General features: G+C 45.4%; 40 protein-coding genes and 2 pseudogenes. 20 read left to right on the top strand and 22 right to left on the bottom strand.

Annotated features, from left to right (window positions below; genetic code table 11):
- Positions 1-189: 189 nt before the first annotated feature.
- The 8 genes and pseudogenes from PGR14_RS14015 to PGR14_RS13980 form a co-directional block, all read left to right on the top strand.
- A pseudogene (locus tag PGR14_RS14015) lies at positions 190-393 on the top strand (DUF1877 family protein); the annotation flags it as partial.
- A gap of 576 nt (positions 394-969) precedes the next feature.
- A complete protein-coding gene (locus PGR14_RS14010; protein ID WP_117788248.1) occupies positions 970-1,368 on the top strand; it encodes a plasmid mobilization protein in 399 nt (132 codons plus the stop codon).
- Positions 1,340-2,962: a relaxase/mobilization nuclease domain-containing protein gene (locus tag PGR14_RS14005; RefSeq protein WP_117788213.1), complete on the top strand. Its 1,623-nt coding sequence runs from the start codon at positions 1,340-1,342 to the stop codon at positions 2,960-2,962. The genes PGR14_RS14010 and PGR14_RS14005 overlap by 29 nt, the downstream gene beginning before the upstream one ends.
- 184 nt (positions 2,963-3,146) lie before the next feature.
- A complete protein-coding gene (locus tag PGR14_RS14000; protein ID WP_005927784.1) occupies positions 3,147-3,359 on the top strand; it encodes a hypothetical protein in 213 nt (70 codons plus the stop codon).
- Positions 3,349-4,098 (top strand): phage replisome organizer N-terminal domain-containing protein, encoded by a 750-nt coding sequence (locus tag PGR14_RS13995; RefSeq protein ID WP_014078533.1) that lies wholly within the window; start codon positions 3,349-3,351, stop codon positions 4,096-4,098. The genes PGR14_RS14000 and PGR14_RS13995 overlap by 11 nt, the downstream gene beginning before the upstream one ends.
- On the top strand, positions 4,095-4,952 hold the full coding sequence (locus PGR14_RS13990; RefSeq protein ID WP_014078534.1) for an ATP-binding protein: 858 nt from the start codon (positions 4,095-4,097) through the stop codon (positions 4,950-4,952). The genes PGR14_RS13995 and PGR14_RS13990 overlap by 4 nt, the downstream gene beginning before the upstream one ends.
- Complete coding sequence (locus PGR14_RS13985; protein ID WP_002569233.1) at positions 4,949-5,137, top strand: transposon-encoded TnpW family protein; 189 nt, start codon at positions 4,949-4,951, stop codon at positions 5,135-5,137. The genes PGR14_RS13990 and PGR14_RS13985 overlap by 4 nt, the downstream gene beginning before the upstream one ends.
- A gap of 111 nt (positions 5,138-5,248) precedes the next feature.
- The gene (locus PGR14_RS13980) at positions 5,249-6,859 is read left to right on the top strand and encodes a recombinase family protein (protein ID WP_117788211.1); all 1,611 of its coding nucleotides are present in this window, start codon (positions 5,249-5,251) and stop codon (positions 6,857-6,859) included.
- Between the two features lie 213 nt (positions 6,860-7,072).
- On the opposite strand, the gene PGR14_RS13975 is transcribed toward PGR14_RS13980, so the two are convergent.
- The 13 genes from PGR14_RS13975 to PGR14_RS13915 form a co-directional block, all read right to left on the bottom strand.
- The gene (locus PGR14_RS13975) at positions 7,073-7,519 is read right to left on the bottom strand and encodes a hypothetical protein (RefSeq protein WP_005333500.1); all 447 of its coding nucleotides are present in this window, start codon (positions 7,517-7,519) and stop codon (positions 7,073-7,075) included.
- A gap of 13 nt (positions 7,520-7,532) precedes the next feature.
- Complete coding sequence (locus PGR14_RS13970; protein ID WP_173785600.1) at positions 7,533-8,219, bottom strand: cell division protein; 687 nt, start codon at positions 8,217-8,219, stop codon at positions 7,533-7,535.
- A gap of 20 nt (positions 8,220-8,239) precedes the next feature.
- The gene (locus PGR14_RS13965; protein ID WP_173867490.1) at positions 8,240-8,827 is read right to left on the bottom strand and encodes a sigma-70 family RNA polymerase sigma factor; all 588 of its coding nucleotides are present in this window, start codon (positions 8,825-8,827) and stop codon (positions 8,240-8,242) included.
- Positions 8,828-8,840: 13 nt separating this feature from the next.
- A complete protein-coding gene (locus PGR14_RS13960; RefSeq protein WP_173867491.1) occupies positions 8,841-9,260 on the bottom strand; it encodes a DUF3268 family zinc-finger domain-containing protein in 420 nt (139 codons plus the stop codon).
- A 160-nt stretch (positions 9,261-9,420) separates the two neighbouring features.
- Complete coding sequence (locus tag PGR14_RS13955) at positions 9,421-9,696, bottom strand: hypothetical protein (RefSeq protein WP_008373818.1); 276 nt, start codon at positions 9,694-9,696, stop codon at positions 9,421-9,423.
- A gap of 62 nt (positions 9,697-9,758) precedes the next feature.
- Positions 9,759-10,121, bottom strand: coding sequence for a hypothetical protein (locus PGR14_RS13950; protein ID WP_040015509.1), 363 nt, complete (start codon positions 10,119-10,121; stop codon positions 9,759-9,761).
- A 67-nt stretch (positions 10,122-10,188) separates the two neighbouring features.
- Entirely contained in the window at positions 10,189-13,821 is a 3,633-nt protein-coding gene (locus PGR14_RS13945; RefSeq protein ID WP_270223607.1) for a VaFE repeat-containing surface-anchored protein, read from the bottom strand.
- Between the two features lie 56 nt (positions 13,822-13,877).
- The gene (locus PGR14_RS13940; RefSeq protein WP_023921581.1) at positions 13,878-17,075 is read right to left on the bottom strand and encodes a TraG/VirB4 family ATPase; all 3,198 of its coding nucleotides are present in this window, start codon (positions 17,073-17,075) and stop codon (positions 13,878-13,880) included.
- Complete coding sequence (locus tag PGR14_RS13935; protein ID WP_270223606.1) at positions 17,072-17,692, bottom strand: DUF5038 domain-containing protein; 621 nt, start codon at positions 17,690-17,692, stop codon at positions 17,072-17,074. The genes PGR14_RS13940 and PGR14_RS13935 overlap by 4 nt, the downstream gene beginning before the upstream one ends.
- Positions 17,693-17,702: 10 nt before the next feature.
- Entirely contained in the window at positions 17,703-19,394 is a 1,692-nt protein-coding gene (locus PGR14_RS13930; RefSeq protein WP_005333517.1) for a lysozyme family protein, read from the bottom strand.
- Between the two features lies 1 nt (position 19,395).
- Positions 19,396-20,304: a hypothetical protein gene (locus tag PGR14_RS13925; protein WP_270223605.1), complete on the bottom strand. Its 909-nt coding sequence runs from the start codon at positions 20,302-20,304 to the stop codon at positions 19,396-19,398.
- A 15-nt stretch (positions 20,305-20,319) separates the two neighbouring features.
- On the bottom strand, positions 20,320-21,030 hold the full coding sequence (locus PGR14_RS13920; RefSeq protein WP_005333522.1) for a hypothetical protein: 711 nt from the start codon (positions 21,028-21,030) through the stop codon (positions 20,320-20,322).
- An 18-nt stretch (positions 21,031-21,048) separates the two neighbouring features.
- On the bottom strand, positions 21,049-21,426 hold the full coding sequence (locus PGR14_RS13915; protein WP_005333524.1) for a hypothetical protein: 378 nt from the start codon (positions 21,424-21,426) through the stop codon (positions 21,049-21,051).
- Positions 21,427-21,874: 448 nt separating this feature from the next.
- Between PGR14_RS13915 and PGR14_RS13910 the strand changes: the two genes are divergently transcribed.
- From PGR14_RS13910 to PGR14_RS13870, 9 genes are all read left to right on the top strand, one after another.
- The gene (locus PGR14_RS13910; protein ID WP_179960461.1) at positions 21,875-22,186 is read left to right on the top strand and encodes a helix-turn-helix domain-containing protein; all 312 of its coding nucleotides are present in this window, start codon (positions 21,875-21,877) and stop codon (positions 22,184-22,186) included.
- Positions 22,187-22,341: 155 nt separating this feature from the next.
- Positions 22,342-23,055 carry a hypothetical protein gene (locus PGR14_RS13905; RefSeq protein WP_270223604.1) on the top strand — a complete coding sequence of 238 codons (714 nt, stop codon included), beginning with the start codon at positions 22,342-22,344 and terminating at the stop codon, positions 23,053-23,055.
- A gap of 85 nt (positions 23,056-23,140) precedes the next feature.
- Complete coding sequence (locus PGR14_RS13900; protein WP_022415592.1) at positions 23,141-23,470, top strand: DUF1648 domain-containing protein; 330 nt, start codon at positions 23,141-23,143, stop codon at positions 23,468-23,470.
- Positions 23,471-23,531: 61 nt separating this feature from the next.
- Positions 23,532-23,765 carry an LPXTG cell wall anchor domain-containing protein gene (locus tag PGR14_RS13895; protein ID WP_005333531.1) on the top strand — a complete coding sequence of 78 codons (234 nt, stop codon included), beginning with the start codon at positions 23,532-23,534 and terminating at the stop codon, positions 23,763-23,765.
- 55 nt (positions 23,766-23,820) lie between these two features.
- On the top strand, positions 23,821-24,204 hold the full coding sequence (locus tag PGR14_RS13890) for a hypothetical protein (protein WP_226850873.1): 384 nt from the start codon (positions 23,821-23,823) through the stop codon (positions 24,202-24,204).
- A 225-nt stretch (positions 24,205-24,429) separates the two neighbouring features.
- Complete coding sequence (locus PGR14_RS13885) at positions 24,430-25,104, top strand: response regulator transcription factor (protein ID WP_005333533.1); 675 nt, start codon at positions 24,430-24,432, stop codon at positions 25,102-25,104.
- On the top strand, positions 25,077-26,330 hold the full coding sequence (locus tag PGR14_RS13880; protein ID WP_005333534.1) for a sensor histidine kinase: 1,254 nt from the start codon (positions 25,077-25,079) through the stop codon (positions 26,328-26,330). Before PGR14_RS13885 ends, PGR14_RS13880 begins: the two co-directional genes overlap by 28 nt.
- A gap of 95 nt (positions 26,331-26,425) precedes the next feature.
- The gene (locus PGR14_RS13875) at positions 26,426-27,097 is read left to right on the top strand and encodes an ABC transporter ATP-binding protein (RefSeq protein WP_172676439.1); all 672 of its coding nucleotides are present in this window, start codon (positions 26,426-26,428) and stop codon (positions 27,095-27,097) included.
- A 5-nt stretch (positions 27,098-27,102) separates the two neighbouring features.
- Positions 27,103-29,559 carry an ABC transporter permease gene (locus tag PGR14_RS13870; RefSeq protein ID WP_227617543.1) on the top strand — a complete coding sequence of 819 codons (2,457 nt, stop codon included), beginning with the start codon at positions 27,103-27,105 and terminating at the stop codon, positions 29,557-29,559.
- A gap of 495 nt (positions 29,560-30,054) precedes the next feature.
- Here the strand turns inward: PGR14_RS13870 and PGR14_RS13865 are convergent, their stop codons facing one another.
- The 9 genes and pseudogenes from PGR14_RS13865 to PGR14_RS13825 all read right to left on the bottom strand — a co-directional run.
- Positions 30,055-30,978 carry a S1 RNA-binding domain-containing protein gene (locus PGR14_RS13865; RefSeq protein ID WP_023921587.1) on the bottom strand — a complete coding sequence of 308 codons (924 nt, stop codon included), beginning with the start codon at positions 30,976-30,978 and terminating at the stop codon, positions 30,055-30,057.
- A 19-nt stretch (positions 30,979-30,997) separates the two neighbouring features.
- Entirely contained in the window at positions 30,998-32,968 is a 1,971-nt protein-coding gene (locus PGR14_RS13860; RefSeq protein WP_022415647.1) for a VirD4-like conjugal transfer protein, CD1115 family, read from the bottom strand.
- Entirely contained in the window at positions 32,958-34,064 is a 1,107-nt protein-coding gene (locus PGR14_RS13855; protein WP_022415648.1) for a hypothetical protein, read from the bottom strand. The genes PGR14_RS13860 and PGR14_RS13855 overlap by 11 nt, the downstream gene beginning before the upstream one ends.
- Before the next feature lie 109 nt (positions 34,065-34,173).
- Complete coding sequence (locus PGR14_RS13850) at positions 34,174-34,875, bottom strand: DUF6100 family protein (RefSeq protein WP_270223601.1); 702 nt, start codon at positions 34,873-34,875, stop codon at positions 34,174-34,176.
- Between the two features lie 6 nt (positions 34,876-34,881).
- Positions 34,882-35,409, bottom strand: a complete 528-nt coding sequence (locus PGR14_RS13845) for a DUF5697 family protein (protein ID WP_005333543.1) — start codon at positions 35,407-35,409, stop codon at positions 34,882-34,884.
- A gap of 328 nt (positions 35,410-35,737) precedes the next feature.
- A complete protein-coding gene (locus tag PGR14_RS13840) occupies positions 35,738-36,586 on the bottom strand; it encodes a MerR family transcriptional regulator (RefSeq protein WP_270223600.1) in 849 nt (282 codons plus the stop codon).
- Positions 36,587-36,718: 132 nt separating this feature from the next.
- Entirely contained in the window at positions 36,719-37,249 is a 531-nt protein-coding gene (locus PGR14_RS13835; RefSeq protein ID WP_005333547.1) for a hypothetical protein, read from the bottom strand.
- 2 nt (positions 37,250-37,251) lie between these two features.
- Positions 37,252-38,427 carry a MarR family transcriptional regulator gene (locus PGR14_RS13830; protein WP_023921589.1) on the bottom strand — a complete coding sequence of 392 codons (1,176 nt, stop codon included), beginning with the start codon at positions 38,425-38,427 and terminating at the stop codon, positions 37,252-37,254.
- A gap of 425 nt (positions 38,428-38,852) precedes the next feature.
- Positions 38,853-39,176 (bottom strand): annotated as a pseudogene (locus PGR14_RS13825) (helix-turn-helix domain-containing protein); the annotation flags it as partial.
- A gap of 21 nt (positions 39,177-39,197) precedes the next feature.
- Between PGR14_RS13825 and PGR14_RS13820 the strand changes: the two are divergent.
- The 3 genes from PGR14_RS13820 to PGR14_RS13810 form a co-directional block, all read left to right on the top strand.
- Positions 39,198-39,617, top strand: coding sequence for a hypothetical protein (locus tag PGR14_RS13820; protein WP_242859489.1), 420 nt, complete (start codon positions 39,198-39,200; stop codon positions 39,615-39,617).
- A 143-nt stretch (positions 39,618-39,760) separates the two neighbouring features.
- The gene (locus PGR14_RS13815; protein ID WP_055248371.1) at positions 39,761-40,348 is read left to right on the top strand and encodes a helix-turn-helix transcriptional regulator; all 588 of its coding nucleotides are present in this window, start codon (positions 39,761-39,763) and stop codon (positions 40,346-40,348) included.
- Between the two features lie 162 nt (positions 40,349-40,510).
- The coding region (locus PGR14_RS13810) for a helix-turn-helix domain-containing protein (protein ID WP_270223599.1) at positions 40,511-41,551 on the top strand (1,041 nt) is incomplete at its 3' end.

The following is a 41,551-nucleotide window of genomic DNA, read 5'->3' as shown; positions in this document are numbered from 1 at the left end:
AAGATATAGTTGAAGAATATTATCCTATTGAAACTATTGTTTATGGAATTAAAAATATTAAACAGGAATTTATCGAAAATGGTAGAAAAGAAATTTATAAAAGGACTTATAAAGATTGATTATATAATATATGAAAAGCTATTATAAAAGACATTAGTATTAAATAGTTTAAAAAAAAATCATCAAGATGTCAGAGATATTGTTGAATATCTTCATCAGAATAAATTGCAAGAAATAATACAAAAGAACTTTTGGAATATTGATGATGAAAATTTTATGTATAAAAACGATGATGGATTAGAACACACTTTAGGTTGGAGCGAAGAAATTCTTGCTTTTTACGAAAACGCACTGAAAGAAAATTGCCAAGTGATTTTTACTGTTGACTTTTAAGCAAATTTCAGTTTATCGAGCAGATAGCAAATCCAGCCGAGCCAGTCAACGGCAAGCAAGTGGGCTTCGCCCACCGTTGACAGCCTCGCCCGTTTTTGCTGATAAGCAGCCAAGAGGACGATAGCCCAAAGTGCTACCGCCCTCTTTTATTATTTACAACTGAATAACCGTCGCCACGCAGCGGCACATGAAGCAGTAAATCCGAAAAAGATTTGCTGCTTTTTTGTTGTCCGTTTGGCAAATTTCAAAATGTTCTGTATTAGGGAATGAAGCCGGAAAAAGCCGCTGATTTTTTCATACAGCGGGCAAAACGCAGCCAGCCCAACGCTCTATGTGTGAAAAAAAGCTGGTTGCGATTTCCCGAAAAAGTGGCAGTAGGAAGTGAGCGGCAGTCCGGCAGTTTCTTAGAGCAAGATTCTACCACGGTGCCAAAATCCGCATATCTGCGGTTTTGCCCCTTTGGTAAATCTTGTTGGGGAGTGCCTTCCCCAAACCCTGCTATGCGGCATACGCCGCTAAAAAAACACCTTGCAAAACTGCCCCGAAAAAGATGATAAGTGAAAGGAGTTGATACCCATAGGAAAGCGATACAATACGCCCCACCGAAGCCGTGTTGTCAAGACACGCATGACAGAGGAAGAATATGCCGACTTCACGGAACGGCTAAAGAACTATGACATGAGCCAAGCCGAGTTTATCCGGCAAGCCATAACAAGGGCGACCATTCGCCCCATTGTTACCGTGTCCCCGGTCAATGATGAACTGCTGTCTGCTGTCGGGAAGCTGACAGCCGAATACGGAAAAATCGGCGGCAACCTCAATCAGATCGCCCGTTCTCTCAACGAATACGGCACACCGTATAACGCCTTGTCCGTTGAAGTGCGAGCCGCCATTTCCGACCTTGCCGCTTTGAAGTTTGAAGTCTTGCGAAAGGTAGGTGACGCTGTTGGCAACATTCAAACATATCAGCTCTAAAAACGCTGATTATGGTGCAGCCGAGCAATACCTGACCTTTGAGCATGACGAGTTTACCATGAAACCCACCCTTGATGAAGCCGGGCGGCTCATTCTCCGGGAGGACTACCGGATAGCCACGCTGAACTGCGGCGAAGAAGATTTTGCCGTTGCGTGTATGCGTTCCAATCTCCGATACGGCAAGAACCAAAAACGGGAAGATGTGAAAAGTCACCACTATATCATTTCCTTTGACCCACGGGACGCAACGGACAACGGATTGACCGTAGACCGGGCGCAGAGGTTGGGCGAGAAATTTTGTGCCGAGCATTTCCCCGGACACCAAGCCATTGTCTGCACCCACTCGGACGGACACAACCACAGCGGCAATATCCATGTTCATATCGTTATCAATTCTTTGAGAATTGAAGAAGTACCCTTGCTGTCCTACATGGACAGACCAGCCGATACCCGTGCCGGGTGCAAGCACCGCTGTACGGACGTTGCTATGGAATACTTCAAAGCCGAAGTCATGGAGATGTGCCACAGGGAAAATCTCTATCAGATTGATCTGCTCAATGGCAGCAAAAACCGCATTACCGAGCGTGAGTATTGGGCGCAGAAGAAAGGGCAGCTTGCCCTTGATAAAGAAAATGCCGCTGCTCTTGCCGCCGGACAGCCTGTAAGGCAGACCAAGTTTGAAACCGACAAGGCGAAGTTACGGCAGACCATACGGAACGCCATGAACGAAGCCACCACCTTTGACGAGTTTTCCGCTTTACTTCTGCAACAGGGCGTGACCGTCAAGGAGAGCCGGGGGCGGCTTTCCTACCTCACGCCGGACAGGACAAAGCCTATCACAGCCCGGAAGCTGGGGGACGATTTTGACAAGGCTGCTGTCCTTGCCCTGCTCACGCAGAACGCCCACAGAGCCGCCGAACAGACCACAGCCATACCCGAATACCCCCACACCCAAAAGGGACGCTTGCGGGAGGAAAAAGCCAAAAAAACCACCCCGGTAGACAACACCTTGCAGCGCATGGTTGACCGGGAAGCCAAGCGAGCCGAGGGCAAGGGCGTGGGCTATGACCGCTGGGCGGCAAAGCACAACCTAAAGCAAATGGCGGCTACCGTTACCGCCTATCAGCAGTATGGCTTTTCTTCCCCGGAGGAACTGGACGAAGCCTGTTCTGCCGCTTATGCCGCCATGCAGGAAAGCCTTACAGAGCTGAAGCAGGTGGAAAAGACGCTGAACGGAAAAAGGGAGCTGCAACGGCAGGTACTTGCCTATTCCAAGACCCGCCCTGTCCGGGACGGGCTGAAACAGCAGAAAAACGCCAAAGCAAAAGCAGCCTACCGACAGAAGCACGAAAGTGACTTTATCATAGCAGACGCAGCCGCCCGTTATTTTAGGGAGAACGGCATTTCCAAGCTGCCGAGCTATAAATCCCTGCAAGCAGAGATTGAAGTCCTTATCAAAGAGAAAAACAGCGGCTACAACGATTACCGGGCAAAACGGGAGGAATACCGCCGCTTACAGACTGTCAAGGGCAATATCGACCAGATTTTACGCCGGGAGCGCAAGCCTGTGAAAAGGCAGGAACAGGAGCGATAAAAACCGCCCCCAAATGTACCCGAACCCATACAGAACAAGGGGGCTGCCCCGTACCCTATCCGCAATACCAAAGGATTTTTTAACGGGCTTACAGGGCAGAAAAACCCCGAAAATGATACCGAGATGATACAGAATTATCGCCGATACCGCCACACCAGCGGAAACGGCAGAAAGGAGCGCACCCATGCCAAGAATGAGCAAGAAACGGCGGCTGGAATGGTCTTTTTTCCTGCGGCAAGTAAAAGTCGGGAATACCACCTGCGACCGTATCACATACAACGACCTCTGCCGGGGCTGTACCCATAGCTGCAAGCAGAGCTTCCGGGCGGTTATCATACTCTGCCCCCGCTACTACTCCAAACGCCGGAAAAAGGAGGACAGGGACAATGGCAGATAACCGCAAATATTACTACCTCAAGCTGAAAGAGAACTTTTTTGACAGCGACTCCATTGTGCTGCTGGAAGATATGAAAGACGGGATTTTATATTCCAATATCCTCTTGAAGCTGTACTTAAAATCGCTGAAAAACGGCGGGAAATTGCAGCTTGACGAGCATATCCCCTACACAGCACAGATGATAGCGACACTGACCCGCCACCAGATAGGGACAGTTGAGAGGGCTTTAGAGATTTTCCGGCAGTTGGGGCTTGTGGAGCAGCTTGACAGCGGGGCTTTCTATATGACCGACATTGAGCTGATGATAGGACAGTCCTCTACCGAAGCCGAGCGGAAACGGGCTGCAAGGCTGGAAAACAAGGCACTTTTACCGCCCCGGACAAAAGGCGGACATTTGTCCGACATTCGTCCACCAGAGATAGAGATAGAGTTAGAGAAAGAGATAGAGATAGAAAAAGAGAGAGAGGGAAAAACGGGGCACCCCGCCCCCGCCGCTTATGGCAGATACAACAATGTGATACTGACCGATACAGAGCTTTCCGGGCTGAAAACAGAGCTGCCCGACAAGTGGGAGTATTATATTGACCGGCTTTCCTGCCATATCGCTTCCACCGGGAAGCAGTACCACAGCCATGCAGCCACCATTTACAAGTGGGCGCAGGAGGACGCTGCCAAAGGCAAGGCTGCCCCGAAACAGGGCATACCCGATTATTCATGCAAGGAGGGCGAGAGCTTATGAAAAACGAGATTGAAGCTATGATTACGGACATTACAGCCACTACCGCCGAAGCGGAGGACTACACAGGCGAGGACGGGCTTTTATACTGCGGCAAGTGCCATACGCCCAAAGAAGCCTATTTTTCAAAAGAAACCGCCCAATGGTTAGGGCATGACCGACACCCGGCAGAGTGCGACTGCCACCGGGCAGCCCGTGAAAAACGGGAAGCCGCTGAAAGCCGACAGAAGCACCTTGAAAAAGTGGAGGACTTGAAACGCCGGGGCTTTACCGACCCCGCTATGCAAAACTGGACATTTGAGCATGACAACGGCAGAAACCCACAGACCGAAACCGCCCGCTTTTATGTGGAGAGCTGGGAAACCATGCAGGCTGAAAATATCGGCTACCTGTTTTGGGGCGGCGTGGGGACAGGAAAAAGCTACCTCGCTGCTTGTATCGCCAACGCCCTTATGGAGAAAGAAGTTGCCGTCTGCATGACAAACTTTGCAACGATACTGGGTGACCTTGCCGCCAGCTTTGAGGGCAGGAACGAATATATTTCCAGCCTTTGCAGCTATCCTCTACTGATACTTGATGATTTCGGTATGGAGCGAGGGACAGAGTACGGGCTGGAACAGGTTTACAGCGTGATTGACAGCCGTTACCGAAGCGGCAAGCCGCTGATCGCCACGACCAACCTCACGCTGGAGGAATTGCAGCACCCGCAGGACACGCCCCACGCCCGTATCTATGACAGGCTGACTTCCATGTGCGCCCCCGTCCGCTTCACGGGCAGCAACTTCCGAAAGGAAACCGCACAGGAAAAGCTGGAACGCTTAAAGCAACTGATGAAGCAGCGAAAGGAGAGCCTATGACAGAAACGAAACAGACAAGCACCACCAAAACAGACCGCCGCCCGGACTGTGTAACGGAAATCCGCATGGGCAACTCCGTCCTTACCGTTTCCGGCTTCTTCAAGCAGGGCGCAACCGATACCGCAGCCGACAAGATGATGAAAGTGCTGGAAGCGGAAGCTGCTACACAAAAAACGGCGATTTGACCGACCATAAAGAAGCAGATTTGACGCTTTTGCCGCTATACAGACAGCCGCCCCATGTGGTACAATCAAGGTACGGAATAGTGGGGCTGGCTGTCGGAAACGGAGGATTTTATGTTAAGACAGACCAACCAACAACCAATTACCGCCCTTTACCCAAGACTTTCCCATGAGGACGAGCTGCAAGGCGAGAGCAATTCCATTTCCAATCAGAAGCGTATCCTTGAAACCTATGCAAAGCAGAACGGCTTTTCCAATCTGCGCTGGTACACGGACGACGGTTATTCAGGTGCGAACTTTCAAAGACCCGGTTTTCAAGCCATGCTTGCGGACATTGAAGCCGGAAAAGTCGGGACAGTTATCGTCAAGGATATGTCGAGGTTAGGGCGAAACTACCTGCAAGTGGGAATGTACACGGAAATGATTTTCCCACAGAAAGGTGTCCGCTTCATCGCTATCAATGACGGAGTGGACAGCGCACAGGGCGACAATGATTTTGCCCCGCTGCGGAATATCTTTAACGAATGGCTGGTGAGAGATACGAGCAAGAAAATCAAAGCAGTAAAACGCTCAAAAGGCATGAGTGGCAAGCCCATCACAAGCAAGCCTGTGTATGGCTACCTCATGGACGAGGACGAAAATTTCATCATTGACGAGGAAGCTGCACCCGTAGTCAAGCAGATATACAACCTCTGTCTTGCCGGGAATGGTCCGACCAAGATAGCCCGTATGCTCACAGAGCAGCAAATCCCCACGCCGGGAACGCTTGAATACCGCAGGACGGGCAGCACCCGCCGCTACCACCCCGGCTATGAGTGCAAGTGGGCGACCAATACCGTTGTGCACATCCTTGAAAACCGGGAATACACGGGCTGCCTGGTAAACTTCAAGACGGAAAAACTCTCTTACAAAGTCAAGCACAGCGTAGAAAACCCGGAGGAAAAGCAAGCGATATTCGAGAATCACCACGAGCCTATCATAGACACCCAAACATGGGAACGGGTGCAGGAGCTTCGCAAGCAGCGCAAACGCCCCAACCGCTATGATGAAGTAGGCTTGTTCTCCGGCATACTGTTCTGTGCAGACTGCGGCAGTGTGATGTATCAGCAGCGATACCAGACGGACAAGCGCAAGCAGGACTGTTATATCTGCGGCAACTACAAGAAACGCACCCATGACTGTACGGCGCACTTTATCCGCACCGACCTCTTGACCGCTGGCGTACTCTCCAATCTGCGGAAAGTGACAAGCTATGCGGCAAAGCATGAAGCCCGGTTTATGAAGCTCTTGATTGAGCAGAACGAGGACGGGGGCAAGCGCAGGAACGCCGCCAAGAAAAAGGAGCTGGAAGCCACCGAGAAACGCATAGCCGAGTTATCCGCTATCTTCAAGCGGCTGTATGAGGACAGCGTGACCGGGCGCATATCAGACGAGCGTTTCACAGAGCTGTCGGCAGACTATGAAGCAGAGCAACGGGAACTGAAAGAAAGAGCCGCCGCTATCCAAGCGGAGCTTTCCAAAGCACAGGAAGCCACCGTGAACGCAGAAAAGTTTATGAATGTTGTCCGGCGGCATACCAGCTTTGAAGAACTTACCCCTACTCTGCTGCGGGAGTTTGTAGAGAAAATTGTTGTGCATGAGTGCAGCTATGACGAGAACAAGACCCGCAGACAGGACATTGAGATTTATTATTCTTTTGTTGGCAAGGTGGACTTGCCCGAATAACCGCCCGACCTATCCGACACAATGCGCAAGTGCCGGATAGGAACGGCAAAATTTTTTACACTTCTTTTACTTCTTTATCGCATATCAACAAATGCTCATGGCATTGAAGCGGATACAAACACTATTGTTTGATAGAAATAAGAGAGGTTATTTATAATAAAATGAGCCGCCAGAACTGTAGGGGTGATGCAGTACGGGCGGCTCATTTTCTATCTAAACGGATGTATCCGGAAGTTCCGGCAGTTGATCGGTGAGTTCTTCATATCCGAGAATATCTCCGGCACATGGCATCGATTGCCCTGTTCCCTGCTGTGGTTTCCGGAAGTACAGCCGATACCGATGTCCCTCTAGGAGTTTGATATTCTTTTCCAGTGAGAAGGCGTATTCCTTTCCGTTATCACTGGCAAACCAATATTGCTGGTTTTTCCCGAAGAGTGTCTGTTCCCGTTTCGTGCAGCTTACGTCCAGTGACAGATAAGCATGTGTATGGATCAGGTGGTAGAAACTGAGTGCACGCAAGATGCTGCAGATTCCGATGAGGAGGCTCATGAGGATAAAGAGCCGGTCATGGGTGGCGATCCCGAAGATGCACCCAAAAAGTACACAGAAAAAGCCGATTGCACTGATGGCAACCAGCTTTGTGAAAAATGGTTTTGGCATAAGGTTCCTTCCTTTAACATGTATGAAATGTGATTTGTTTATTCAGGTACAAATTAGCAATAGCCTGCAGCACTGGATACTGGGTATGGTGAATCTGGACATCATCCACAAGTGTTTGGTAAGTTGTCTCCGGTTCTGTGTATAACTCATCCATAATATCCGATTCGTTGTGGATTACTTTTTTCTGATCCATGCTTGTGATAAGCTCAGCGGTCGTGAGGGAAACCTTTTCAGCCAGCTTCAGAATGGTATCTTCCATCGGTGAAGAGGGTTTCTTCTTTAAATATCTGCCAAACTCTTTTGCACCAATACTTCCTTCCAGATAAAGCTGAATGCAGCCAAAGAGCCGGATGGGAAAGGTATCCTCCAAGGGAATAATGGTCAGACTGCCGAGAAGGCGATATAGGGCATCCACCCCTGTCAATCCAATTCCGCTTACAACCAGACCACGTAAGGAAAGTCGGTTCAGATAGTGTTGGAAGGATAAGTTCTTCGGACCTTCTTTCTGAATCTGGCGCAGGGTATAGGCATCCTGGAGTTCATGGAGCGTCAGAATCTGAAAAGCAAGACAGCTCCAAAGTAGTAGTTCGTCATCCGATAGACCATATTCTTGTCTATTGTTGATTACAAGAGGAATGGTTTTTCCGCCTGTCGTTTTTTGAAATTTTAAGGTTCCGACAGCAGTATAAAGTGTCAGCATAAAAGTTCCCTCCTTCAAAGTTAAGTCAGAAGTGCATAGAGTGCATCATCCTGCTGTAATAGTTTCCGTGCTTTGCTCTGCCATGCCCGTACACGATTGGCTGGTACTTGGTAGTGTTTTGCCAGTTCAAAGCTGGTATATCCCTGATGTTGCAGATAGAGGGCTACAATTCCCTTCTGAATAGTTGGGGACTGTCCGGTGCCAAGCTGGGTTAAATGCTCAAGAAGCAATGTCTGATTTGTGTCCTTTTCCGGGTGAGTTGTTTGTGTATCCTCGTAGGAAAACAAATCACGATAATGGAGATGTTCATCTTCAGATGATGCTTCGTCCAGAGAACAGAGCATGGAGCGGTCACGGGCAATTTTCCGCCAGTAATCAAAGATGGCATGACGGATGATAGTTTTGGCATAAGGCTGGAATGATCTTCCTTCCTCAAATCCGACAGCCGCCCGGCACAAAGCAAGATATCCAATCTGACATAATTCCTGTTGTTCTTCCTCAGTTACATAGGTAGCGGTGCGAGTCATGGAATGAATCATGATTGGAACCAGATCCATGGATTTTTCCACCAGTTGTTTTTGCTTTTTATTTAGCGGTAAGGTCATCATCAATCACCGCCTTTCAGCTGGCTGCCCGGAGGCAGAAGGGAATATGGTTGTTCTTTAAAACATCTGCGGATTCCCGAATGAGCTGGTCGCACATATAGTTGCTGAACTGTCCGATGTGAGCCTGCTTATCTGTCAGACAGAACTTATCTGCCACCCAGCGATATGCTTCCGGTTTGGAGAGGATGCCCTGTTGCCAGATCTGATCGAAAATTCGATGTGCCTGAATCCGCTTTTGACGAAGCTCCCGGTTGGCGAGCGTTCCTTTTGGTATCTTGGTTCCCGGATGTACCCCTACATAGGAATTGCAGGATGGATAGTGGGAGCAGACGTAAACCTGTCCTCCGTGAGACTGCTCTCCGTAGACAAAGGATGCATCTCTTAATATGGCTGTTCCGCCGCAGTAAGGGCAGCGGATATTTTTCATCTTTTTCATCTATTTTCACCTCGCATGTACATAAAGAATACTTAATGTGTACGTAGATAAGAGGTACGTACTGTATACTTATATTGTAAGTAAGCAGGTGATGAATTCCCATAGGACGCAAGCGGATACTGATCCCAGATTCGGACTAAATGGCACGAATCCCCATTTTTCAGATGCCGGGATAGAAAATTGCCCGGATGAGCGGGAATAAGCCGCTGTCTGTGAAACGTGGATAATTAACCGGTGTAAAGATGAACTTCTCACAGAAAATCCGTAGCAGGAATAAGCTGATCAGTACCAGACAGAGCAGGTAAGTGTTCCTGCGCCTTCTGGTCCATGGCTTTTTCGGACGGAATTTCACATACAGGACAAAAATCATGGGAATAAATATCAGGTTCGTAAAGACCTGATCGATACATTGGATGATTGAAATTACGTTTAACATAGGCAGTGCCTCCTTTCTTTACATATCCTGTACGTATAAGAGCCTGAAAGTGCAACTTTTTGTTACCAGTCATATTGCTGGTTCTCCTGAAGCCGGAGCAGTGCCGGAATGGGACATGGCTTTAAAGGCAGCTTCTGAGCGGCCAGATAGGGCAGATAAAGCTCTGTAAAAGCAGCAATGCTCATGCTTCCGGTACATTCGGTTGGCTCCGGTATCCGGGGAAACAAAAGCGCTGCATCTGAAAGAGGGAGGATGCAGGGGCTTCCCGTTTCATCCGGATGGAATAAAAAGCCAGAGTTCTCACAGCTTTCCTGTGCGTTACAAGTGCGGCACCAGACGTAGATACAGGAGTGCCAGTTCCCTTCACAGAGGTTCAGAAAATGACGGATGTGCTTGGCATCTGTCTTGCAGTGGGGGTGTTTCATATTCATCACCTACTAAAGAAGCAGGCAGTTCCATGTGGGAGCTGCCTGCAGGAGTCTTCGTTATGAGTTACTGATGTTTCTTTTTGCGTTTGAAGTAAACGATGCCCAGGACACTTGCACCTGCAAGTGCAGCTATGGCGATTCCGGCATACAGGAGAAGCGGCGTCTCATCGCCGGTCTTTACAGGCGGAGCTACCGGAGGCGTCTCCGGTTCTTTCGGAAGCTCTGTCATGTGTACGGTCTGACCTTCATCCTTCAGATCCTCATGGGAAGCAATCTCATGCTCGGTTTTTCCGTCTGTATAGTAGAGCTTTTCAAAGACAACCACATCCTGTCCTGCAAGAGCAGAAGCGTCGAAGGTAAAGGTAACTTCCACAGAGCCGCCAGCTTTTTCTGCTTTAAATTCTGCCTGAGCGGTAACTGGTTTTCCGTCTTTTAACAAAGCCTCTCCGGTTTCCTTATTCATCAGGGTTCCGATGACTTTGTACTCAGATCCAGGCATCAGACCATGATAAGTGACCGTATCTACGATAGTCGCTTCCTTGGAAGCAGAGACATCCTGATCCCCGTCACTGCCGTCTTTGGCTGTGGTTTTGATTTCCGGGAAGTAGATGGTCTGGTTGGCATCCTTGATGTCCGCATGTACCGCTACTTCGTGTTCTTCATAGCTAAGTGTTTCAAAGGCAACGAGTGTTTTGCCGGAGAGAGCAGAGGCATCAAAGGTAAAGGAAAGCTCGACACTTCCACCTAGTTCTTCCGGTGTGAAGCTTGTTTCCGCTGTCACAGCCTTTCCGCCCACCTCGAACGGTTTTTCGGTTTCCGCATCCATGAGTGTGCCTGTCAGTTTGTACTCTTTGCCTGGGATCAGGTTTTCGTATTCCACCAGATCCGTAAGCGTCAGTTCCTTTTCCGGTTTTGCATAGTGTGTGCCGGAAGCAGCATCTGTTGCAGTGGTTTTGATTTCCGGGAAGTAAATAGTCTGTCCTTCATCCGCAATGTCTGTGTGTACGGCAACTTCCTTGTCTTTGTAAGCCAGGGATTCAAAGACAACTACTGTTTTCCCTTTTAAGGAGCTGGCATCAAAGGTAAAGGTAACATCTACCGTACCAGCGGATTCTTTTGGCTTGAAGGATGCTTTTGCTGTCACCGGTTTTCCGTCTGCTTCGACTGGTTTCTTTGTTTCTTTATCTATCAGAGTTCCAGTCACTTCATATTTCTGGTTAGGAACCAGCCCCTTAAAGGAAACCGTATCCACCAGCGTGATTTCTTCCTTTGCACAGGAAATATTGGAGTTCGTGTCCGCATCTTTCGCAGTAGTCTTGATTTCCGGGAAATAGATGGTCTGGTCTTCATCGTTGATGTCGGTATGGACTGCAAGCTGCATCTCATCCTGATATAATTCCTCGAAGACAACGGTTGTTTTTCCCTTTAAGGAAGTTGCATCAAAGGTAAAGGTTACTTTGACGGAGCCGGAGGATTTCTTTGCAGTAAATTCAGTTTCAGAAATCACCGGTTTTTCATCCACAAGGATTGGTTCCCCGGTTTTTTTATCCATTAAGGTTCCAGTCAGTTTGTATTTCTGGCCCTTTTTCAGTCCTTCGTATTCCACAACGTCTTCAATGGTCACTTCTTTTGCCGGCTGGCTCATGTGTGTACCGGTCTCGGCATCCAGAGCAGTCGTGCCGATCTCAATGGCATCATCGGTCAGAGTTCCAACCTGTATCAGAACAGAATCCTTATAAACCTTGACTTCAAAGGTTAAAAGATCCATGCCTTTGTTGGAATCACAACGCTGTTCCGCCAGAGTGTAAGTATCGTAAATGAGAGCGCCTTTGGAATCATCCGGTTTGGAGGTGCCGAACCAGATGCCGTCTTCCGAAGACTCACCCCGGTTGGTATTTGCGGTATGTTTGTTCCATTTGGAGGAAGTGCTGGCATAACCGTTGGCATCTGTCACAATCACATGGCTTTCGCCTGTTGTTTTGGAAGTGATCTTAAATGGCACATTTGCCAGACGGTTCTGGCTGCCGTCAGCAATCTTGACAAATTCCAGATCCCCGCGGATGACCTGATTGGAGATGGAATTGTCTTTTGCAGTCAGTTCCACGATTTTTCCCTGTTCTGTGATGTCAAATTCTACAGAGATCTTTCCGCTGTTCAGATAACCGGAAGGTGCAGTTGTTTCATCCACACGGTAATGTCCGAATGGGAGAGCATCTTTTGCAGTTGCAGCAGAACCGGATTTATCGGCAGTAAGTGTAAGGACAACCTGATCTTTCGTGTAGGATGTTCCGTCTACTAATACCGGATTTTCATTTAACGTAGTGATCGCAAAGACAGTACCTTCCAAAGTGGCAGAACCCTGCGGTTTTGCTTCTCCGGTCTCGCTGTCACGTTTCTGGATCTTCACTCCGCCACGGATGACAGATTCTTCTATGGTAGAAGACTGGTATACCGAAACCATTTCCTGCTTACCGTCACCTGTAATTTTCTGTACGAAGACAGTTGGATTGAGCTGGTATCCGGCAGGGGCTTTGCTTTCCTGTACCGTTATGGTACCGAGCGGAAGACAGACGGTCTTGCCATCACTGGTATAGTAAAAGGCATCGCCGCTTACAAAGGAATCTTTGGTAAAATGCATCTTTCCGGAAACATCTGTTTTTAATACCCAGGTACGTGCCGGTTTCTTTCCAGCTTCCGCAGGATCACTGTCAGACTGCTCGGTATAGAACTTGACTGTAAATTCTGCGTTTGCAAGGGAAGCTGCTCCCTGTGGGGAGGCTTTCTTTGTTTCGGCATCCAGCTTTTCAAGCACCAGATTCATGGGATTATTCTGCGGAATATCTGTTACGTTTGCAGCAGAAGTCTGTTCTGCTTTTACGGTGACTTTGTGAGCTTTGGTGTCTACAATGTAGCCTTTGGAAGCAGAGAGCTCTTTTATGGTATAATCGCCTTCCTCCAGTTCGCCGGATCTGGCATACCCGTTTTCATCAGTGGTCAGTTTCTGGATGAGCTTCTCACCCTGATAGATCCCATACACAGCACCCTTTAAGCTGTAATTCGGATTCCCGTCCGATACGCTTCCGTTGGCAGAAGATTTTTTCAGTTCGATCCAGCCGTTTGGAACCTGATACCAGCTTCCGGCAATGGTCTGGCTGCCCTGTCCCGGAACGATGAATGCCCGGAAGCCTTCCGGCGGGTTCGGAAGTCCCTGAATGGCACTGGCTACTTCCAGTGCTTTATCAATATAGGACTGCGGGGCGCCATGGAAAGCTCCGGTGTCAGCGGAATTACCGGCATAGATGTAAGCGACAACCAGATGTCCGATGACATAGCTGTTATCATCACTCCAGCCACTGAAATATTTATCCTTGACGACTTTATCGTAGCCGTAACCGCCGTTTAAGTAGTAGAGCGCTTTTCTGAGCGGGGAGTTCTGGCTTAAAAGGTCATAGGAATAGGAACCAGAGGAAGGTGTTTTCTTCAGTGGTTCCACGCAGTAGGCAGTATTGCTCCCGTCAAAGCTCATGCGGGAGGTAAAATAGCTGCCGTAAGGGATATTGGCACCTGCCTTATAGCTGATGGTGCCGTCGGCTGCATGAACCGGAAAACTGCCGGAAAACAATGCGCCGACTGCGACAAGGACTGCCAGCAGCATAGCCAGCGTCCGTCTGGTATAGGATTTGTATGTCTGTAACATAAGTCTCCTCCTTCTTGAAGTTCAAATGAAAAGGGCAGCGTCAGTGCTGCCAAAAGTTACACAGCCTGTTTCTTCTGTTTCGCAAGGATTTCCAGAAGCTCCTGCCGATCTGTGGTAATCAGCTCCTTTTCCAGATTGGAAGCCTTAAATTCCACAGTGATGTTATTGTTGTTGGTTGAGATCAGACCGTTGCCCCGCTGGAAATGGGTGATGTTCATTACTTCTGTTTCCGATAGATGCAGGATAGTCTTCACCCGCTGTGCCTCTTCATCCTCCATGTTCAGGATAATCTTGGTCTTGCAGTTATTGATGATACCCTTGCCGTACTTCCCGTCATCCAGAGCAAAGAAGTCGTTTAAATCCTGTGTGGCAAAGATGCCGGCTCCGGAGTAAGCACGGATGATCTTGGCAATCTCCAGTACGAATTCCGCTGCAAGCCGGTTGCTGGATGCACCGATGAGCTGCCAGACCTCATCGACAAAGATGGCTTTCTCTTCGGTACGGTTTTCCTTCGCTTTATCCCAGACATAATCCAGGGCAACGAACATGCCGACCGTTAAAAGATCGCTGGAACCGGTCAGTTCGGAGATATCCAGTACCGTATATTTATTGGTCAGGTCCACATTGGTCTGCTGGTTAAAGGAAGAAGCAGAACCGTGAACCAGGCGGTTCAGGATATGAGCCAGACGTTTGGTATCCTCGCTTTCCAGCAGGACATTGTAGACATCCTCCAGAATGGGCATCTTTTTGTACTGCTCCGGATGCTGCGGATCTGTCAGGGATTCATTTTTATGTGTAATCCCTTTTCTGGCATAGGTTTTGATTAGGGCTTCATCCAGAAGCTGCTTCTCCTCATGGGACATATCCGGGATCAGCAGACTGAAGAAGATGTGAAGCCTTTGGATCTTGCCTGCCAGTGCGGAGGCATCCAGTGTCGGTCCGTCCAGCAGTTCATTTACAGAATTGTCTACCTTCCGGATTTCCATGATGTTGATACAGTTCTTACTGGCAGGAGAGATCTGGATAAATTCTCCGCCGACATTCCTTGCAGCCCGGTAAAATTCGTGTCCCTTTAGCGGAGCGATGATGAACACCTGGATGCCTTTTCTTCGCATCCTTAGTGCCATGGTCTGCATGGTGAAGGTCTTTCCTGCTCCCGAACAGCCTAAGATACAGATGTTGCTGTTCTTGTACTGCCTGGAATCAAAGATATCCGCAATGACCAGGGAATTGTTATGCTTGTTTACCCCAAAGAGGATTCCGTTATCATCGCAGATACTGTAGCTGACGAAGGGATAGCAGCTTGCCGCCCCGGAAGTCAGTACGTTCCGCTTGGACAGCTTAAAAAGCTTCTTGTCCAGATTTGCCAGCGGCAGAGAGGATAAAAATCCCTGCTCCTGTAAAAAGTAGCAGGAGTGTAAGTTCATATCCTGCGAGATCAGGAGCTTTTTCATTTCCTGAATCCGCCACTGCAGTTCTTCCAACGTGGAAGCAGTAATGGTGATGAGAAGATTCATGTAATAGAAATCTTCGTTGTTGGCAAGTCCCTGCTTCAGAAAATATCCGGAGCGGATGGCAGAATCCAGATCGTCATAATCAGTGTTGGTATCGGACGCATCCTTTAATTTGGAACGGTTGATACGGATCTGCTGACCGAGACGCTGCTGAATCTTGTCCTTTGGCTGTTTCTGGAGAAAGAAATCAATATCAATCCCTTCCCCGGCATTGACAAGGAGTGACAGCCATCCGGGAGTTACCCGGTTTTTGTAGCCGTCAGACGGCACAAGCAGGTAGGAATGGTAAAGCCCATTGATCTGCACATAATGGGAGTGCTTGAAATCCACACTTTCCGGTGCGAGAAACTCGTTGATCCGGATGTGATCCAGTTCCTCCATGCGATTTTCCTTTGTATAGGCGGACAGTACAGTGCTGATCCGGTTCGAAAGCGGAACCTCCGTACAAAGGGTACGGTTTAAAAGGGTGTAGAGAACATCCGTAGTAAATTCATCCTCATTGTCATGGGAGACCACTTCATTCCCGCACTGGTATAGAAAGGTTTTGGCGGTCTGGGAGGCTGTCTCAAGAGCAGCAAGGATTTCCCGTTCCTCTTCCTTTCGGTTTGCGTTGAATGGTTCATATTCAAAGATCAGAAAGAACCGTCTGGATACTGCTTCTCTGGAACTTAAGTTCTGGACAAACTGGATGTAGTCACGCTGCAGTTCCTGACAGTGGGGATCGGTTTCCCGCTCCAGCTCCAGCTGGGACTGCTCCAGATGCTTATTGATGTCTGCTTTTTTGGAGATCATCTTGATCTGGAGTTTGACAGGGCTGATCTTTAAGTAACTGATAAAGCTGTAGATAATGCCCTGCTGTTCCCTGGCACTTCGAAGCAGAAAGTTGATTGGTTCAATCTCCAGGATCTTCACGTACCGTCCGTCTGTGGTATAGACGATTCCGTTTGCGATTTTTTCCACCGGAAGATAATCCTCCAAGGTCTGGTCTTTCTTTCGCTTTTTCCGGGAAACGGGTTTTGACGTGGCAGATGAGGTGTCCTCCTTGGAAACCACCTTTTTTTTCTGCTCTTTTTTTGCAGCCCGCTTTTCGGAAACTGCCCGTTTTTCTTCCTCCTTTCGTCTCCGGGCTTCCGTTTTTTTCTGTATTTTTATCTGTTTCGCCGCCTCTTTTTTCTGTCGGCTGGCTTCTTTCTGCTCCCACTTCAGATAACGGATATCTTCCTTTGCCTGTTTTTTGATGCCCCGCTTGGTGGAGGTATCAAACTGCCGGTGTTCTTTTTTTTTACTTTTTGGCGGAGCTGGTGCGTCCGGTTCAGACTGTGGGGGAGCCGATGCCATTACTTTGGAAGGCTCTGCCATTTTTTCTGCTTTCCGGTGTTTCTTTGTCTTTGGCTCTTTGAAACGTGGTTTCCTGCGTGGCTTTCCTTCCGGAAGACTGTCGGACCTCCAGATTACCCTGCGGTTCACTACAAAACGCAGGGCATTCATCAAAAAGGCAGTGATGCTCTCCCCGCCGATTCCAATCAGGGCTACCATTGCCGCTGGAAGTGCGGTCATGCAGAGAATGATGATGCGGGCAGTCAGGGACAGCGGCAGGTGGAAAACAGGGATACCGATTGCCAGGGAAAGAACAATGCTTTCTATGGCATTGCGGATGTCAAAAGTTCCGTTTAGGATCTTGCCTTTCTCAATGAAGTTGGAAGGGATAAAGGAAACCGGTGTTTCTTCTGGCTGTGTCATGGCTGCACCTCCTTTTTCGTATCTTTCGCATCTTCGGAAGGCACAGAGGCACTGCCGGATTCTGTGTCCGGAGCTTCCGGGCTGTCAGAAGTATCCGGATACCCGCCTTCCTGCAGGTGTTCAATGTCCTGCGAAGTCAGGGACGGCAGGGAATCATCGGTTTGCTTTTCGTAAACAGTCGTATCTGCAGAGACCTGTACCCCGTCTTCTCCAAATAAAAACACACCCGTCGGGGTGTGGTAGGTAACCGGAAGCGTATCCTGATCGGAAAGTGAAAACATCAGGCAGACGGTTGTTTCGGTAGGGTAGCTGGTTTTTTCCGGCAGGAAGGTGATGCTTGTCTGTTCTTTTTTGACATACTCTTTTAGGTAGACAGGAAACTGCCCTTTGAGAGAAGCAATCTGGCTGTCGGAGAAAAATGCTTTTAAAGCATCAAAATCCAGATATTCCGGCATGGGGGCATCAGAATTTGTTTCTGTTGTTTCCTTTGCCGGTTCCCTGCCTTTGTTTCCGGAAGCTTCTTTTTTCTGGCTTTTCCAGAAACTGGGGAGAACCAGTCCGGCAAGCAGCAGAAACAGCATCAGAAAAATGGAAAGAATCACTTTTGTTCTGTTCATAATGGCTCCTTTATTTTTTGTCGAAGATCCAGTAGGCATTTGCCGTAGCATGGATTTCCGACATCATATCAAATTCACGGTTAATATAGTTCTTTGCGTCACTGTCATTGGGATCATTGACCAGTACCTTGCCGTTTGCCGTAACACCTCGGAGTACGATGAAGTGTCCGCCGCTGGTGAAAAGTCCTGCCCGCTGAGAGGAGATGACCGGACAGCCTTCGGAGAGTGCCTGAAGTACCGTATTGGCATTGCTGGTCTGTGTGACGCTGCCACAGCCGAAATGACTGGCTGCAGCCTGAAAGTAGCTCCAGTAGGTTCCAACTCCCGGCTTGTAATAGGAATTCCCGCACCATGCCACCGCATCCGGAGGGGTAATGGTATTCCCGGTCAGGTAGCTGGCGATCATGGCAAAGCTGGTAGGCCCGCAGCCGGAAGATGCGATGGAGCCGCCGCCATAAGGAATGTTCCCGTAATCGGTCTGGAGATAGTGCGGAATCTGCATTCCGTTTGCCGGATAGCTTCCGCCGGTATTGGTAATCTGATAATACCGGAGAACATGCTCCACATATTCCTTGTCCCCATACCGGTCATAATGCCAGTTCGGACGGGCACACATCATATCCGAATAAGCAATGGCGTTTTCTTTGGTATAACCGCCGTCACGTTCCATTGCCCAGTCGATATAGCCGGAGCCGTAATTGTAACCCTGAAGCGCCAGCTTGATGCGGTCCAGGTCGGTAGGTCCGGTACATCCTGCTTTATCCAGTGCATACTTTAATTCCTGAATCCCACATTCGATGGAATAAGCAGGATCGGTGATGCCGTTGGGGACATGGGGGTATTTCTTATTAAAGCCGCCTTCTGCCGCCTGCATGGGATCGCTTCCACGCCCGCCGCTTTCCTGCATCATGACTGCCATGAGGAGTTCCACATAAGCTTCCATGCCGTATTTCTGTGCGACCTGCTGGATGGTAGCCCGGTAAGCCAGCACCTCATCGCTGACACCTACCGCCATGGCAAGACCGGAAGCGGAGCCGCCAAAGAACATGGTCAGGTTTTCCACATAACTGTCTGCCGTTTTTTTCTGCTTATCGGTCAGATGAAAGACGTGATCTGCAAAGTAGGCATCTCCGGCATAGCTGACCGTGTAGGTATGGCGGGTAAAAGTAACCTTTCTGGGTGGTGCATTTTCCTCTTCCGCCGGAACTTCCACCGTGGCCGTTTCTGAAGTAACGTCATAAGAAAAAAGCCCGTCCTCGTTTTCCCGGATCAGGCTTTTGAGTTTGCTGATATTTATATTTTTATAGTCATCCTGGCTGGCACAAAACTGTGCGATGAGCTGGTTCGCATTTACGATGATACTGGAAGCGTAAGGATCGCTGATAGAGGCAGTATCTCCTTCCGGGAGTCTGGCAATTTCCGCATTGATCTTAGCAAGCAGTGCATCATGGCTTTCCTGAAGCACCTCCACGATTGCCTGATTGGAAGCCCGGATATTTTCACTGATTACCGTGTTGCTGGTCAGTGCTCCGGTATTTTCAGAGAGGTCTCCGAAGACGAGTCCCGGAAGCATGACAAGGAACAGAATGGGAAGCATCAGTACACCGCCGACGGCTGCTCCAGTTTTCGCAAGGGTGCGCCTGTGCCGGAATACTGTACCGATGACAGCAAGAGGACTGCCCATCAAGGCTGTTTTTGGCATGTTACATACGCTCCTTTCGCTGTGGGGCTGGCGGCAGTTTCTGGACAATGGATTCATTGTAGGCTACTTTGCCGCTGCCGGAAGTATATGGTGTTTTTTCGACCGTATCCTGTGCATACTGCTTGTACCAGGTGGAACCATCCACGGACTGTACCGTAGAGTAGGAGCCCTGAGTAGGAGCTGCATACTGGTCGGCATGGTACAGGGCAAAATCCCGGTTTCCGGAGCTTCCGGTTTCGGTACCGGTGATCCTTCCGCCACCGATTTCTACATTATCATAGGAAGAACCGCCGCCCGGATTGATGCCCATATAGGAAGTAAAGGCTTTCTGTGCGTCTGCTCCCTTGATGGAACCTACCTGACCGTAATTTCCCTGTGCAATGTTGCTGATGACCTGATTGGCAAAGTCTCCGCCTTTGTTCAGGGATGACTGGTAGAGCATGTTTCCGATACTGCTGTGTTCGGTATAACCGGTTGCGGAATTGACCGCTTCTCTTTGTACCTGTCTTCCCACTGCCCCGGCAAGCCCGCCGGATAGGAAGCTTCCTGCGACAGCCGCACTTCCGGGAGAAGAGGCTTTGTGGTAGCCGCCACCACCATGGGAACGCATGGAACCGGTCAGGCTCCGTCCTGCAATCAGAAGTTCAGCCATCATGTTTCCTCCGGTATTGCTGACATTGATGCCAAGCGATGCCAGAAAAGAATCAATTTTCTGGGATACCTTTAAAAAGGCAATGGCACACAGGAACCAGACGAAGACATTTCCGGTTACCGCTTCCTTTCCCTGACTGGCAACTGCCGCTTCCACGTCTGCTTCCGTAAGCTCCGCTGCAAAGACCGGCATGGAGCAAAACAGTACCAGACAGGCAGTTAGTACCAGGAATGGTATGAGTTTCTTTCTAAGTTTCATTTTGGTCCTCCTTTCTTATAGGGATAACGGATTGGCAAGGAAGGTGCCGACCATAGAAGTAAACAGCCGCAGGCACCACGCATTCATCAGAAGCAAAAAGAACTGGCCGCCAAGCATCCGGCACCAGCTTTTGAAGATATTTCCGGTTGACTGGCTGGCACCCATGGAAAAAGCTGCCGGGGCTGTGTAGACCAGTACCCCCAGAAGAATATAGCGTTCTGCCGCTTCAAAGAGCAGTTTGATGTAGTTCCACGCCAGAATCAGTACCAGAATCAGTGCAATGATGGCTACCGCCCCATTTGCACAGACTCCCAGGATGACTGTGACTACGGAGTTAAAATCCGCAAATTTTAAAGGCGGCAGGTCTTCCGTCAGAATCCAGTTGTACGGTGTTCCTGAAATCTTCAGGAGCAGATCCACAATATCTTTCGCATAGAAGGTGAGAAAGATAAAGAGGAAGGAACGGATGGACAGCTTAATGGGATCTTCCGCTTCGATACCGGCTCCCATAAAGTAATTTTTAAAGAGCTGCCATACCCAGTTTAAGAGGATCAGCCCGATGCCCAGTGCCAGAAAGACCTGATACATGGTCTCGGCAGCAGGAAAGTAGCGAAGAAACGTATCCATGGAACAGCCCAGAGCACCGAGGACTGAAGTGGTGATCAGATCCAGAATGTTCATGACCTGTTCGGCAATCCATTCCACGATTCCGTCAAGTATTCCCATAGTGGCATCTCCTTTCGTCTATCCGTTCCATTTTCCGCCTGCAAAGAACGGGGTGATGTAAGCCATGATAAAGCCAAGCCCGTTTAAGATCGCCCAGGTAATGACGATACGCTTGAGCCATGCACGTGATTCGTCCACGGTTTTTCCGCTTTTGGAAAAATTCATCATCAGAAGGGCAACCGATGCCGTTACGACTGCAGCAATGGTGGAAATGAGGATAATCTGGTTATAGACATCCTTCATGATCTCATTGGCTTTGGTCCAGATGGTAGCGGCAAAAACCGGCTGTGTGTATCCGCAGAGGACTGTGACAGCCAGAAATGCAGCATACAGGCATCTGCCATAATTGACATGCCGTTTTGTGTCCGGCGGAGCGTTTTTCAGTTTGTGTTTCACGTAAAAGTACCTCCTTTTTATAAGAGCGGCAGGAGAATTACCTCCCCTGCCTTTGCTTATGGTTTTCCTGCCTCAAGAAAGGACGCAGCCCGGTCAATGCAGGCTGCGTCCTAAATCAAAGTATGAAATTGTAAAGATCCTCCTATCTTACAGAAAAAACGCAGCTTATTTGCCGCAGGAGAGGCTTCCCATACGGCAGTGCTGCGTTTCGTTCTGCATATAATTTTGACAATATCAATTTTAACATGGGTAAATTACCGCTACAATCGCAGGACTGTGCCAGTTACAGACGATGGAGTGCCAAAAATGTGACCAACGCTAAAAGCGTTATAAATGCAATCCTTATGGATACTGTAAGCGTGATTTGCAACCAATTATACTGGATTTACATGACTAATGCTTTAAGCGTTAGTGAATACTGGAAGGAGGAGGTGTGCGTGTGAAAGGAATGGGAAAGGCAATCCGCAGGTACAGGGAAGAGGCAGGAATTACGCAGGAGAGACTGGCTGAACTGGTGGATATCAGTACCAACCATCTGGGTGCGATTGAGCGGGAAGTGAAAACACCTACGATGGAAACATTTGTAAAGCTGTTGAATGTATTAGGTGCGGAACCGAATGAAGTGCTGAAGGAAGTGATTCCTCTTACCAGAATGGAACATACTTCTGTAGTGGAAGGAAAGCTGGAAAGGCTCACACCGAAGAAGCAGGAAAGCGTGCTTCGGATGCTGGATGTGATAATTGAAGAGATGATGAAATAGAAGCTGTCTGCGAAATTGCCGCAGGCAGTTTTTTTGAAAGCTGTATATGCAATAAAACACATAAAAATATGCGATTTATGATGAAAGTGATTGCAAGATTTGATATAGTAATCCTAAAAGCATTATAAAACTAATTCTTAAAGGATGACTATAATATGAAAAAGGGATATGTGGGATTATTGGCATGTGCGTCAGGAATTCTGATCGGACTGGGAATCAGCCGGCTGGATCTGACAGGTTATCTTGAAAAAACACAGGAGCAGGAATATCACCCGGTAGAAAGAAAGGTGCCTGAATCAGTAGAAAGCAAGCTGAAAGATCCAAAACAGTGCTGGCTGTGTGGAAGCGATGAACGGAGTATGATGGATTATTTCCGGAAGTTTGACGATCTGGGAGTGATCTGTACCAATCACTGGTATGTGATGGATATGCATATCCGGAATCATGATGAGGACGGGAATCTTACCGGCCCGCAGGGAAACGGGCATATGGGTTATACCGGGACAGGAGAAGGCGGCTGCTTTTTCCATACGGAGCAGATGTCGGATTACGGGATTTCCGAAGTATCGGTGGATTACGGGGAAGATAGTATCTTCGATGTGAAAAAAGTACAGAACCATCTGTGTCAGGAATGCCTGGATAAGCTGGTGGAAAGCATGGAGGTATTCTGTGAGGAAACGCAAAAACCCAAGCCCCGTGATCTGGTACTGGTGGATTTTCAGACATTGGAGCTGTACGCCATTCAGGAGCATAATGCGGGATACTTTATCCGGGATTATTATGTGGAAATTGAGTCGGAGGAAGATGGGGTGGAAGTAAAGGCATTTTACTGCCCGAAGCTTAATAACGGGGAAAAGGATGGAGAATAAATTGAGGTTTGCATTGGTGAGGAGTATAATGTAAGTACGTGTTATGTATTGGAAAAACTTGAATTTAGCAGAAAGAAGGATTGTTATGAAATTTATCAATACTAGAAAATTCACATGGATAATTTGTATAATAGGATTTTTGCTTGCTCTTGTAAGTATATTTTTCTTACCGAGTATTATTCCAGTACATTTTGCAAATGGGATTGCGGATGATTATGGAAGAAAAATACAAATATTTTTATTTCCTATATTACAAGTGCTTATCACTTTTTTGACTGGACGAGAAAAAGTAAAATATTGCCTGACACATTCAAAAACTTTCTTAACGGACATTCAGTTTAATTGGATGATAGATGGTGTACTTTTATTGGTAATGTTTGCAGAAATATGGGTTATCTATGCTTCATTTGCATAGAAATACTTGCATAACAATTTACATTTGATTGAGCAGATAAAAATGATTTGAGGTGGTAGCAATGAAAAAGCGATTGGGAATCATAGCCGGAATTTTAGGAATTGTATTGGCAGTCATTGGCATTGTACTGAAGCAGAAAGAAAACACAGCCGTTTCTGTTATTGGTGGTGCGGATGGCCCGACTTCTATTTTCATAGCAGGGAAGTTAAATGGTGATAATTTTATTTTTATGATTGTAGTTGGAATTATTTTATTGATTTTGGCAGGAGTTATTTTTTACAAACGTAAGCATTAAGTTACAGTTTTTTAGACTGTGTATGGCGGAAGAACCGGGAAAGTGTAGATATATCATGGGGATTTTGGAAAAAAATAAAAAAAGTAAGGGTACAGCGTTTGTCTATGATGAGAATAATGATTACTATAAGATGGAAATAAACGGGATTGAATTTGTCTGTGACAGTATACATTCCGATTATGAGAAGCATGCAGTTGAACTGGCACAGGCGTATGAGAAAAGGCTGCCGGATATCGTGGATTATCTTATGCCGGATATAAAGGAGATGTTTGGAATTACAAATCCAGATGTAATAGCAAACTCACTAGGAAAGCCGAGTATAGATTTGGATAGAGGAACACTGACTTATCTGGAGCACACAATGGACAGCCTACATATTATTGAAATGGAATTTGACGGTATCTTCACGGCATTCTATAACTCCTGTATTGATGGATAGGACTTTAGTAACATAGAGCTGCAGTTGTCTACAGCTTTTATCCAGACTTCGGATGTTACAGAGAAGCAATCAGAAATGGATTGATCGATTTCTGAAGCAGTATCCGGTGAAATCCTTGAACATATGAAGGAAAAGTATGTATGTTAATTTTATTTTTATTGTAGACAAAAGATAGGACTGATATGATAAAAGAACAGGTTATTACAAATAGAGGTGGAGTATTTGATGCAGAAAATATTATTACTGGAGGATGACTTGAATCTAAATCGGGGAATTGCCCTGTTACTTTCACGGGAAGGGTATGAGGTTCGTCAGGTTTATACAATAAAGGAAGCAAAAGAAGCATTTCAAAAAGGAGATTATGCTCTTGTTATCAGCGATATTACATTGCCGGATGGTACAGGACTGGATTTTGGAAGGATGGTACGTGCAGGTGGAGATACATATCTTATCTATCTTACGGCTTTGGATCAGGAAATAGATATTGTAAATGGTTATGATACAGGGGCAGATGATTATATTACCAAACCATTTTCACTGATGGCTTTGGTGTCGAAGGTGAACGCATTGATGAGACGGCTTTCTAAGGTACAGGCACAGATTATGTCTTCCGGAGAGATTACGGTGCATATGAAAACGATGCAGGTGTATAAAGGGGATGAACCAGTTACTTTAAGTAAGAAAGAATTCTCTCTGTTGCTGTATCTCTGGGAGAATGCAGGACAGATTGTTTCAAAAGAAAGTATCCTGGAGCATGTATGGGATATAGACGGTCAATTTGTCGATGATAATACGGTTACTGTCAATATAAGCAGACTGAAGAATAAACTTGGAACAGAAGAGATAGCGAATGTGAGAGGACTGGGATATATATGGACCGGAAAGGTAAACAAAAATTAAAACGGTATTTTATCGTATATGTAATCTTTGCAGTATTTTTTACAGTAGGAATGTATCTGATAACAAAGTATGAGGAAAATGCGAAAGCAACGCAGATAGCACTGCTCCTTGCAGAACATCCTGAACTGGAAGGGGAAATAGTTGCAATCTGGGAAAAGTCAGGAACAGTAGATTTTATAAGAGACCGGGACGATCAGAAGATAGAAAGAGTCGTACAGATGCTGGAAGAAACTTATGGTTATCACTCAGGGAGTGGATCTTCAGATGTGGTTATAAGGATTATCTGGGGAATTGGATTACTAGTGGGAGTCATAGTATGTAGCCTGTTCTTGTACCTGGACCGAAGAAAAAACTGGAGCAGATACGGTGATGAGGAACAATTACAGCAATTATATGAATGTCTGCAGGAATTCAGAAAAGGAAAATTCCAAACATATCCTGAAGAAACATCAGAATCGGAACAATGGTTAAAGGTGTGGGAATCTGTAAAGGAGCTGGGGCAATATTTCGAAGATTTGAAGGAACGTCTGGAGCAGGAAGAAAATGGTACGAAGAGTCTGATTACAGATATTTCCCATCAGTTGAAGACTCCGCTTGCATCACTCCGGATGAGTCATGAGCTGGTGGCAGAAAATCGGGTTACAGGAGAAGAACAGAGGGAGTTTCTGGAGCAGGAATCACAGGAACTTACCAAACTGGAACAGCTCTTGAATGAACTGGTAAATCTTTCAAGGCTGGAAACACATATGATCCAGATACATTCGCTTCATGAAAGCCTGAAGAAAACGCTAACAGAGGCTGTCAGTCAGATTTATATGAAGGCAAGAGGAAAAGATATTTCCATTCAGGTGGAGATGGATGATGATATAGTTGTGAACCATGATTCAAAATGGACGGTAGAAGCATTAACGAATATCCTTGAGAATGCAGTCAAATATTCACCGGAACATACAACGATTACAGTGAGGACGCAGGAGCTAGCAAGCAATGTGCTTATTGAAGTAGAAGATGAAGGAATGGGCATTCCTGCGGAGGAACTGCATAAGATCTATCAGAGATTTTACCGGGGAAGGAAAGCAAAGGAACAGGTAAAAGACGGAGCGGGTGTCGGTCTGTATCTTGCCAGAAAGATCATAGAAGAACAGGGGGGGACAATAGCAGCCAAAAGAAAGGCTGAGAAAGGTATGATATTTAAAGTGACACTGCCGCTCATAATAGGAGAATAGTCGGAACCCTTACAAAACTGTTATGGTTGTTGTAAGGGTTTTGTAATGCAGGAATGTTATAGTAGGGGTATGAAATGGAAAGGGGACTTGAAGATATGAGTAGTATTTTAAAAGTAGAAGATCTAGTAAAGTATTATGGAGAAGGCGAGAATCAGGTGAGAGCCGTGGATCATACAAGTTTACAGATAGAGAGAGGCAAGTTTACAGCTATCGTAGGACGTTCCGGCTCCGGAAAATCTACACTTCTGCATCTGATTGGAGGGCTTGACAGACCGGATTCCGGCAAAGTATGGATTGATGGAACCGATATCTATTCTCGAAAAGATGATAAACTGGCACAGTTTCGAAGAAAGAAGATAGGATTTATCTTTCAGGATTTTAATCTGATTCCATCGCTGAATGTGTGGGAGAATATCGTTCTTCCGCTGGGACTTGATAATCGCAAGGTAAAGCCGCGGGAAGTGGAAGATATTCTCAAAAAAATCGGACTGCAGGATAAGAAAGATGCGATGCCGTCTGCTTTGTCTGGTGGACAGAAACAGAGAACTGCGATAGCCAGGGCATTGGTGACAAGACCGGCGATAATTTTGGCGGATGAGCCGACTGGAAACCTTGATTCCCAGACTGAGCTAGAGGTTATGAGCCTATTGAAAAGCTGCGTGTCGGATTTCGGGCAGACGCTTATCATGATTACCCATGATGAAACGATTGCCCAGATGGCGGATGAAATGATTATCATTGAAGATGGCAAGGCGGTGAGAAGATAATGAAGATGACGACCAGAGTTGCATATTGCAATATGCGGCATTATAAGAGCAAAAACATACTGATTGGAATTGCCATTATCCTGACAACATTACTGCTGTTCGTAATCCCATCAATCGGAAAAGATATGGTGGAAGTGAACTTTGCGGTAATCAATAAGATTTATCCAACATGGCATGCCCTTTATCGGAACGTGGACGAGAGTACAGTTATGAAACTGGCGGCACATCATGATGTGAAAACTTACGGACTCCGCAGCGATGCGGGGTACATGAATCTGGAAGATGCGACGGTTTCCATGATGTATATGGACAGAACAGGGATGGAACTTTATAAAGTGAAGCTGAAAGAGGGGCAACTTCCGCAGAAAGAAAATGATATTGTGGTTTCAAAAGGAATACTGGAAGCATTAGGACAGAATGGGAAAATCGGTGACACTATCACAGTACCTTATCAGATTCTGAAAGATGACGGACTGGATTATACGAAGGAGAAAGACTTTCGAATCTGTGGTTTTTTAGCAGATAATGAGAGCAGCAAAGAACAAAAACAATATACATCATTGGTTTCAGAGGCCTTTCTGAAAGCGGAGATACCGGTAGAACAGGTGAAATATCGGTTTTTACTTCAGGTGAATGGACAGAAAGGAAATACGACTGCAGATTATACAGAGACGATACAGAATATTGCCAGACAGTTCGGGATTTCCGAGGATGACATGAATATTAATAAAGAGTATCTTGCAGCAAATTATGTGGATCCGGCTACAATTCCGGTGATTGTAGGAATCATGCTTATTGTTGTATTGGCGGGCATTATCACAATTTATAGTGTTTATTATGTATCTATGAACCAGAGGGTTCGGGAATTTGGAAAGTTAAAGGCAATCGGGGCTACGAAACGGCAGCTTAGACAAATCGTACTAAGAGAGGGAATGGGAGTGGCGTTGTTTGCCATTCCGATAGGACTTTTGATCGGAACAGTTGCTGTGAAAGTTGTACTTCTCCAGTTTGTAGAACATGCAAAGGATTCAAACGTACTTATAACAGAGGCATACAAGGTTGTAGCTAAAGGAGAAGTCCAACTTTATTATTGGTGGATTTATCTGTTGGCAATTGCAGTGACTCTGTGTACAGTGTATCTGTCACTGATGAAGCCTATGCGTATGGCGGCGAAGGTATCAGAAATAGAAGCTATGCGTTACCAGGGAGGCAGTAAGCGACAGAAAAGCAGCAGGAAGGGATATCAATTTCTGAATATCGGACGACTGACCAAGAGAAATCTTGCAGAGAATAAAAAGAAGAGTACTATCACGATTGTATCTATGGCCGTTACCGGAATATTTGTCATGATGGTAGCAACGGTGCTGTCTTGTGCAAATCCGATGGAAAGTGCAAAGAGTTCGATTGTGGGGCAATATGAGATTTCTCCAATTGTGGAATCCGGGAATAAAGAGCATCCTGAATATGAATGGGCGGAGGTTCAAAAGAATAATCCATTAAATGAAGGACTAAAGCAGCAGATAGAGGAGCTTGACGGTGTTGAGCGGGTAGATGTGTTTACCGCGTTGAAGGTATCAGGAGGACCTTTTGAAGAAAAAATTGGAACCGAATTTATCAATGGAGTGCCGGAAGAATACGCAGAAGAGCTGAAAAAAGGAATCACTGAAGGCAATGTCACATACGAGGAATTGAAATCCGGGGATAAAGTGATTCTGGACCGCGCGCTACTTCACTGGTATCCAGATATTAAAGTGGGAGATAAGCTGAAACTCAATATTCATGATGGAGATAATACCTTTCAAAAAGAGATTGAAGTGGCAGCAATTGGTGAATATGGAAGAGGTCTGACAAACTATAACTGTCTTATCATGGCAAAAGAAGGGGCAGAGAAACTTACCATAAATAATTCTTCCAGCTATTTTCAGGTGATTGCAGATAAGGATTATGATGAGGCACTGGAAGCATCTCTACAGGCTATTGTGGATGGATCAGGCAGACTGCAGATGCGTACCTGGAAGAATGAGTACGATACATGGGAAAATGCCATACAGATGACTAGAGGTGCATGTTATGCATTTATCATCATTCTGGCAGCAATCAGCATTATGAACTTGATTAACACAATGATCAATAGTGTCCATGTGCGAAAAAAGGAGCTTGGCATGATGCAGGCAATCGGAATGTCGGACCGTCAGTTGATGAAGATGCTCCAGTTGGAAGGTATATTCTATACAGTAGGCACTCTTATTATCAGTATCGGAGTGGGAAGTCTTGCAGGATATCCGTTGTTTTTATATGCAAAGCGTACAGGAATGTTTGATATCAGCACATACCATTATCCGGTAACAGCAGCTATTATTATAATTTTAACATTGTTTGTGATACAGATGTTATTGGCAATATTCATTGCAAAGTCAGTAAGGAAAGATTCATTGATAGAGAGAATTCGTTTCAGTGAGTAAGAATATAAATTTCTGATGTTTAATGCAGATACTAATCAATGTCATAATAAAAAGGGGGACTTGATTTCTCAAATCCCCCAGTGTATAATGAACTCAAGAAAGGTATTCAGATGCAAAATCTGATGCCCTCAGTTAAATTTTATATTCTATGTATAAGTCATAGCATCCAAAACTTTCCTAGGGTCGTGGATGCTATTTCTTATTATGTCGATCTATATAAGTCAAAGCCGCAAAAATTACCAATAGTAAAGTCAATACTTCCATTGTATTCATGGGCATCACCCTCCTTGGATACTAGAGGGCAAAATCGAAATGCATCCGTCTTTCCGGTTCAGTAATACCGAATCAGTATAACACGTTACCGTTTTCAGTACAATAAGGTAATGGTCTGAAAAATACTTTATTCTGTCACCTTATGTAGCTGTATCGTGAGTATTTGCTGGACTAATTGGTGCTGTATATGAAAAAAAGCTATTTAAAAATAAGGTGGAAGCCTTATATGGTCTGCTTGATGATGCGGGTGATGATGCCGAGGGCAACATTACGCTCTTCATCAATATGCGTCACCACAAAGGATACCTGATCCTTTTTCCCGACTGTCCGGCTGTCATAGCAGGAGTGGGCAATGGCATTGACACCGATGGAGAGCCGGACAAAGACGGTGCCTTTATGGATGTCTTCCACAGTTCCGGCGTATTTTCCCTGAATCTTACATTTTTTCATGTTTTCCTTGCTGGTGTTGCCTTCCACACTTTTGACATCTGCGTGGACAATGACCTGCTCCGGTGAGTCTGCCCGCACATCCAGGATGCGTACCAGGATGTGATCGCCTACCTGGAAGCGTTCTCTGGCATCACCCATCCAGTCGAAGGACAGGTCTCTGGCAAGAATGGAGGTTTCCACACCGAAAATTTCTGCCCGGACTACCTTTTCCGCAACAGCAATGACTCTTGCCTGCACGATACGGTCTTCATAAACTTTCGGCATTCCGGAAGCATCTTTATCCAGATAGAAGATCTGGCGTTTCTTCAGCATCGCTTCTTTCCGGCTGGCGACAATGCTGCGTGTCTTCGGATCTAATCCCTTAATCAGAAAATCAATCTCACATCCAAGCATATTGTTGAGGATTTTGTTCTGCCGCAGAGCAAGCTCCCCATAATCGTGTGCTTCATCCTGCATGAGATGGATCATCATCTCAGTTACTGGGATGACAGTACGGAAATCCTTGTAGTAAACCACGGCAATGAGGCTGCCGTTTTCTGTTTTCTCGATACCGCCAAGCATTCCGGTTAAGATCCGGCGGGTACGGTAGGCATTCTGGATCTCATGCCAGGTAAGGTCTGAAATGGACTGGGCTGTTTCCAGCTTCGCATCGGAATCCAGAGTTAAAATAGGTGTGTTGGTTGTTTCGTTTGGCATCATAGTGTCTCCTTTCAAATTATGACATGATAGAATCTTTATCTAAAGGAACCATGTCTGTGTGATCCGAATAGTTATCTGCTGAGAAGTCATCCGGGAAATCGTGATAGCCAGGTTCCTGATAAACGCTTTGCTGGTCAAAGTGCGGTTCAGCTTTTTTCTTTTTCTGCTTTCCATAAGAAGCGGTTTTTTTTGGGTGGGAAGCAGGAATAGTTGGAGTGTACGTATATTCTTCACTACATGCTCCTTTTCTCCATTCCGGAATATGTTCGGAAGCCTTCCGGGGAATGAGTTTTTGGGCATCCGGGTGCAGGGTGTAATCGTATTTTTCTACCTGCAGTACCTTCTGACCACGCAGGATAATCAGTGCAGTATCCAGCGGGAGCCGCAGGATCTCATCCGGAGTTAAGAGCTTTCGTTTCCCGATGGATCTGGTCTGGCGGTATTCCGGTGTATAATCGGATACCCTCCAGCTATTTAATTGTTTGGCTTCGCTGCTGACACCAACGGTCACATCACCGGAGCGGTTAGAGATAAATGTAGCAGTTACCTCATCCGTACAGCCTAAAAATAGCTGAGTGTCGCAGTTCCCGATGATTTCCTGCCATTGGTTTAAGGGATACCGGTTCTGCATCTGAGGCAGGTTTTGGAAAATGCAGGAAATACTGAGGTTTCGACTTCGGATCACGGAAATCTTTTTGTTGAGCGATAGGATTGCTCCCGTATTCGCCAGCTCATCAGCCAGGATATGTACCGGAACCGGCAGTTTTCCATCTTCCCCATAGGTGTCTGCATAACGGACCAGTTTGATAAATACGAAGGTCATAAACAGGGAAGAAAGAAAATCAAAAGTGCTGTCTTGATCCGAAGTGATGCAGAAGTATGCACATTTTTCTTTTCCCGGCAGCGTCAGGTTGATCTCATCATAGGAAGTGATCTGGCGGATCAGCTTGTTCTGGAATACCTGAAGTCTGGAACCGAGTCCGATGATGACGCCGGAACGTACCGTGTCACTTGCCTGCTTATAGATGCAGTAGGGGACTTTTGCCGGATGGGAGACCGGAAGCAGGTCAAAGAGGCTGTTCAGTTCTTTTTCCGAACTCATGGTCAGGAGTTTGTATACCTGTCCGATATTCTTTGCCTCCGGTGGGAATCCCTGATCCACATAGAGAATCAGAGCTTTTAATAAGTTCATCTCGGCATTGTCCCAGAAGTGATCGCCTTTGGCAGAACCGGTATTCTGGATGATGACATCAGCAAATACCTGTGCCATGGTTTCCTGTCCGCCAATTTCACCCAGACAATTCCAACTATCCGAGTTTTCCGGGTTTACAAGATTAAAGGATTTCACGATATATCCGGCATTCTCAAGGTAAGTGGCTGTACTTTCGTACAATTCCGATTTTGGATCGGTGATGATGAGGCTTTCCCCGCGGGCAACACACTGGAAGATCATGTTGCGTGCAAAGGCCCGGCTTTTCATGGAACCGCTGGCACCGTAAACGGCAATATTCCGGTTCATGCGGGTATCCTTCGGGAGACAAACGGCTTTTCCGTTCAGTTTTCCAAGAATGGTTCCCTTGTGTTTCTTGACATCATTCGTAAGCTCCAGTACCTGATGCATTTCCTCCAAAGTCATAAAACCGGAAGTCCCATAGGTTCCCTTTGTGGAATAATTCAGGTTCCGGCCCCGGTCTGTTATTTCCCCGTTTCGGTCAAATCCCATACGCATGAGAAGGAAGGTCAGGAGTCCAAAAGCTGCCAGACATAGAAAAATCCCATACAGATTGTACGGGAAAGCAGTCAGGGCATCCAGACAGGCGAGCGGGTGCGGGGAGGGGATCTGCGGGGCAGTTCCGTTTCCGGCAAAATTGCCGGCAGATTCCCAGGTCTGATAGTTGCGGATAAATTGAGCAACATAGCCTCCTGCATAGAGGGTGCAGAAGGTGATCGGAAGCATATAAATGAGCTTCCACCATTTACGGTTCATGTAAAAACCCCCTTTTGAATTTGCAAAGGTCAATACTGGAGAAATGGATTGTGGCAGTTAAGTATTTTTTCAGGACCGGAATCTGAAAATCGAAACAGATCAGGTTCCCGGATCTGCCGTATACATTTAAGCCGGTATTGAACCGGTTGATTCGCTGCATGTCAAAATCATAAGCAAGAAGGATGGGGTTCCCGGAAGCATCCGTGGCATCATGTTCCAGTGGAATTGAATCGCTGCGGCAGCCCAGATCGGACAGCAGGAGGTTGTCCAGCTTTTCCATGATCTCAGGGTGAACCAGCAGTTTTAAAAGCACTTCCCCTTCCGGAGTATTGGGAAGGTAATGGAAATGCTCGAAGGAGGTGTCCAGCATAAACAGGCTCTTTTTGTAGCCTCCGGTACTGGTAAACAGCCGGAAAGCCATTTCCATGTCGGTTCCGGTCATGATTGCCCGGATCTGTGGATGTCCGTTGTAAGGGTAGCCTTGCAGGTAATGCTGCAGGAAGGCGTTTAAGCGGACTTCCGTTCGATATTCCCATTTCAGGACTCCGTTTCCCGTGTTATAAAGGACATAGACACATTGCGGTGCCATCAGGATGCCCATGCTGCGGGAGTTCCTAATCTTCGTGGTCTCCGGGCCCAATTCCTTAATTTCTCTGGAAGCGTAAAAAAGAGGAAGGCTTCGCATACCGATGGAACCAGCTTCGCGGTGATTACAGAAGATGTCAGGTTTTACATCCGGATAAAAGGGAATCCCGGCATGAAGGAGTGTCAGATACGTTTCGGCTTTCTGATGTAAGCGGATACGTCGGGATACTTCACTTCGGATGAGGTTCGTCTCGGTATTGCCGGTCAGATAGCACTGGAAGCGTAGCGGCGAGACAGATAACAGCATCTCTTTCGCAGCTTTTGTAAGACGGTAGCCTCTGAGAGCATCCCGGTAGTGGGTACGGATGAGGTGTTCCGCCTTCAAATCCGTAATGAGTTTTTCCGCATAGGAGGCACTTGGGATGAGTCTGTTTAGCTGGTCTGCGGGAAATTCCCCGCACATCCCTATCATTTCCAGTAAGCGGTATTTCGTAGTGTCAGGTCTTATCAAATAAGCATCACCTCAATTCAGTTCTTACCCATGCAAGCCTATACTTGGGTAAATCTCCGGTGGTTTGGAGATAAAAAAAGCAAGAAAACAAAGTTCCCTGCGGTGGTTCTTACCGATGTCGGATTTCTGCCTGAGAAGTCAGGAGATTTTCCGACATGCTTTCGTGATGATTTTTCTGGTTCTGCAGCCATTTCGGAAAGTCAGCTTTTTCCATAACCGATACCAGTGTACAGTCCTTTAAGCCAAGCTGTGTCGTGTAGTAGGAATCACAGAAAAAGCCGCTGTCATCTGTCAGAACATAAGTACAAAGTGTATCCAGAATCTGTTTAAACTCCAGATTGTCATAATCCCGGATACGTCTTTGAGGAAGTTCCCTGTCATATATTTGACTGAAAGATATCACGCAGTCACGATAGAGGGGCAGGGCATTTTGTTTTACATACTCCCGAAGCATATAATTAAGCGGTTCATGGAGAAATGCAGTGTTTGTGTGGACTCTTCGTTTCGGAAGCAGTCCGGGAAGCGTAATGGTGAGAATCCCCTGCTGTTCTGCAATCCGCATTCCCTGTGCATCTGCCGCTTTGGGAAGATAAGCTGCTTGATTTGGGGAGAGAGCCGGACAGACAAGGTTACGCATCTGGCAGGCAATCCGCTCCGCCCGAAGAGCAGCACTGACGCTCAGTTCCTCAAAATTTTTATCATAATTCTGGATATCAGTGACCTTCAGAGCGTAAACGGTATTCGTCAGTTTTTGCAGCTCCCCTTCCAGTTTTTCAAGCCGCTGGTAAATGGTTGGTGTATTTTGCGTCATAATAACCTACTTTCTCATGTAGTAACTGACAGCACCGGATTCATTTACAAGGCAGTAAGCGGCTACATCATCAATGGTGATTTTGGCAGCCTGGCTTTCGGATTCTAAGACAATCAGGCGTTTGGAACCATGTGATGGGATACTTTCCATCACATGATTGATCAGAGCCTCCTGTTCTTCACCGATATAGATGATTTCGTATTGTTCATCTTGCGAAAAGAAATTGAGCTTGATTGGAAATTCGCCACTGGTGTGGTATACAACACCTTTCTTAAAATCCAGCAGTACCCAGAAGCATGTAATTATAGCATAGTCAGGATTCTCAGCAGACTGCTGGCTGTCACAAAGAAGGTCATGCTCTTTATCGTAAATGATGCGCCCTTGTTTGATGAGGCTGGTAATCAATGACTTGATAGACTGCTCATGTCGGGAGAAAAGTTGTAAAACCTGGTCATACCTCAGAGTATGGTAAGTGGTAATGAACCGTAAGAGCTTGGCTCCCTCTCCTTGATAGATTTCGTTCCTTGTTTTCATGATTGACTCCCTTCTATATATAATAGGAAACTTTATACATATGGCTGTACGTACAGGATACGTTTGGTATTGTAAGTATAGTGTACGTACAAAGTACATAGAACCTGCTGTCAGCGATTGAATTTACAGGTACAAAAAAAGCACCATCTATGGGTGCTGGAAATAAGGAAAACTATAAGCAATACCTATTGTAGCATGGGTAATTTTACGCTTCAATCGCAGAAGCAGGTCATTTCTGTGCCATTTTCACTGGTTGGCATAAAAAAAGCAGGAAACCATTTTGATTCCCTGCATGGTGTATTGTTGTGCTTTTGTGTAGTTCTAATGATTACTTGTCTTTATAAAATGCTTCGAAAGCTTGTGCGAAGAATTCGGCTGTACCATTGCCGTATTTTTCATCTATCATAGGTTTGATTTTTTCATTACGGTAATATTGAGCCTGTGCAACCATCAGACCGTGTTCTTTCTTTATCTGTGAAAGTTGTTTCATAAGAAAACCGTATTCGGAAACAAGTTCTCTTACTTCAGAAGAATCTGGTGAACATACTTTTTTAGCTGCTAATTTGTATAAAAGATTGTCAAATTGTTGGTTGTAACTTTCTGCAGCCTCTTTGCTAATAGGATTGTTGGCAACAGACAGGAATTGCTCTTTTCCTCCATACCACTCAACAACTTTAGCATAGCCTTTCTGCATTTCTTCTGATGAAACTGTCTTAATATAATGCTTTTTCCATTCTTCAATGCTTCCAAACTCTTTTACAGCAAGTTCTTTCATATTGTCAGGCATATGTTCAAACATAGTTTGGAACATTTCTTCAACTTCCGTTTTACTAAAAATCGCAAAATCCATTTTATTCTCTCCTTTCAGGATATCATCAATGCTGGCAATCAGATGTTCCATACGTTCTTTCTTTGCTACCAACATTTTTCTCTGCATTTGCAAGATCTGGTTCCTTTCAAGAGCAGGATTCTCCAGAACAGCTTTGATTTCTTTCAAAGGAATGTCAAACTCACGGAAAAACAGAATCTGCTGTAATATTTCCAATGCCCTATCGTCATAAAGCCGGTATCCCGCATCACTTTTTTGCGTTCGTTTTAAAAGCCCGATTTCATCGTAATAGTGAGGCGTGCGAACGCTGATACCTGTAGGGTCTGGTATTTCTTTGTCTGTCCTCATAGTTGCTGACCTCCTGTTCCTGATAAGAGAACTGTACGCTATGACGTTCCGTGAGAGTCAATATATATTTTGCATTTTTTAGTATAACATTTTTATGATATTACGAAAAGCCGAGGAGATAGGCGATATGTATTACTCTGGAAAGAACTTGTTGAGCGTATCCAATGTCTCTTTTGCAGTAAATCCCCAAAGGATGGTACTGAGTGCTTCAATCGCAGCCCTGCGTTTCCGGTAATAGGTGCGGTAGGAAATATTGGTGATGTGGTGAGCCAGCTTATCCAATATCTCATCTGTATTTTTCATTTCCTGTGGAGAGAGAAAAGCGTAGTAGAGAATCCAGTAATACTGTTCCCCATGCTTGTGATTGTTCCGGAGGAGATCGATGGATGATTCCAAAAGCTTCAGCATCTGGTTGCTTCTGGCAATACTTTTTGCCCGTTGTTCGATGTCGCTTCCGGTAAGATCAGCCCCGGCAGCATAGATGGAGTCCAGAAATTTGTCGATGTCATTGTCGTATTGGAGCTTAAACTGGTGCTCCATCTGGTGTACGACTACCTTCAGGCTGTAGGTTGCATCCCGGTATCTGCGTAAAAACTGATAGGTGTCGTGAAAACGTGGATCTTCTTCGGGTGAAGGAAATCCCTGTGTATTGCGGTTTGCCATGTCTATTCCCCCCCTTTCAGTGCAGAAGGCTCTGCCACGGCAGGCATCTTTTGGGCAGACTCATCCCCTGGACTTACGGACAACTCAAACCGATAAGCGGCATTTCCGTAGGGACAGATAATATTTAGAGTAAATGTATTAAATATATCTTTGCAGGCTGATAATGGAGATAATATATAGCGGGTTTTGGAGCAGTGGCAACATGGAATCCCTTGTGAATCCAATAGTTCTGCGACTTTTTGCACGATAAATTTCATGTGTGAATCTGGAACGCAGGAATCATTTTTTGTAACGGTGATTTGTGAGTCTGTGACAGTTTCTGAAACGCTAACAGAAGCAGAATCCTCAATAGTGATTTCTTCAGGTACATGGATTGGTAATTGCATCTTCATAGCGATCTCCTCCTTGTCAATCATAACGTCGCTGATATTAAACATCACGGACAGGTAATTGTTGAGATAAATTACGCTTCCGTGTTTTCCTGTAAATGAGATAAGTGTAATGTATTCTTTTTCCTCCAGTTTCTTCAAGAGTCGTGATACCGATGCCTTTGACAGACTCCACCTTTCACCCAGTTCATTAAAGCTGGTAAGGGGATTTCCGGTATTATCCCGGTAATAGACAATGGGACCGGAATCAGATCCCAGGACAGAGGAATCGTTGTAAACTGCATGAATCCACAGATCCAGAATAACATCCATTTCCGAGCATTTTCCAATGCCAATTAGTTCGTGAACTTTGGCAATCGGGAAAAAGAAAAACCCTGTATCTTTTTTACAGGGATAGTTGTATTCCAATACGGTATTGTCTTTGGGCCAGTCTGATATTTTGAATTTGACCAGGCGGTTTTTGCCGAGAAGAGAGTAGGTAATGTAATTCTGCTCTTCAAAAAATCGAAGGATGGACAACGCTTGATGTTGGAAACGGCAGCGAAACCATTCCTGAAGATCTGTGACTGTGCAGATCCACTCTCCTGGACCAATGGTATAGGTAATGTGTTCCATCCGGCGGTAGGATGTGCGGTAATTTGCATAGGAGCATAATACCAGATAATAAAAAAGAAAAGAGCCCCCGGTAGTTCGGATGCTCTTGGTAGTGATTAAAGTTTGTATGAAGTCACGGTAAATGCGACAGCGTGGAAATTCCACGATTTGTTTGAGTTCTAATTTGTAATTCATGGTGATCTTCCTTTCAAAGTATATTTAATTGTAATCGGACTTTTCATAGTGTTGGTATCAAGAAGAAGCCGATGGAAGTATAGCAAGTAGTCGTGTCACTCATTGCATTTTTATTGCATTTTTAAAATTTAGATTATGTGGCTATGTTGCTCTTAACTGGTTAAAAAGCCTTTAAAATCGTCTATATGCGTTAATACTCCGTACTGTCTGTCTGGAGTTTGAATAATAAAAATTTTCTGAAATCTCTTATAAACAGGGCATTTCAGGGCAGATAAAGTTCTATTTGATAACAAAATGATAACACGAGAGATTTTGGCATTATTTATCCGGAATCTTGTGGTTATCAGGTAATATGTGTGAAACCAACAAAAAGGTCTTACTGAATTGAGTGAAATCAATTTGGTAAGGTCTTTTTTCGTTGGTTTTTATTTGTAGTTTTTAGGATAATTATACCGCCACTGGTCATATTCTTCCTGAGTGATTTCTCCGGATTTTAGCTTTTCGGCTTGTTCCTGCCATGCATGGAACATATCAAACATAGAAAGGTAGGTGGTTCCTTTGGATTTGTCCAGCCGGAGGCAGAGTTCTCCGTCAATCTCACCAACATGAAGTCCGTAAAGGTCTTCTAATGTAAATAAGGTATGCATAAGTCCTACATAGCTGTCAATATCCGGGACAGCCAGTGCATGCGGAGAGACATCAAAAATATCAGCCAGTGCATTCAGATAGTTTTCTTTTGGACTGCGGGCACCTCAGCAGAGAACGAAGGATTGGCCGTACAAATCGCAGAATCCAGAGAAGATATACAGCTTTTGAAGGAAAGTAAAGAACAGGCGGTCAGAGATAAAAAAGCAGCAGAAAAGCGTGCAGAAACAGCAGAAAAACAATTAAAAAGCCTGGAAGAACGCAGGGAACAGTTACAGCCGATTATGGATAATGTGAGTAAGGAAATAAAAGAATATGGAACAGTTAAAATGTTGTTACCGGAAGCTGGTACGTTGGAACGGGCAGCGACCTACCGGGACAAAAAAATCAAACCGCTGTTTCTTCAGATAAAAAATAAGGTTGCGGCAATGGCTGTGCAGGTTAAAGAACTTACAAAAGAGGTGGAAAATTGGAAGAGTATATATGTGAGTCGAAAGGGTAGTCGAAAGGCTGCTCTTTACAAAGATGAAAATAAAAATTGCTGAAAAGGTATGAGTTTTGTAGTGTAAAACTCTTTTGACATTGTGTTTTCCGTTAAGTAAAATATCTTTGATAGACAGATAATGAAAAAATGATTATTCTTGGCTCAGATCAAGAGAACAAATTACTTGCGAAGGGAGGAAATTATATGGAGCTGAGTATACAGATAAAAAAATACCGAACAGAGCTTCATCTATCACAGGAGGAATTGGCAGAAAAGGTATATGTAACAAGACAGACAATTTCTAATTGGGAAAACGAAAAGAGTTATCCTGATATTCATAGCTTGTTACTTCTTAGTTCATTGTTTAATGTGTCTCTCGATCAATTAATTAAAGGAGATATAGAGAAAATGAAAGAAATTATTAGCGAGCAAGAAATTAAAAAGTTTAATTATTATGGTTCCATCTATACAGTTCATTTGGCCGTGTTGATTATATCGGCAGTACCTTTGTTTATGTGGCTCGGAAGGTATGCGTATATTCCGTTTGGGATTTTATTTATTATTACAATATACTGGGCGTTAAAGGTTGAAAAACTAAAAAAGAAAAATGATATACAAACCTATAAGGAAATTGTTGCATTTACGGAGGGAAAAAAATTGGATGAACTTCATAAGGCAGTTGAAGTGGGAAAACGTCCTTATCAAAATATATTAAAGGTTATTATCAGTGCGGGTGTTACAGCGATGATTTGCTTCTTAATTGGAGTACTGATGCACGTATTCTTGAATTAATTAAATTTAAGTATATTTTGATTTGTAGAATTATAAAATAGAGCATTTTTCTCGCAGATTTTAACCGGTAGTTAAGAAATCGAAGCCATAATTAAACGAAGGCTCAATTGTAAACACATATTAGAAATACTATAATGAGAATATAAACAGGAGGTAGGAACAATGCAAATTGGTGAGAAGATAAAAAACTATCGGAAAACTGCGGGATTAACGCAAGAACAGGTGGCGGATTATTTGGACGTTGCTACTCCTGCGGTAAATAAATGGGAAAAAGGAAACACATATCCAGATATATCATTACTTCCGGCAATTGCTCGATTATTAAAAATTGATATGAATGAACTATTTTCATTTCGTGAAGAATTGACAGAAAAAGAGATTGGACAATTTGTGAATGAGCTTTCGGAAGTTTCATTGGATAGCTTTATAAAAGCTTTTGAGATGGGAAAAAATAAAATAAAGGAATATCCTCATTGTGATTCGTTGATTTATTCAATTGCTACTGTTTTAAATGCGGCGTTAACTTTATCCGATGTCGATGATGAGAAAAAGTTGGAATGCAATAATGTGATTGTTGAATGGCTGGAACGAACTGCTGAAAGTCCGAATGAAAAGGTAAGGATTTCCAGTATTTTTATGCTTGCAGCGAAATATATACAAATGGAAAAATATAAAGAAGCAAATATCTTTTTGGATAAAATTCCAGATACTGTGATAGATGCCACAATTATGAAAACGAATGTACTAGCACACCAGGAAGGGACAGATATTGCAGCGTTCTTTTTAGAGGGAAAACTGATGCAGACAGTTACGAATATACAAAACTATCTGTATAAGTTGATAGAAATGGAAGAAGAAACCGGAAATCATTGTAAAGCAGAGGAGATTGCCGAAATCACAGAACATATGGTATCATTATTTGGTCTGTGGGATTACGGTAAAGTAGTACCATATCTATTGATTGCCGTGTATCGAAAGGATGTAGAAAAATGTATTCAGTTGATAAAAGAAGTGCTGATGGAGTCACAGAAGCCATGGAAGATGGTGGAATCACCTTTATATTACAGATATGTGGATACAGTACAGGGAAAGTCTTTTTCAGGCGTTGGAAATAATTTTGTTCATGCATTAGCTACAGAAATTGAAAATAAAGAAGAGTATGAATTTTTGAAAGGAAATAATAGAGATGAGCAAAACACATTA

Origin of the sequence: Coprococcus sp. AF99-45 (assembly GCF_027663865.1) — a bacterium.
Classification (GTDB): domain Bacteria; phylum Bacillota; class Clostridia; order Lachnospirales; family Lachnospiraceae; genus Allocoprococcus; species Allocoprococcus comes.
This window is presented reverse-complemented; position numbering and strand designations above follow the sequence as displayed.

Coding starts and splice junctions, on each gene's coding strand:
- PGR14_RS13980 (WP_117788211.1), top strand. CDS start 5,249: ATGTTAAGACAGACCAACCAACAACCAATTACCGCCCTTTACCCAAGA.
- PGR14_RS13880 (WP_005333534.1), top strand. CDS start 25,077: ATGGACCGGAAAGGTAAACAAAAATTAAAACGGTATTTTATCGTATAT.
- PGR14_RS13835 (WP_005333547.1), bottom strand. CDS start 37,249: ATGGCAAACCGCAATACACAGGGATTTCCTTCACCCGAAGAAGATCCA.
- PGR14_RS13860 (WP_022415647.1), bottom strand. CDS start 32,968: ATGAACCGTAAATGGTGGAAGCTCATTTATATGCTTCCGATCACCTTC.
- PGR14_RS13920 (WP_005333522.1), bottom strand. CDS start 21,030: ATGGGAATACTTGACGGAATCGTGGAATGGATTGCCGAACAGGTCATG.
- PGR14_RS13995 (WP_014078533.1), top strand. CDS start 3,349: ATGGCAGATAACCGCAAATATTACTACCTCAAGCTGAAAGAGAACTTT.
- PGR14_RS13990 (WP_014078534.1), top strand. CDS start 4,095: ATGAAAAACGAGATTGAAGCTATGATTACGGACATTACAGCCACTACC.
- PGR14_RS13905 (WP_270223604.1), top strand. CDS start 22,342: ATGAAAAAGGGATATGTGGGATTATTGGCATGTGCGTCAGGAATTCTG.
- PGR14_RS13845 (WP_005333543.1), bottom strand. CDS start 35,409: ATGAAAACAAGGAACGAAATCTATCAAGGAGAGGGAGCCAAGCTCTTA.
- PGR14_RS13925 (WP_270223605.1), bottom strand. CDS start 20,304: ATGAAACTTAGAAAGAAACTCATACCATTCCTGGTACTAACTGCCTGT.
- PGR14_RS13940 (WP_023921581.1), bottom strand. CDS start 17,075: ATGACACAGCCAGAAGAAACACCGGTTTCCTTTATCCCTTCCAACTTC.
- PGR14_RS13935 (WP_270223606.1), bottom strand. CDS start 17,692: ATGAACAGAACAAAAGTGATTCTTTCCATTTTTCTGATGCTGTTTCTG.
- PGR14_RS13970 (WP_173785600.1), bottom strand. CDS start 8,219: ATGCTGACACTTTATACTGCTGTCGGAACCTTAAAATTTCAAAAAACG.
- PGR14_RS13955 (WP_008373818.1), bottom strand. CDS start 9,696: ATGTTAAACGTAATTTCAATCATCCAATGTATCGATCAGGTCTTTACG.
- PGR14_RS13910 (WP_179960461.1), top strand. CDS start 21,875: ATGGGAAAGGCAATCCGCAGGTACAGGGAAGAGGCAGGAATTACGCAG.
- PGR14_RS13870 (WP_227617543.1), top strand. CDS start 27,103: ATGACGACCAGAGTTGCATATTGCAATATGCGGCATTATAAGAGCAAA.
- PGR14_RS13900 (WP_022415592.1), top strand. CDS start 23,141: ATGAAATTTATCAATACTAGAAAATTCACATGGATAATTTGTATAATA.
- PGR14_RS13890 (WP_226850873.1), top strand. CDS start 23,821: ATGGGGATTTTGGAAAAAAATAAAAAAAGTAAGGGTACAGCGTTTGTC.
- PGR14_RS13945 (WP_270223607.1), bottom strand. CDS start 13,821: ATGTTACAGACATACAAATCCTATACCAGACGGACGCTGGCTATGCTG.
- PGR14_RS13875 (WP_172676439.1), top strand. CDS start 26,426: ATGAGTAGTATTTTAAAAGTAGAAGATCTAGTAAAGTATTATGGAGAA.
- PGR14_RS14000 (WP_005927784.1), top strand. CDS start 3,147: ATGCCAAGAATGAGCAAGAAACGGCGGCTGGAATGGTCTTTTTTCCTG.
- PGR14_RS13840 (WP_270223600.1), bottom strand. CDS start 36,586: ATGAGGACAGACAAAGAAATACCAGACCCTACAGGTATCAGCGTTCGC.
- PGR14_RS13865 (WP_023921587.1), bottom strand. CDS start 30,978: ATGCCAAACGAAACAACCAACACACCTATTTTAACTCTGGATTCCGAT.
- PGR14_RS13895 (WP_005333531.1), top strand. CDS start 23,532: ATGAAAAAGCGATTGGGAATCATAGCCGGAATTTTAGGAATTGTATTG.
- PGR14_RS13985 (WP_002569233.1), top strand. CDS start 4,949: ATGACAGAAACGAAACAGACAAGCACCACCAAAACAGACCGCCGCCCG.
- PGR14_RS13950 (WP_040015509.1), bottom strand. CDS start 10,121: ATGAAACACCCCCACTGCAAGACAGATGCCAAGCACATCCGTCATTTT.
- PGR14_RS13975 (WP_005333500.1), bottom strand. CDS start 7,519: ATGCCAAAACCATTTTTCACAAAGCTGGTTGCCATCAGTGCAATCGGC.
- PGR14_RS13885 (WP_005333533.1), top strand. CDS start 24,430: ATGCAGAAAATATTATTACTGGAGGATGACTTGAATCTAAATCGGGGA.
- PGR14_RS13815 (WP_055248371.1), top strand. CDS start 39,761: ATGGAGCTGAGTATACAGATAAAAAAATACCGAACAGAGCTTCATCTA.
- PGR14_RS13930 (WP_005333517.1), bottom strand. CDS start 19,394: ATGCCAAAAACAGCCTTGATGGGCAGTCCTCTTGCTGTCATCGGTACA.
- PGR14_RS13830 (WP_023921589.1), bottom strand. CDS start 38,427: ATGAATTACAAATTAGAACTCAAACAAATCGTGGAATTTCCACGCTGT.
- PGR14_RS13850 (WP_270223601.1), bottom strand. CDS start 34,875: ATGACGCAAAATACACCAACCATTTACCAGCGGCTTGAAAAACTGGAA.
- PGR14_RS13965 (WP_173867490.1), bottom strand. CDS start 8,827: ATGATGACCTTACCGCTAAATAAAAAGCAAAAACAACTGGTGGAAAAA.
- PGR14_RS13960 (WP_173867491.1), bottom strand. CDS start 9,260: ATGAAAAAGATGAAAAATATCCGCTGCCCTTACTGCGGCGGAACAGCC.